The organism is Allofournierella sp., assembly GCF_048388525.1.
GTDB lineage: Bacteria > Bacillota > Clostridia > Oscillospirales > Ruminococcaceae > BQOK01.
This window is the reverse complement of record NZ_DBGCTQ010000038.1, coordinates 56,087-113,757: the sequence shown is the minus strand read 5'-3', so window position 1 is coordinate 113,757 and position 57,671 is coordinate 56,087. Positions and strand designations below refer to the sequence as shown.

Here is a 57,671-nt window from a genome sequence, read left to right as displayed (position 1 = left end):
TCGCCCGCTTGCGGCAGCATGCGGTCGATCCTGCCTCCGACCAGAAGCACCGGGGTCCTAGGATCGAGAGGAAGCCCCAGCTTTAGGAGCTGCTGCCCCATCTGCATGGGGTCGCTGAGCTCGCCGCGCAGGATTTTCCACAAAAAATCTTTGCACAGCAAAGGCTGGGCGTTCTTCAATTCCTCTTCCAGCTGTTTGTTCCAAATGGTATCGGTGTGCTCTTGGTCCAAAAGAAGCATCGCTTTTTGGACTGCGTCCAAAACGGCTTCGTCGCCTTGGCTTTTAAGGATGTATGAATCTGCCCCCAGCTCCATTGCGGTCTGGACATATTCAAAGTCACTGTAGCCGGAAAGGAAGATCACATGGCAAAAGGGCCAGCGGGTATGGATCTGAGACAACATCTCAATGCCATTCATACCCGGCATTTTGATATCGCTCAACACAACATCTATTCGCAGAACATCCAATATGCGCAAGGCCTGAGGAGCGGAATAGGCTTTGTGCACCTCGAGATGAGAGCCCTCTTTACCGGAAAACAAGCTGTAGAGGCCGTCGGCGATAATGGGTTCATCATCAACAATCAGAAGTCGATACATCTTGCTCTCCTTTTACAATGCGAAGCTGAACCCGCAGCCCGCCCGCCGGGGTTCTGATAAGCCTGAGACCGCTTTCCGGACCAAAATGATAGCGCAGGCGCCTGTGGATATTGATCAGCGCTGTGGTTTCCAACTTTGCATCGGTGCTGCTGAGCTTCTTTTGCAGAGCGTCAAGTTCAAACTCATCAAGTTCCGCTCCGTTATCTTCCACCTGGATCAGCCAAATATTGTTTTGCTTTTCAAAAGTTATAAAGAGTTCGGGTTCCAGGACGTTTTTGAGGCCATGCTCAAAAGCGTTTTCAAGTAAAGGCTGCAGAATGAGGCGCGGCACCATCAACAAATCGAAAGCCGCGGGAACTTGCCCAATGTGGATCGTAAGACGGTTGGAAAAACGGATCTGTTGTATTTTGAGATATGTTGTTGCGTGACGGATCTCCTGCTGCATGGTAACAACATCGGCAGCATTGCGGGTGAGGTACTGGTAGTATTCGCTCAATAATTGAGAAAACTCCGCGATTTTGTCGCTGCCCTCTGCCTGGGCCATGCGATAGATGTTGTAAAAACCGTTGTACAGGAAATGAGGGTTGATCTGGGCCTGCAGCTGCTTTAACTCCGCGCGCTGTGTGAGCAGCTGCTGCTCGTACACTTGACCGATCAGCTTTTGCAGGTGATCCATCATCCCGTTAAACGACTCGTACAGGTAGGCAAATTCATCGTTCTGCTTTTTGTGGATGCGCACCTCAAAATCATTGCTTTTCATGCGCTTGAAAGAGTCGACCAAGGTCTGGATGGGCTTGTGGATCAAATGGCGGACGGAAAAAGCGAAAGCGCCCATGGCCAAAATGGCAATGATACTGAAGCAGAGCAGCATCATTAAATAGGTGCGGCCAAAACCAAACAGGTATTCCGTGGAGGAAAAGGAGATCAGGACCAGGTCGCTTTCGGGAAGAAGAACGCCCGTGCGCTGGAAGTGGCGGCCATCCACAGTGATCTCTTCCGTGAAGGGGAGCTGGCTGGGCAAAGCCAGTAAGGCTGGCCTGAGGAAAAGCTCGTGGTCTGTTTTTTCAAGCACAAAGCAATTGTCTCTGCTGGTGAGGACGAGCCCTGTATCCTGCGTGCTGTCAAAACCCTGCAGCAATTGCCGGATCTCTGCGTTGGAGAGAGTGAGCGTCATGACCAGCGAGGGAGCCCGCCCCTCCCGCTGGGTGATGGGATATTGTATGCTCATTTCAAGCTCGTGTGCGGCGTTCATTGTGAGGCCGGACAGCGGCGAGCAGACCAGCAGGTCGGACTGCTTGCGCCAATCAGGCGCAAGAGGTTCCACATTGCGGGTATCGATGCTGCGGCCGACATGAGGAAGGTGAAGCACGACGCGGTCGATGCAGACGCTGCTGTTTTTCATCACCTGCATGCGGTGCTGCGCGCGGAGCATATATTGAGACCGCTCAAAGGTATCCATAATGTCGTAGGCATTTGCCAGATAGACCAAATCGTCGTCGTTGATGCAGTGGTATTCCAGCAAGCGGATACGGGAGAGCTCGTCATCGATGGTGTCGGCGTACAAATTGAGCTGGGCCATTTGAGAGCGGACGATCTGCTGATGCATCTGCTGATAGGCCCAATGAAAGATCACCGCGCCCAAAAAATAGACAGGCAATAAAATAAGGATGAACGTTACCACCACTTTGAGCCAAATGGAGCGGAAGATCCGGCCCCTGCCCTGCGGATGTTCCATACTGCCGCCCCCTTGCCATAGGTATATTTATTTTAAGTATATCACGCCCCGTTTTTGCCTGCAAACTACTTCTCTTGACGATTTTCTACTTGGTTTTTTAAATCGGAAAACAGGTTGAAAATCGTCAAGTAAGACCTATCCTTTTGTCATTTACGAAAAATAAAATGTGTGAGAAAATACACACAAAGGGAAGGATAAGATGCGCATCCGTTGACCGCCCATATAAACGCAAGGAGGAATTCGACTATGAAAAAGCAAGCTGCCGCATGGGGGCTGGCTGTTGTGATGCTGGCCAGCTTGGCCGGCTGCGGCAATACCCCGGCTTCCAGCCCTGCTTCTGCGGGCTCTGCTGCCCAGAGCACAGTGGAAACGCAGGCGAATAAAGACCCCTTTGGCAAATATGAAGAGCCCATCACCCTGACGGCGGTCCGTTACCTGCAGGACGGCATTGAATTTCAGGAGGGTGAGAGCCTGGAGAACAATGTGTGGTCCAGAGAATATGCCGACACTTTGGGCATCAAGCTGGAATATGCCTGGACCACGCCCCAATCCGAATACACGCAAAAGCTGAACGTCTCTTCTGCTTCCGACGATCTGCCCGATTTGATGTGGGTCGATGCCGCGCAGCTTAAGCGCATGGTGGAAGATGATCAGCTGGCCGACCTGACGCAGGCCTATGCCGATTTTGCCGCCCCGTACACCGATCAGGTCCTGCATGAGGACGGCGGCAGCGCCATGGAGTCCGCCACCATTGGAGGCAAGCTTTATGGCCTGCCCCACATCCAGTCCGGCTATGGTTCCTGCGAAGTTCTGTGGGTGCGCGCCGACTGGCTGAAGGCTTTGGGATTGGAGACACCCAAGACCATGCAGGACGTTTTGGAAATTGCCCGCGCGTTCGCCTCCCAGGACCCGGACGGCAATGGAAAAGACGATACATACGGTTTGGGTGTGAATAAGGGCCTGATCGCCGAGAACAACCTGGCTTACGCGGTGTTGGACGGCTTCTTCAACGCTTACCACGCATATCCCAGCATCTGGGTGACCGATGAGGCCGGAAAGATGGTTTACGGCGGTGTGCAGCCTGAGATGAAAGAGGCACTGGCCGAGCTGCAGAAGCTGTACGCCGAGGGCGTGATCGACCCGGAATTTGGCGTAAAAGATGCCGTTAAGGTGAGCGAGAATGTGAACGCCGGCAAGGTCGGTATGTTTTACGGCTATTTTTGGACCTGCGCCAGCGGCTGGCTGCAGGACGGCAAAATGAACGATCCCAGCATCGATTGGGTCGCGGTGCCCATCCAGTCCATCGACGGGGCTCCCGCAAAAGCGATGGCGCCTTTCGCCACCACCTACTACACGGTTGTGAACAAAGATTGCGAGAACCCGGAAGCAGCGATCAAAATGTACAATCTGGTGTTGGAAAAGATGTTCGGCGAAACCGCGCAGCCCGAAGTGTACAACTCGACCCCCGACAGCCTGGCGGTGTTCAACTATGCATACTCCTACGGCGAGCCTCCCATGAAGAACCTGGACGCGCAGCAGGCGGTGGTGGCAGCGCTGGAGAGCGGCGACGCCAGCGGGTTGAATGCGGAGCAGACCAACTATTACGAAGGCTGCAAAAGCTATGAGGAGAGCGGCGACCTTGCACTGTGGGGCAACTACATGATGTATGGACCCACCGGCGGCCTGGCCGTGATCAATGAGTACGTTGCGGGCGGCAATGTGATCACCGACAATTATTACGGCGCCCCCACGGATGGCATGGCTGAGAAAAACGCTACCCTTCAAAAGCTGCAGCTGGAGACATTCACAAAGATCATTACCGGGAGTGCCGACATCGATGAGTTCGACGCCTATGTGGAAAACTGGATGAACCTTGGCGGCCGGCAGATCACGGACGAAGTAAACGAGTGGTTGGCCCAGCGGTAATAGGACGGAGCGCGGGGAAACTGGCCGTTTCCCCGCGCAGTTTTTGTTGCTTTATGCGAAAAACCTTATTCAGAATGGCTCTATGAAACTTCAGGTGATGAGATGAACAAGAAATTGAAACTCAGGCGATCGGCGCTGCGCCGTGAGCTGCCGTTCCATTTAATGCTGCTGCCCGCCGTGATCCTGGTAGGCGTTTTCTCCTATGGGCCTATGATGGGGATCGTTATGGCCTTTCAGAAGTTTTCCCCCAAGAAGGGCATTTTCGGTTCAAAATTTATTGGACTGGAGAATTTCAGGTATCTGTTAAACATCCCGGATATTGACAAGGTGGTATTCAACACCTTTTTTATTGCCGGAATGAAACTGGCGCTTGGTGTGATCGTCCCCATGCTGGTCGCGATCCTTTTAAATGAGATCCGCATTTCGCCGGTGAAAAAAGTGATCCAGACCATGGTGTACTTTCCGCATTTTTTGTCGTGGGTCATTTTGAGCGGTATTTTCATCGATATTTTATCGCCTTCAACTGGTATAGTGAACGAGTTTATCACCAGGTTGGGATTTGAACCCGTGTTTTTTTTGGGTGACCCCGATGTGTTTCCCTACACGATGGCACTGACTGAAACATGGAAGGAATTTGGGTTTGGCACCATTGTGTATTTGGCCACGATCTCCGGCATCGATCCTGCTTTGTATGAAGCTGCCGAGGTGGACGGGGCCGGGCGCTGGCAGCAGACGCTTCATATCACGCTGAGCGCGCTGCTGCCCATGGCGGCCTTGATGCTGATCCTGAACCTGGGCGGCGTGCTGAACCTGAGCTTTGAGCAGATCTATAACCTGTACAGCCCGCAGGTATATTCCACCGGCGATATTCTGGATACCTTGGTATACCGCCTTGGCATGATCGATGCACAGTATGGCGTGGCAACTGCCGTGGGGCTGTTTAAATCTGCGGTGTCGCTGGTGCTGGTGTCGTTCTCGTATTGGTTCGCAGGCAAGGTCAGCGGGTATAGGGTGTTCTAAGGAGAGGTTATTATGAGAGGAAATCTTCGCGCATTCCGGCGGTACCCCTGGCAGCGCAAGTTGTTTACAATATTCAATTATCTCATTCTTGCGTTTGCGGCCCTGATCTGCATTTTGCCCATCTTCAATATCCTTGCCATCTCGCTGAGTTCCAGCGCGGCGGCGGGGTCGGGCGCAGTGCGCTTTTGGCCTGTGGATTTTACGTTCGAGTCGTATAATTTTGTGACGGCAAAACCCGAATTTATGCAGTCGTTTTGGGTGTCGGTAAAACGGGTATTGGTGGGGGTGCCGGTCAATATGCTGCTGACGATCCTTGCGGCGTATCCTTTGTCCAAAACGAGAGCGCAGTTTCGCGCCCGGCAGTTTTATGTGTGGTTCTTTTTTATCACCATGCTGTTCAGCGGCGGCTTGATCCCCTATTACATGACGATTTCCAAGGTGGGGCTGATCGACAACTTTTGGGCCCTGATCCTTCCGGGGGCCGTGCCGGTATACAATGTTATCATTCTGCTGAACTTTTTTCGGCAGCTGCCGACCGAGATCGAAGAAGCGGCGCGGGTGGACGGCGCCTCGTACCTTCGCATTCTGGCGCAGATCGTTGTGCCGCTCTCGCTGCCGGCCATTGCCACACTGACCTTGTTCTGCACCGTGAACCACTGGAACTCCTGGTTCGAGGGTCTGCTTTTGATGAACAGGCCGGAGCATTATCCGCTGCAAAGTTATCTCCAGACGGTGATCGTGAACCGCGATATGTCGCTGATGAGCACGACCGATATTTTGACCTTGAGCACGGTCTCGGACAGGACCTCCAAGGCGGCGCAGACCTTTGTGGCCGCATTGCCAATGCTGGTGGTTTATCCGTTTTTGCAAAAATATTTCGCCGCCGGCCTTACCATGGGCGGCGTAAAGGGGTAATGAAAGCATGAAAAAAATTGTATTTATCGGCGCAGGCAGCATCATTTTTGTTAAAAACCTGATCGGGGACTGCATGATGACGCCCTCTGTGCGGGACAGCGAGTTTGCCCTGCTGGACATCGACAGGGAAAAGCTGTATCTGGCGGAAGGGATGCTGAAAAACCTGAATCACAACGTGAACCAGGACAGGGCCACCGTGAAAGCCTACGAAAACCAGCGGGAGGCCTTGGCCGGGGCCGACTTTGTGATCAATGCCATCCAGGTGGGCGGGTACGACCCCTGTGTGATCAACGACTTTGAGATCCCTTTGAAATACGGTTTGAAGCAGACGTATGCCGACACTTTGGGGATCGGCGGGATCATGCGCGGCCTGCGCACGATCCCCGTAATGCAGGGCATCGCTGCGGATATGGAGGAGCTTTGCCCCAACGCATGGCTGCTGAACTATACCAACCCCATGGCCATTGTTACCGGCGCCATGCTGCGCTGCAGCTCCATCAAGACCATTGGCCTGTGCCACAGCGTGCAATCCTGCACGAAAGACCTGATGAGGGTGATTGGAATGGACGAGACCGGCGTGGAGTATAAAATCGCCGGCATCAACCACCAGGCGTGGCTGCTGGAGGTCACCAAGGACGGCGAGGACCTGTACCCGGAGATCAAACAGCGCGCCGCCCGGCTGACCGGGCGGCACGAAGATATGGTGCGCTATGAGATCATGAAGCGCTTTGGCTATTATGTGACGGAGTCCTCGCAGCACACGGCCGAGTACACGCCGTTTTTCATTAAGGATAAATACCCGGAAAAACTGGAGCAGTATGGGATCAAGACCCTGATGTATAAAGATTGGGGCCGCTCGCAGGCCGCATATTGGCAGCAGGCAAAAAAGGAATTGGTGGATAACCTGGAGGTGACGCACACCCGCACCAAGGAGTTTGCCTCGTACATTCTGGACTCACTCATTACCGGCACGCCGTACCGCATCCACGCCAATGTGCTCAATCACGGATACATCACCAACCTGCCCGAGAATGCCTGTGTAGAGGTGCCCTGCCTTGTGGACGGCACCGGAATCTACCCTTGCCATATAGGAGCCCTTCCCCCGCAGTGCGCGGCTTTGAACCGCACCAACATCAATGTGCAGGAGCTGGCGATCGAAGCTGCCCTGACCGGCAAGCGTGAGCATATGTACCAGGCAGCTTTTCTGGACCCGCACACCGCGTCTGAATTGGATATGGACACCATTGCCGCGATGTGTGACGAGCTGATCGCCGCCAACGAAAAATGGCTGCCGATGTTCTTTGAGAAAAATGCATGAAGTCAGAAAGAAGGATGTTGCATGAAAAAATTTGTAAGCCTTTTTCTCGCATTGACCATTTTCGGGTCCGTTTTGTCAATGAGTGCCGGCGCGGAAGAATTCATGCCCACGGAAAACGCGGGTCCCGGTTCGACCGTTTTGCGGGAAGAAGCTGACAGTCCGAGTGGAACTGTTTCCAAAGATCCGTCCAAGGAGGGAGAAACCGTTTTGGATGCTGCAAGTGAAACTCCCGAAGAAGTGCCTGCCGAAGGCGAGCCGGATGCAGCGACTGAAAAGGCTCCCCCCGAATCGCCCACGGAAGAGTTCATGGAAGAGGAAAACGACCAGGCGGTCGTTCCCGATGAAAATATTTCGGTTGAAACAGCCGTATCGGCTGCTGATTTAGCGGTCACATCTCCTGACGGAAGCCTCTCGGTGGGGTTTGAGCTGTCTGAAGCAGGCCAACTGGTCTATACCATCGACAAAAACGGGGAAAACGTTTTGGAAAGCTCTCGCTTAGGGATCTTGACGGATCAAGAGGACTTTTCCAATGGGGTGGAAATCAAATCGACCCAAGTAACTTCTCTGGATGAAAGCTATTCTTTGCCGCAGGGCAAAAAGAGCGTGTATCGCAACCACTACAATGAGCGGGAAATCGTTCTGGAAAAGAACGGCTGTGTTTGCAAGATCTATTTCCGCATCTTTGATGACGGCGTTGCGTACCGATATTATCTGCCGGGAGAAGGAACTGCGACAATTTATGAAGAGAGATCCGAGTTTAATTTGCCCAATAATACCGGCGGATGGGCATTTGACTGGCGCAATGATTATGAGGGGTTGTATACCTACCGTTCTCCCTCTGCTTTCGCAAATGCGAATTTTGCCATGCCCGTGCTCGCCTCGATCAAAAACAATAAATACTGGATGCTGTTGACCGAAGGCAATGTTTACAATGCCAGCGGCAGCTACTGCACCTCCCATTTGGATGGCTCGGCCGGGGAAGTGATGAAAGTGGCGTTTGCACCGGAGCAGACCTCGCCGATCACTGCCACTTATCCGGTGGAGACCCCGTATCGCGTGGCCATTATTACGGATAATCTGAACGACCTTGCCAATTCTGTGCTTGTTACAAATTTGAATCCGCCTGCCGCGATGACGGATACCAGTTGGATCAAAACCGGCAAAGCGGCCTGGTCCTGGTGGTCGGAAGAGCGCTCTCCGCAATGGTTTGAGCGCCAGCGGGATTATGTGGATTTTGCAGCTGAGAACGGATGGGAGTTTGTTACTGTAGATGCAGGTTGGGATGATTCTTGGGTCGCCCAGCTTTGTAAGGAAGCCGCTGCAAAAAATGTGGATATCGTTATTTGGACCGATGTGGGCGCCATTGATACGCAGCAGGAAGTGGACGAAAAATTGGCCAGGTGGGCCTCCTGGGGCGTGGCCGGCGTCAAGGTCGATTTCATGATGAACGATTCCCAAATGCGGATGGAAACCTATCAGCTGATTGCCGAAAAATGTGCCGAGCTTCATATGCTGGTCAATTTTCACGGATCGACCAAGCCCGGCGGCGAGATCCGCACATGGCCGCATGTGACTACCACTGAGGCAGTAAGGGGTTCTGAGCATTACAAGTGGAGCGGATATTCCACTGCGTATCAGAATTCGACCTTGCCGTTTACCCGCAACGTGATTGGGCCGATGGATTTTACGCCAACGGTGATCAGCAACTCCAACCTCAACACCACTCATGCACACCAATTGGCATTATCCGTTGTTTTTGAGTCCGGCATGCAGCATTTTGCCGACTCGATCGATAGCTATGAGGCATGGCGGGGGAAGAACTTCCTGAATAAGGTGCCTGTAACGTGGGATGAGATGCGCGTTTTAGATGCTTTCCCCGGCGACTATGCGGTGATCGCCCGCAGAAAAGGCTCCGAGTGGTATTTGGGCGCAATTTCCAATGCGGCCCGCACCATCACCATCGATTGCAGTTTCCTGAACGGCGGCCATACTGCATATATTTACAAGGATTCCCCGGATCCCAGCATTATGGAGGTCGGCAGCCAGCCGGTAAATTCTTCTTCCACGCTGACGCTTGATCTTGCTTCTGCCGGCGGCTGCGCTATTCTGTTTACCAATGAGCCCTATTCGATAACGCTTGAAGATGATCCTCGGTATGCCTATTACGAGGCAGAATCCACTCAAAACACATTGACCGGCCAAGCAAGCCGTGTGGTGGACGCCAACTGTTTTGGCGGCCAAAAAATCGGCAATTTAGGCGGCGCAAGGAAAAGCTCCGTTACATTCAGGGGACTTTCGGCAGCCGGCGCAGGAACCTACGAGGTAAAGTTGTATTATGCTTCCGGCGAGGCGCGAAACATTTCCTATTGGGTAAATGACGGCGAGGAGCAGGTGCTGGAGCTGCCTGGTACCGGCAGTTACCATACCTTGCGGTGCGCGCGCTTTTATGTTGATTTTAATGACGGTGCGAACTCTCTGAAATTTGGAGGCACGGCCTACGCGCCGGACGTGGACCGCATCGCGATCCGTGCATTCGAGCCTGTAAGCTATACAGCTGTTGAGGCGGAGAGTGGGACACTTTCCGGCCAGGCGCGTGTTGCAAATTCGGCAAACTTCTCCGGCGGCAAAAAGGTCAGCTACGTTGGCCTGGACGGAGAGCTTACGCTGAGCAATATCAAAACAGCTGCGGACGGAACCTACCTGCTGCGGATCTACTACGGCACAGGTGATAACCGCACGGTAATGGTATCCGCCAACGGCGGCGCCCCGGTCAGCGCCATTTGTTTTGACAGCGGCGGTTTTGACACCGTGGAGTACAAGGAGATTCTTTTATCTCTTCCGGCAGGCAGCAATACGCTGCGTTTTTATAACCCGGATGGGTATGCCCCTGATATCGATCGTGTGGAGATCGCTGCAACGCCCATTGAATAATTGACGCTTTGGGGCAGGAGCCTGCTCCTGCCCCATTTTTGCGGAAAGAGGATAGTATGAGCATCCAGTACAACGAAAGAGATAAAACTTTTACGCTGCACACAAAAACGTCCACCTATCAAATGGTCGTGGAAAGCCACCGCTATTTATTGCATTGCTACTACGGCGACCGGATAGAAGGGCAGAACCTATCTTTTCTCATACAGCCGCAGGACCGCGGTTTTGCCGCCAACCCGCCGGACGCAGAGGGGGACCGGACCCTTTCAGTGGATACTCTGCCGCAGGAGTATTCCACGTTTGGCGTGGGAGACTTCCGGGAAAGCTGCCTGGATGTGCGCAATGCGGACGGCAGCGTTGCCGCGGACCTGAGATACAGTGAACATCGCATTTATAAGGGCAAAAAGGCGCTTGCCGGGCTGCCCGCTTCTTATGGTGATCCGGAACAGGTGGATACACTGGAGATCGATTTGGAGGACGCTGTAAGCGGCGTTTGCGTCACGCTGCAATATTCCGTCTTCGAAGAATATGATATCCTTGCCCGCGCTGCGAGAGTCAGCAACCAGGGCGCCCACACGCTCATGTTGGATCGGGCGCTTTCCATGTGCCTGGACGACCCGCTGCCGGTTCAAAAGGATGTGATCACTTTTTATGGCCGCCATATGGGAGAGCGCAATTTGGAGCGAACGGCTCTGCGCCACGGCAAGATCCGGGTCGAAAGCGCCCGCGGTGCTTCGAGCCCTCACCACAACCCTTTTGTGATCTTGTGTGACGCCGGCGCCACGGAAACCAGCGGTGCGTGCTGCGCGTTCTCGCTGGTATACAGCGGCAGTTTTATGGCCCAGGTGGAGGTGGATCAAACCGATTCCTCACGCTTTGTAATGGGGATCGACCCGCAGACCTTTAGCTGGGAGTTAAAAGCAGGGGAAGCATTTCAAGCCCCGGAAGTTCTGATTTGTTACAGCACAAACGGTTTGGCGGAAATGTCGAATAAACTCCACCGCTTCCAGCTTCGGCACTTGGTGCGCGGGCCGTATAAAACGAAACGCTGCCCGGTCCTTGTGAACAACTGGGAAGCCACCTATTTTGATTTTGATACTGAGAAACTGTTGGCCCTGGCTGAAGCTGCCAAGGAAGTGGGCATTGAAATGCTTGTTTTGGACGATGGCTGGTTTGGCAGGCGAAACAGCGACACCACCAGCCTGGGGGACTGGTTTGCAAACACCGAAAAGCTGAAAGGCGGCCTGGGCTGCCTTGGCCGACGACTGCGCGGCATGGGCCTTGAGTTCGGGCTGTGGTTTGAACCGGAAATGGTAAGCCCCGCAAGCCTTTTAATGGATGAGCACCCCGCGTGGTGCCTGAAGATGCCGGGCCGGGCGAATGCGACCAGCCGCAGCCAGTGCGTGCTGAACATGGGCCTTGCCGCCGTGCAGGACTATTTGTTTGACTGCATGGCAAAGATCATCCGCGAAGCAGATCTTGCATATATCAAATGGGATATGAACCGGAGCATCACAAATGCGTACAGTGATGAGCTGCCTGCGCACCGCCAGGGCGAGGTTTGGCACCGGTATATTCTGGGGGTGTACGCGCTGCTGGAGCGGCTGGTACAGGCCTTTCCGGAGCTGCTGATCGAGAGCTGCGCCAGCGGCGGGGGACGATACGATGCGGGGATGCTATATTATTCGCCCCAGGTGTGGGCCAGCGACAATACCGACGCGATCGACCGGCTTGCAATCCAATACGGAAACTCGTTTGGGTTTGCAATGAAAACAATGGGCAGCCATGTTTCGGTCTGCCCCAATCACCAGACTGGGCGGACAACACCGCTGACAACGAGAGGGCTTGTTGCCATGGCCGGCAGCTTTGGCTATGAGATGGACCTGACGCGGCTGGATGCGCAGGAAAAGCGGCAGATAAAACGGCAGATCGCACAATTCAAGGAACAATGGGCCATTCACCAATTGGGGGAATATCATCGCTTGACAGACCCCCGGAAAAATCACTGGTTTGCGGCATGGCAGGTGGTTTCGGAGGATCGATGCATTTCGCTCGTTACAATTGTGGTACGGGAGCCCATCGCAAACCCGCCGGTCCTCTATGTGAAATTGAGGGGACTGGAGCCGACCGGCGTGTACACGGATGAACAGGGTGGGCGGTATACAGGCGCGGCGCTTATGAGCGCCGGTTTGGTTTTGCCCCCCATGCGGGGAGATTACCCCTCCGTTCAAGTGCAATTACGGCACATCTAAAGCGTTGACAGAGCGCATTCAACAAGAAAACCTGCCGCGATCCTTTCGGTTTGCGGCAGGTTTTTGTTTTGGGCAGGCTCAGCCGAACAGCTCCTGCTGAAGGGCTGTGTCGGTGGGGATGGTGGCAAAGCGCGCCGGGTCCTGGCTGAACAGGCGGTTCAGCGCGTCGCTGTAGCCGGTGACCAGGTGGGGCATGCTGGCGGCGAGCATTTGCAGGAGCTCGCGGGCCTGCTCCTCGTTTTTGGCGCCGAGCGTGTACACCTTGCGGTCGCCGGTGCGCAGCTGCACCGACCAGGTGGTGCCGGTCTTGATGCCGTTGGTGCGGTGGGTAAGCCGGTGCACATAGGCCCACAGCACGTTTGGCGCGTCCAGAAGAATGGTTTTGGGGCCCTGGTTGAACAGCACCCAGCGCCCGTCGCTGCGCACGCCGTGCAGCGGCTCGGCGGCAATGTAGAACTCTTCCAAGAGGGGCAGGTCCCCCTGGGCCAGCGCACGGCGCTTGATGGATTTCTGGTAGCCGCCGGTGAGCGCCTTGATCAGCAGCACCGCCAGCCACACCAGCAGGGCCAGACCGATGACGCACATGGACACCGAGAAAGCCTTATCCATGCCGTGCACCTTGCCCTGCCGGATGATGTAGGGCAGGAACGCGTCGTCCAGGGTGCCGCCGTCGGCCAGAAACTCGGTGTAAAGGCCCAGGGTCTCGGCGTCCATGCGCTCCACGGTGCCCTCGATGTGGTAGTAGGTGGTGAGGTCATCGGTGACATCGTCCAGGTAATCCCAACTGTCGTACATCTGCTGCTCCACCCGTTTGAGATCCGCTGCCGGGACCTCCAGCGCGATGTATTCCATGTCGTTGGCGTCGATGATGAAATCCCGGCTTTTGGTGGTCTCGACACTGCTGCCCTCGCGGCGGCTGGTGGTCTCGGCGTACCAGTCGTACACCACGTAGACGTCGGCCTCCACATAGCGGCCTTCCAGATCCTCGCCGTAATAGTCGTACAGCCAGTCCGGGCCCCTGACCAGGTCCACCATGCCGGCGCCGCCCAGGGCCAGACAGACGGCGGCGAACACCGCCAGCAGGATCACGGCGGGAAGCACCCGCTTGAGGCTTTGCTTCTTCAGTTCCTGTAACATGATTTCCTCCCAACACAGCACTTGCGTGCGTTATAACTTTAGTGTACTATATTATGCCGGTGCTTTGCAAGAGGCTGTTTACGCCGGACGAAAAATTTATTATAATGGTAGAATAAAAAGAAACGAAACGAACGGGGGCGGCAGGGTGCATCTTTCCTGGAAAAGGCTGCAATGGCTGCGCGCAAAGCGGTATCTGCGCGAAAACAAGGGCCCTGTGGGCGCGCTGCTGGCTGGCGGAGCCGCGCTGTGCCTGTTCTGGGCCACCCGGGGCAGCACCGCCTGCATGGACTGGTTTATCCGCTATGCGGCCGCCCCCTGGAAGCGGTTTTGGGGCGCGGCGGCGGACCCGCTGCCCTTTTCGCTGTGCGAGGCGCTGTGCACGGCGCTGGGCCTGTGGCTGATCTTTATGGCCGTGCGCACGGTGCAAAAACAGCTGGAGGGGCGGCGCGTGCTGGGGCGGAGGCTGATCAGCCTGGCGGCCCTGGTGGTGTGGGGCTACGCGGGCGTTTGCGCCCTTTGGGGGGTGCACTATTACGGCACAGGTTTTTCGCAAAAGAGCGGCCTCGAGCCCGCGCCGGTGAGCGGGGAAGCGCTGGCGGCAACCACCCGGTGGTTTGCCCAGGGCGCTTCCCGCACGGCGGCCGGGGTGCAGCGCGGCGCAGACGGCTGCTTTGAGGGGGATACGGCGGCCATTCTTGCCGGTGCACAGGGCATTTATGACCCGCTGGTGCGGGAATGGCCCTTTTTGCAGGGGCCGGACCGGACCCCCAAGCCCGCGGTTTATTCCTGGTTCATGAGCGCGGCGGGCTTTACGGGGTATTTGTTCCCCTACCTTGGCGAGAGCACCCTGAATGTGCACTGCCCCGGGGTGTATCTGCCGGTCACGGTGGCCCACGAGATGGCGCATCAGCGGGGGGTGGCGCCCGAGCAGGAGGCGAACTTTTTGGGCATTGCCGCCTGCCTGACCTCTGAGGACCCGGTCTACCGATATTCCGGGTGGCTGTTCGGCTACTCGCACCTGTCCAGCGCGCTTTATTCCGCCGACCCGGAGGCCTGGCAGGAGATATGGGACGAGCTGGACGAAGGCTGCCGGGCGGATATCCGGCAGAACAATGCCTATTGGGACGCCTTCCGCTCGCCGGTCACCACCCTGGTGCAGGGCGGCTATGAGGAATTTTTGCAGGGATACGGCCAGGCGCTGGGGCTGGCCAGCTATGGCGCCTGCGTGGATCTTTTAGTGGCGCGGTACGGAGCGGCGGCGCAGGCCGGGCAGCCGCCCTTGTAACCGAGTTGTTTCAGGCTTGTAATAAAAGCGGGGCAAAACCGTAAATTTTGCCCCGCTTTTTTATCTTTTTGTGAAAAATACTGGAAAACCCTGTCCTTTTTATACTCGCTGTGATATACTAAAACCGCTTATACAGCGCTGTTTTGCGCTTTTTTGACTTCTGCTTTGGTGCATTGACCCGGAGGATCAGTACATATGAACAAAAAAGACCTTTCCCGATATTTTTCGCCCAGCCGGCTGGCCCGGGTGCCCCTGTACAAGGCCATTCTGGCAGTGTGCTGCGCGGTGGTCCTGGTGGTCGGCACCGGGGCGGGCATTGCAGTGACCGCGGCAAACGCGGGGGCGAACAGCGCTTCCCAGCCCGGCAGCGCGAGCCTGGCCGCCACGGCTGCGCCCACCCTGAGCCCCACGGCCAGCCCCACGCCGGAGCCGACGGCCACCCCGGCCCCCGTGCAGCTTGCACTGGAGGCCACCGCCGTGCAGCAGAGCCTGGGCATCACAATAATGGATGCCGAGACCGGCGCGCCGGTGCTGGGCGAGGATTTTGAGGTAACGCTCAAGTACACGGCCCCGAAGAAGAGCAACAGCAAAGCGGGTTCTTCTTCCGGAGCGTCCTCGTCCAAACCGCAAAAAGAGATCACCACCTACAACATCGACCCCAAGACCGGCACTTTGCTGATCAAGGAGGCGGCGGTGGGGGATTACACCATCACCGTGACCGAGCGCGAGGGGTACGTGGTGCCCGGCCCCGCCACGGCCTCGGTGACCGAAAAGGTCACCTACAAGGCCGACACCGAGGCCGTGAAGGACAAGATCAAGACCGAGAGCGAGGTGGGCGCGGGCGATATCGTGAACGACAACAAGGTCATCGACGACCAGACCAGCAGCGATTTCGACCCAACCAAGGACCAGCCCACCAAAAACGATTACGATTACAACGACAGCAAAGTGGAACCGGTGAACGCCAATGTTTACCTGCTGAACGCCACGAATTTTATCCAGCAGAACGGCAAGTGGTACCTGAAAAACGCCGACGGCAGCCGCAGTAACTACTATGTGGCTGAGGCGGATCAAAAGACCGACGTAAACGGCAACAAGTTTGCGGTAAAGGCCACCCTGGACAAAACGGCGCCCGCCAGCGTGGGCGGCGTGATGGGCTTCAGCCTGGCCAGCCTGTTCTTCCCCACAGCCTATGCGGATGAGGCCGAGAGCGGCTCGTCCTCTGCCAGCAATGTGGAGAGCCCTGTGCCCCCCACCGAGATTCCCACCCCGGAGCCCACGGCCGAGCCCACGCCGGTGCCAACCGCCGAGCCTACGGCTGAGCCCACGCCGGAGCCCACGGCCGAGCCTACCCCGGCCCCCACCGCTACCCCGACGCCGAGTCCCACGGCGAGCCCGGCGCCTACGCCGGGAACCACCCCCCAGCCGGACACCCTGCAGCTGTACGACGAGGCGCAGAGGACGGTTGTGGCGCAAAGCGGGTTTATGCTGACCGCCAGCACGGTGGTGGTGGAGAACCTGTACAGCGGCTGGTACCCCAGCAAGAGCGACAAGCAGGCGTATTATGACCCCAGCACCCACAAAAAGGTCACCGGTGAGAAGGTGATCGCCGGCGTGCGCTACAAGTTCGACGGCAACGGCAAGTTTGAGGGCGAGGTGGTCGTTTCCGGCAAGTACAAGGGTGTGGATGTGTCCAAATACCAGGGCAACATCAACTGGAGCCAGGTCAAGGCCTCGGGCATTGACTTTGCCATCATCCGGGTGGGCTACCGGGGCTACGGCACGGGCGCGCTGGTGGAGGACCCCACCTTCCGCCAGAACATCCGGGGCGCCACCGCGGCGGGCCTGAAGGTGGGCCTGTATTTCTACAGCCAGGCGGTGAACGAGGTCGAGGCCGTGGAGGAGGCCAGCATGGTGCTGCGCCTGTGCAGCGGCTACAACATCAGCTACCCCATCTACTTCGACACCGAAAAGGTGGCGGGCGATACCGGCCGGGCCGACAACATCAGCCGCAACCAGCGCACCGCCAACGCGGTGGCGTTCTGCGAGACCATCCAAAATGCGGGCTACCGGGCGGGCGTATACAGTTATGCCTCCTGGTTCTACAACCAGTTGAACATCGCCAACATCAGCCAGTACAGCATCTGGATCGCCCAGTACCGGGACAACCTGACCTTTGATTACAATTACGACATCTGGCAGTACACCAGCTCCGGGCGGGTGCCCGGCATTCCGAACAATGTGGACATGAACGTGAGCAAGCGCAACTTTTAACAGCAGCCCCCCGGAAGCGCACAGCTTCCGGGGGGCTTTGTGCTGAAGGCCGATCGGTGGGAGGGCCGGGGGCCCCGTGGAGGAAAGGGCGAAGGTAAAAGCGGCCTTCCTGCTGCTTTTTGCAAAAATGCGGCGGTTTGATGCTTGCGCGGTGCAGCGTGTTTCGTTATAATAGAGGAGCACTGCGTTAAAGTGCAGAAAAAGACGCACGGGAAGGCGGCGCCGGCCCGGCGGATCGTGAGGAAATTGCGGATCATGAAAAGAGAGACCTTCGGCTCGCGCCTGGGCTTTTTGCTGCTCAGCGCCGGGTGCGCCATCGGCATCGGCAATGTGTGGCGCTTCCCCTATGTGGTGGGGCAGAACGGCGGCGGCGCGTTTGTGCTGCTGTATCTGCTGTTTTTGGCGGCGGTGGGTGTGCCGGTGCTGACCATGGAGTTTGCCATTGGCCGCGCCAGCAAAAAAAGCTGCGTTATGGCCTACCAGGAGCTGGAGCCCAAGGGCACCAAATGGCACTGGCACGGCAAGGTGGCCATGCTGGGCAACTATGTGCTGATGGCCTTTTACACCACGGTGGCGGGCTGGATGCTGTATTATTTCTACCGCTTTGTGCGGGGCGAGCTGTCGGGGCTGGACACCGCGGGGGTGGGCGGCGCCTTCAACAGGATGCTGGGCCAGCCGGGCACCATGGGCCTGTGGATGCTGATCGTGGTGGCGGCCGGCTTTGCGGTGTGTTCCCTGGGCCTGCAAAGGGGCGTGGAACGCATCACCAAGTGGATGATGGTGGCGCTGCTGGTGATCATGGTGGTGCTGGCGGTAAACAGCCTGTTTTTGCCGGGCGGCACCGAGGGGGCGCGCTTTTACCTGGTGCCGGACTTTTCGGTGATGGTGAAGGACACCCCGATGGAGACCCTGAAAGCCACACTGAACGTGGTGGTGGCGGCCCTGAACCAGAGCTTTTTTACCCTGAGCCTGGGGATCGGCGCCATGCTGATCTTTGGCAGCTACCTGGGCCGGCAGCGCAGCCTGCTGGGCGAGAGCGTGAACATCGCCCTGCTGGACACCTTTGTGGCGTTTGTGAGCGGGTTGATCATCTTCCCGGCGTGTTTTGCCTACAATGTTCCGGCGGACAGCGGCCCCCCACTGATCTTTATCACCCTGCCCAACGTGTTCAACGCCATGAAGGGCGGCAGGGTGTGGGGCAGCCTGTTCTTTTTGTTCATGAGCTTTGCGGCGTTTTCCACCATTGTGGCGGTGTTTGAAAACATTCTGGCCTGCACCATGGACGCCACCGGCTGGAGCCGAAAAAAAGCGGCGCTGGTGAACGGGCTGGTGGTGGCGGCCATCTCGCTGCCCTGTGTGTTGGGGTATAACCTGTGGTCCGGCTTTGCGCCCCTGGGCACGGGCAGCACGGTGCTGGACCTGGAGGACTATCTGGTGAGCAACATCCTGCTGCCCGGCGGCAGCCTGGTTTACCTGTTTTTCTGCATCAGCCGGGTGGGCTGGGGCTTCAAAAATTACCAGGCCGAGGCAAACCAGGGCAAGGGCCTGAAGGTGCCCGGCTGGATCCGGGGGTATGTGACCTATGTGCTGCCGGTGATCGTGGGGCTGCTGTTCATCAAGAGCATTTTCCGCTGGTGAAGCTGGATTTTGTAAAAAAGCGCGCCGCCCGCAAAAAGGCGGCTATGATTTAAAAAAAGCGGCATGGCCCCGGGGCCATGCCGCTTTTTGCCGAAACGCGCCTTTGCTTTCATTTTCGGGGTCCATTCCGATCTGTTCGCAGGTATTTATAAAATCCAGCCGCAGGGCTTTATTGGAAATTGTATATAGAAAACAAAGCCTTGGCCGGCAGGGCGGACTGTGCCGGGAAACTGGAGGAAGCGCTGGCCACGCTGCTGGGGGGCGAGGCGGCCGAAGCGCCGGCGCCGGCTGCGCCGGAGGCGGGCGAACCCTGCTTTGGCGTGCAAAGGAGGAAGGTGGCCCCGGTGATGAGGGCGATGAGGAAAAGCTTGACCGGCGTTTTGAGCTTGGGGCTTTTTGCAACGGCAACAATGGCAGCGAGGGGCAGAAGAAGCACCCAAAAAAGGATGGTGAGCAAAAGGCCGCGCAACTTGTGTGCCGGCTTCGGCACGCCAAGGTCCGGGCCCAGTGCCTCGCTGGAAATGGGCGAAGCCCTGCCGGCCGCGTCAAGGTCCGGGCCCAGCGCCTCGCCGGAAATGGGCGAAGCCCTGCCGGCCGCGCCAAGGTCCGGGCCCAGCGCCTCGCTGGAAACGGGCGAAGCCCCGCTGGCCGCGTCAAGGTCCGGGCCCCCTTGTGTTTGCCGGGCGGGAAGCGGCGGTGGGGCCAGCCTGCGGTGTGTATGCCTTTAGACCGCATCGGGGGCAAAAGCGCATGGTGTCTTGCAGGGGACAGCCGCATTTTGTGCAATAATGCATCCCGCATCCTCCTGAAAATTTATTTTGGCGTTCGGGCGCGTGGCCGCAGCCGGGAGATATAAGCGTATGACACCATTGTAAAGTGAAAAATGATATCTGTCAATTTAAAACACAATGCGGGCGGGCCCTTTTAAGAAACGCGCCCTTTTGCACAAAAACCGGCTTGACTTTGCCCTTGCGGCAACGTTTATACTACAGGATAGAAGGGAGGCGGCGGCATGTTGTCGATCGGGGAGTTTTCGAATCTGTGCAGGGTGTCGGCCAAGACGCTGCGCTATTACGCTGAGATCGGGCTGCTGGCGCCCAGCCTGGTGAACCCAGAGAGCGGATACCGCTATTATGCCATGGAGCAGCTGGAAACAATGCTGTTTATAAACCGCATGAAAGCGTACTCTTTCTCGCTGGAGGAGATCCGGGAGCTGCTGAAGGCAAGGGACGCGGGGGACGGCGCCCTTTATCCCGCCCTGCTGCAAAAGAAAGAGCAGTTGGAAAAAAGGGTGCGCGCCTGCCAGAGCGTTCTGGAACAACTGGACGGCGATATGCAGGCCCTGGCGCAGGGGAAAGCCATTATGGCCTATATGGAAAAGATCCGGGTCCAGCTTGCCGACGTGCCCGCGATGCGGCTGCTGTCGGTGAGGAAAAGGGTGCGGACCGAGGAATATCCCACGGAATATGCAGGGTGCTTCGGCAGGCTGTTCCGAAAGATCGCGGCCGAAAAACTGACCATGGCGGCGCCCCCGATGGTGCTCTTTCACAGCGCGGAGCACACCCCTGCCGGGCTGGATACGGAATTTGCGGTGCCGGTGCGGGAGTACGTGACGGGAACGAGAGATTTTTGCCCGGGGCTGTGCTTGAAAACGGTGGTGCGGGGGGCCTATACGCAGCTTCCCTCGGTGTACACAAAGCAGCTTGAGTGGGCGGAAAAAGAGGGGTATAAGTGCGTGGGCGCTTTGTACGAGGTGTATGTGACCGACCCCACCCAGGCGGCCGACGAAAAAGACAATGTGACGGAGGTGTACTGCCCGGTCAAAAAGGCCGCGCGGAAGGGCTGACCCGTGCAATGAACCGGAAAGGGAGAACGAAAGATGGAAAAAGAAAAAATCACACAGCTGGAGGACACGATCCGAAGGGACTATTCGAACATTGCCGGGATCGTGGTGAGAAAAGACGGCGAGACCGTGTGGGAGAGGTATTTTGGCGGTTGCAGCGAGGCCAGCAGGCTGCATGTGTTCTCGGTGACCAAGAGCGTTGTCTCGGTGCTGGTGGGCATCGCCATCGACCGGGGGCATATCCGGAGCGTGGATCAGAAGGTGGCCGACTTCTTCCCCGAAGCCGCGGCAAGAAACGGCAGCTTGCGCGAGGTGACACTGGAAAACCTGCTCACGATGACCGTGCCCTACAAATACAGGCTTGCACCGTACAAACAATATTTTACCAGCGACGACTGGGTGGAGTTTTCGCTGGGGCTGGTGGGCGAGGGCAGAAAGGTGGGGAGATTCCGCTATGCGCCGCTGATCGGGCCGGACATCCTGTCGGGGATCCTGGTGAGGGCGACGGGGCGGCGGGTGCTGGAATTTGCAAAAGAAAATCTGTTTGCGCCGCTGGGCATCGAGGTGGAAAAGAGCATCGTTTTCGGCAGCAAGGAAGAGCAGATGGCTTTTAACCGGGCCACAAACATCAGCGGCTGGGCGGCGGACCCTCAAGGAATGAATGCGGCTGCCTGGGGGCTCACCCTCTCGGCGGCGGACATGGCAAAGCTGGGGCAGCTGCTTTTAAACGGCGGCATGTGGAACGGGGCGCGCATCGTATCGGAAGGGTGGGTCGCCCGGAGCACCTCGGAGCACGCCCGGTGGAAGCAGAGGGACCTTGCCTATGGGTACCTGTGGTGGGCGGGCGTTGGCGGAGGGCGAGCCTATGCGGCCATGGGAGACGGCGGAAATGCCATTTATGTGGATCCCGCGCGCGGGATGGTGGTGGCCATCGCATCCATTTTCGCCCCCAGGGCAAAGGACAGGATCGAATTTATAAAAGAGCAGGTGGAGCCCCTGTGGGGAAACGACCCTGCTTAAAACAGGGCCCCGGCGGTTTTGATGTCAGCATCAAGACCGCCGGGGCTTTGTTGGCTAAAGCGGGGCGGAGCGGGGAAAACGCTCCGCCCCGCTGTGGCGAAAGATGGAGTTTAGGAGGGCGCCGGGCAGGGAGCAAAAATAACAAAGATAAGCCAAGCCCTGCCCTGTGCAAACCGGGCGGCACAGGGTACAATGAAAGCTAGAAAACTATGTGGAGCCGCCGGAAAAGCCCCGCGCCCGGCGCCGGCCAAACATAAAAGGAGCGTGCACATACAACATGCAATACGGTCATTTTGACAATGAAAAGCGCGAATATGTGATCGACCGGGTAGACCTGCCCACCAGTTGGACCAACTACCTGGGCACCGAGGATATGTGCGCCGTGCTGAACCACACCGCCGGCGGCTATCTGTTTTACAAAAGCGCTGAATACCACCGCATCACCCGGTTCCGGGCAAACGCCGTGCCTATGGACCGGCCCGGGCATTATGTTTACCTGCGGGACGACGAGACCGGCGAATACTGGTCGGTGAGCTGGCAGCCTGTGGCAAAGCCCCTGGACGAGGCGAAATACACCTGCCGCCACGGCATGAGCTACACGGTGTACGAGTGCGAGTATAACGGCATCAAGGCCAGCCAGACCATGTACATCCCCATTGGCACGCCGGTGGAGGTGTGGGATATAAAGCTGGAGAACCTGTCCGGCAGGCCCCGCACCATCAGCGTGTTCAGCTACGCGGAGCTTGCCTACCACCACATTGATATGGACAACCGCAATTTCCAGATGAGCCTTTACGCCGCGGGCTCCAGCTATGCGGGCGGGGTGATCGAGCAGGACCTGTTCTACGAGGAGGACGGTTTTCAGTATTTCGCCTCCACCTTTGAGCCGGACAGCTTTGAGACCCTGCGGGACGAATTCATCGGCCCCTACCGCACCGAGTCGGATCCCATTGGGGTGGAGCGCGGGCGGCTGGGCGGCCACACCGAGCTGGGCGGCAACCAGTGCTGCGGGCTGCACAAGCAGTGGGAGCTGGAAGCGGGCGCAAACCGCAGGTTTGCCTTTTTCCTGGGCGAGGGGCGGCGCGAGGCAGGCCTTGCGGTGCGGCAGAAGTTTTTGGCAGACGCCGCACGGGATGAGGCCATGGCTGCCCTGCGCGCCCTGTGGGACAAAAAGTGCGCGGCGCTGCAGATCGACACCCCCAGCGAAGCCATGAACACCATGATCAACATCTGGACCCTGTACCAGAGCGAGGTGAACGTGATGTTCAGCCGCTTTGCCAGCTTTATCGAGGTGGGCGGCCGCACCGGCCTTGGTTACCGCGACACCAGCCAGGACGCCATGACCGTGCTGCACTCCAACCCCGAAAAATGCCGCCAGCGGATCATGCAGCTGCTCAAGGGCCTGGTGAGCGAGGGCTACGGCCTGCACCTGTTTGAACCGGAATGGTTCGAGCCCCAAAAACAGCAGAGCTTCAAAAGCCCCACCGTGGTGCCCACGCCGGATAAGGCCAGCATGATCCACGGCCTGAAGGACGCCTGCTCGGACGACGCGCTGTGGCTGGTATCCACCATCGTGGACTCGGTAAAGGAGCTGGGCGATCTGGACTTTGTGGATCAAAAGGTGAGCTATGCCGACGGCGGGGAGGACACGGTTTACGACCACATGAAGACCATCCTGGATTTTTCAGCCCGCATGGTGGGCGCGCACGGGGTATGCCAGGGCCTGCGGGCCGACTGGAACGACTGCCTGAACCTGGGTGGCGGCGAGAGCGCCATGGTGAGCTTTCTGCACGTGTGGGCCCTGGGCAATTTTATTGAGCTGGCGCAGCGCCTGGGCCGCAGCGAGGATGTGGAGAAATACACCGAACTGCGCAAAAAGGTGATCGCCGTGTGCGAGGATCAATTGTGGGACGGCAAATGGTACCTGCGGGGCTACACCAAAAGCGGGCGGCCCATTGGCACCGATGCGGACGCTGAGGGCAAGGTGCACATGGAGTCCAACACCTGGGCGGTGCTCTCGGGCGCGGCGGGCTATGAGCGCGGGATCTCGGCCATGGATGCGGTGGATGAGTATCTTTACACCCCCTACGGCCTGATGCTGAACGCGCCGGCCTACTCGAAGCCGGACGACGACATCGGCTTTGTGACCCGGGTCTACAAGGGCCTGAAGGAAAACGGCTCGGTGTTCAGCCACCCCAACCCTTGGGCGTGGGCGGCCGAGTGCCGCCTTGGCCGCGGCGACCGGGCCATGAAGTTCTACAACGCGCTGTGCCCCTACAACCAGAACGATATGATCGAGATCCGCAAGGCCGAGCCATACAGCTACTGCCAGTTCATCAGCGGCAGGGATCACACCAAATACGGGGAGGCGCATCACCCCTTTATGACCGGTTCCGGCGGCTGGAGCTATGTGGCCGCCACACGCTACATGCTGGGCATCATGCCGGATTTCGACGGCCTGCGCATCGACCCCTGCATCCCCGCAGGATGGGACGGCTTTTCGGTACAGCGGCGTTTCCGGGGCGCTGAGTATCACATCCGGGTGGAGAACCCCGGCCATGTGTGCAAGGGCGTGAAGGAAGTATACCTGAACGATGAAAAGCTGACCGACCAGCTGGTGCCCGCACAGCCCGCGGGCGCGGAGTGCCAGGTGCGGGTGGTGCTGGGCTGAAACGCCCGGCGCCGGCACACGCCCCCGGTGGGGGCCCTACATCATAACGAGAAGAGGCAAGCAGAAATGATCAAGTTCGGTACCGGCGGCTGGCGCGCCGTCATAGGGGATGAGTTCACCCGGGAGAACGTGCAGCTTTTGGCCGCGGCCCTGGCCTACAAAATGAAGGAGGACGGCGTGGCCGGCAAGGGCTTTGTGATCGGCTATGACCGGCGCTTTTTGAGCCAGGAGGCCGCCGGCTGGGCGGCCGAGGCCTTTGCGGGGGCGGGGGTACACACCTCGATCATCCACCGCGACAGCCCCACCCCCCTGGTCATGTTCACCGTGGCGGGCAAGGGCTTCCCCTACGGCATGGCGGTGACCGCCAGCCACAACCCGGCCATTTACAACGGCATCAAGGTGTTTATGGAGGGCGGCCGCGACGCGGACGAGGTGTTCACCAGCGAGCTGGAGGGCTACATCCGCATGGCCGAGACCCGTGAGCGCCCCATCGTGGAACTGCCCGAGGCGCTGGCCCAGGGGCTGGTGGAGTACATCGACCCCATGAACGAATACATCGACAATATTATGGAAGCGGTGGACATGAAGGCCATCCGCGAGGCGGGGCTGCACATTGCCCTGGATCCCATGTACGGCGTGTCGCAGACGGCATTGCAGACCATCCTGCTGACCGCCCGGTGCGGGGTGGAGGTCATTCACGAGCGGCGGGACGCGCTGTTTGGAGGGCGGCTGCCCGCCCCCAGCGAAAAGACCCTGGCGGGCCTGATCAACTTTGTGATCGAGCATCACTGTGACCTGGGCATCGCCACCGACGGCGACGCGGATCGGCTGGGCGTGATCGACGACACGGGTGAGTTTTTACACCCCAACAAGATCCTGGTGCTGCTGTATTACTACCTGCTGAAATATAAGGGCTGGAAGGGCAGCGCGGTGCGCAACATCGCCACCACCCATCTGCTGGACCGCATCGCCGCCTCCTTTGGCGAGCAGTGCTACGAGGTGCCGGTGGGCTTTAAATATGTATCCGGCAAAATGCTGGAGACCGGGGCCATCATTGGCGGCGAGAGCAGCGGCGGCCTGACCGTGCGGGGGCACATCCAGGGCAAGGACGGCATTTATGCCGGCAGCCTGCTGGTGGAAATGGTGGCCAAAACCGGCCGCAGCCTGAGCCAGCTGTGGCAGGAGATTGAGCAGCAGTACGGCCGCTGTGAGATGGCCGAGCGGGACTACCGTTTCAGCCAGGCCAAAAAGGCCGAGATCTACACCCAGCTGCTGGAGGATAAACTGCTGCCCACCTTTGCCCATGAGGTGGACCGGGTGAGCTATCAGGACGGCTGCAAGGTCTATTTTGCGAACGGCGGGTGGATCATCGCCCGCTTCTCGGGCACCGAGCCTTTGCTGCGCATCTTCTGCGAGATGCCCACCATGCGGGAGGCCGACGCCGAGGCCGACTGCATGCAGCAGTTCCTGGGCCTGTGACAGCAAACAGCCAAAAGCGGGGGCGCACAAAACGTGCGCCCCCGCTTTTTAGTGCCCGGGGCGCGGCGGACTGTGTTATAATAAAGCAAAATACGCCTGCCCGGGGAGGGGTTTTATGAAAGAAAAACGGAAGCGCATCTCGCTGCGGTGGAGCCTGGTGGCCCTGGTGCTGGGGTGTTGGGTGCTGCCGCTGGTGCTGCTGCTTTGCCTTTCGGGGTACTATCTGAACCGGAACATGTATGAAAAGGTGTCGCAGGTGATTGCCTCAACGGTGGAAAACCAGGCCGGCATCAGCGGGGTGCAGCTGGAACAGGTGGTCAACCAGAGCATCTCGGCCACCTACACCGGCGAGATCAAGCAGGCCTGGCTGCGCTATATGTCCAGCCAGGACGGCGGCCTGGGCGCCAGCGACAGCGAATTATACCAGGCGATCAACACCTACCTGCGCAACCAGTACCGCAACCATGCCCTGGTGCGCTACTCCAATGTGCAGTTTCTTTCAGGGGTGGACAAGACCGTCTATTACTACGACCAGGGGCTGATCAACCGGGGCCAATATAAGGATCACGAATTTTATCTGGAAAAGGTGCAGGGCCAGGTGCTGGCGCTGACCGATTCGTTGGAAGGGCATATCGCGTTTTTGAACGTGGAAGGCCGCGTTTACCTGACCCGGTGCATTTTCAACGGCGCGCAGCCCATTGCCGCGCTCACGCTGGAGCTGGAACCGGACATCCTGCAGCTGGGCAACCTGATCGAGCAGGGGTGGAACCGGGGCGCAGTGATCACGGTGGAAACGCGGGGTATGGCCGGCGTGCAGGGAGCCCTGGAAGACGGCGCGCGCCAGGGCGGCGCCGGGCAGGAGCGCGGCTGCCGCTTTGTAACGGGCGAGGCGATCTCGCCCCCGGCGTTTGACTACGACGCGGCGGGGGAGATCGAGGTGGCCCGGGTGGAGGGCAAGCCCGACTTTGCCTGGATTTACGGCCGCCAGACCGCCGACCGGTTTACCCTCACCTATGTGGTGGAGGCCGATATGACCGGCCTGCTCTCGCAGAGCGCGCCCTACTTCCGCACGCTGGGGGCCATTGCGCTGCTGCTGATCCCGCTGATGACCAGCGTGTTCGTGTTTTTCCACCGCAAGATCAACCGGCCGGTGAACCTGCTCACCGCGGCCTCGAACCGCATTGAGCAGGGCGAGTTCGGCGTGCAGGTGGAGGAGCGGAAAATGGGCAGCGCCGAGCTGGAATACCTGGGCGGGCAGTTCAACCGCATGAGCGGCCAGCTGCAAAATCAGTTCGAGCGCATCTACCGGGAGGAGCTGGCCCTGCGGGACGCCCGGATCATGGCGCTGCAAAGCCAGATCAACCCGCACTTTTTGGGCAATACCTTGGAGGTCATCAACTGGGAGGCCCGGCTTGCGGGGGATGTGAAGGTCAGCATGATGCTGGAGGCGCTGTCCACCATTCTGGAGGCCACCATGGACCGCAGCCACCGCTCCACCATCCGCCTGTCGGAGGAACTGCACTATGTGAACGCCTACCTCACCATCATCGGGCACCGGCTGGGCCGCCGCCTTACGGTGGAGCGCGAGATCGACGAGAGCCTTTTGGAGATGGAGGTGCCGCGCCTGGTGATGCAGCCCATCCTGGAAAACGCGGTGGAGCATGGGGTGGGCAACAAGCAGCATGGGGTGATCGTGATCCGCGCGCGCCGCGAGAGCGGGGAGTGGATGAGCCTGGAGGTGGAGAACGACTCGCCCCTCACCCCGGATGCCGAGGCCCGCATCCGGGTGCTGCTCACCAGCGAGGAACAGCCCGCCGGCGTGGGTTCCACCAGCCTGGGCATCCGCAACGTGCACCAGCGGCTCCGCATCCTGTACGGCGAGGAGAGCGGGCTTTCCGTCAAAACCACCAAAAACGGGCACACACTTTCGTCAATGCGTGTAAGGCTTCCACAGGCTTGACAAGTTTAGGCAATAAAAAGCAAGTGCGTTCATTAAAAAAAGAGGAAAAATGCGATATTATATAGACACAGCAGATGGCCGCGATGCGGCCCAAAAAATGGAGGTATACATAATGAAAAAGGCACTTGCACTTGTTCTGGCCGTGGCCATGAGCTTGTCTCTGGTGGCCTGCGGCGGCGCTCCTAGCAGCGCACCGGCTTCCCAGCCGGCCTCGCAGCCGGCTGATAGCACTCCGGCTGCCCCCGCGCCCACCAGCATCCGGGTGGTCACCACCTATGCGGGCACCGACTCCAACGCCCAGAACTACAAAGACGCTGTGGCGGCCTGGGAGAAGGAGACCGGCAACACCGTGGAGGACGCCACCGCCACTTCCAACGAGGAGTTCAAGGCCCAGGTCCTGGCCGACTTTGAGACCGGCAGCGAGCCCGACGTGCTGTTCTTCTTCAACGGCGCCGACTCCAACTCCTTCATCGAGGGCACTCCCAAGGTCGTGTCCATCGACGAGATCCGCTCGGTCTACCCCGACTACGCTTCCAACATGAAAGACGACATGCTGGGCGCCTCCCCCGTGGACGGCAAGAACTACAGCGTGCCCGTGAACGGCTTCTGGGAAGGCCTGTTTGTGAACAAGGACGTGCTGGAGGCCTGCGGCGTGCAGGTGCCCGACGCGAACACCACCTGGGATCAGTTCATGGAGATGTGCGAGACCATCAAGGGCAAGGGCTACACCCCCATCGCCACCAGCCTGGGTGAGATCCCCCACTACTGGTTCGAGTACTGCATCTACAACTTCCTGGCCCCCGCCACCCATAACGTGCTGCCCACCAAGGACGCCGGCAATGCCCAGCATCAGGCTTGGATCGACGGCATCGGCGATATCAAGGCCCTGTATGAGGCCGGCTACCTGCCCAAGAACACCACCAGCGCCAAGGACGACGAGATGTTCGCCCTGTTCACCGGCGGCAAGGCTGCGTTCTGGCTGGACGGCTCCTGGAAGGTCAACGGCGTGGCCGCTGCCTGCGGCGCCGACGCCGACAACAACATCCCCGCCGACGAGGAGCAGCTGTCCCACTTCACTGTGACCTATGTGCCCGGCAAGAACAACCGCAAGACCACCGACATCATTGCCGGCCTGTCCTCCGGTTACTTCATCACCCAGAAAGCCTGGGCGGACCCCGACAAGCAGGCCGCTGCCGTGAGCTTTGTGCAGTTCATGACCAGCGACGAGCAGGTCGCCAAGTTCTGCGAGGCTTCCGGCAACCTGACCACCGCCCTGAAGGCCGGTGTGAAGGTGGACGACAGCAAGCTGAACAGCCTGCAGAAGGCCGGCCTGGATATGGCCAATGGCGCCACCGGCACTGCCGGCGCCGTGCAGGACCAGTTCCAGGGCGAGACCCGCAACCCCGTGTTCGTTCCCGGCATGGCCAACATCGTGACCGGCAAGGCTGATATCGCCGCCAGTGTGGATGAGGTCATCGACCTGATCGCCGCCGCCCAGGGCTAAGCCCCCGGCAGCTACAAAAATCTAAGGCATGAAAAGCCGGAGAGTGCCTCAAAAAGCCTCTCCGGCTTTTTAAAAGAAAGCGTGGGCAACAATGAATTCTTCCATGGTTTATAAAAACAAAAAACCATTGCTCCTGTTTCTCACCCCGGCTTTTATCTTTATGATCCTGTATCTGTATTACCCTTTTCTGCGCAACATCTATAACAGCTTCATGAAGATCCGGGGCCTCGGCACCGGGGCCAAGGGTGTGAACGAGCCCTTCTATGAGAATTATGTAAAGCTCTTCACCGACAGCAGCATGCGCACCGCGGTGGGCAATACCTTTATTATGATGGGCGTGACCATCGTGTTCCAGGTGGGCATCGCCCTGCTGCTGGCGCTTCTGGTGGACAATATCTCCAAGGGACAGCAGTTCTTCCGCACCGTGTACTTTTTCCCCATCGTGATCTCGGCCACCGCGCTGGGCCTGATGTTCAACCTGGTGTTTTTGTACGACACCGGCATGCTGAACCAGCTGCGCCTCTCGCTGGGGGCCAGCGAGCTGCTGGACTTTAAAGATGAGGCGCACGCCCTGTTCACCCTGATGGTGCCGGTGGTGTGGCAGTACATAGGCTTCTACTTTGTGATCATTGTGACCGGGCTGAACAACATCTCGGGAGACCTGTACGAGGCTGCGGCCATCGACGGCGCCTCGGGCCTGCAGAGGGTGTGGTACATCACCGTTCCGCTTTTGCACAACGTGCTGTGCACCTGCCTTACCCTGGCCATCACCGGCGCGCTGAAGGTCTTCGACCTGCCCTGGGTCATGTTCCCCAACGGCATGCCCGTGGAGACCACCTGGCTCACCGGCACCTACATGTATTTCCAGACCTTCAACGCCAAGGATGTGGACTATGCCAGCGCCATCGCCATTGCCATTGTGGTGCTGGGTGTGGTTATCAGCCAGCTGGCCAACGCCATCTTCAAAGAGAAAGACTATTAAGGGGGTGCAGGAGAGTTGATCGAGAAAAAGGGCTTTTCCATCAGCAAGACCGTGATCTACCTTGTGCTTACCCTGTGGGCTGTGACCACCGTTTATCCCTTCCTGTGGGTGATCCTGAACTCGTTTAAGGACCGCACGCAGATCGTGGCAAACTCGTTTGTGCTGCCGCTGGGCGAACTGTTCACCACCAAGAACTACAACAGGGCATTCACCCGGTTCAACATATGGGGCGCTTACGCCAACAGCATCATCATCTCGGGCCTTGTGACCGTGTTCGTGGTGATCTTTGCGGGCCTGGCGGCCTACGGCCTGGCCCGGTACAGCTTCAAGGGCCGCAAGGCCCTGCAGAGCCTGGTGATCGCCAGCATGATGTTTCCGGCTTTTGCCACCATTATTCCCGTGTTCCAGATGGAGAACAGCTGGGGCATCACCAACACTTCCAGCGTGTGGCTGAGCCGCCTGTCCGTCATTCTGCCGCAGATCGCGGGCAACCTGTCGTTTGCGATCGTGGTGCTGATGGGCTACATCCGCGGCCTGCCCATCGACCTGGAGGAGGCGGCTTTTATCGAGGGCTGCACCCCGGTGCGCATCTTCACCAAGGTGATCGTGCCCATCACCAAGCCCAGCTTTGTGACCGTGGCCATCTTCAGCTTTTTGTGGAGCTATAATGATCTGTTCACCCAGATGTTCTTTTTGCGCCTGGAGGATCAATGGCCCGTCACCCGCCTGCTGCGCGAGATATCCTCCCGCGAGAGCACGGACTACGGCCTCATGGCGGCGTCCGTAACGCTGATTGTGGTGCCCATCATCGTGATCTACGTGGTACTGCAAAAGCAGATCATCAAGGGGCTCACCGCGGGCGCCATCAAGGGCTGAGTTTTCGGTTGCCCACCCAAACTTTGCTATCTCCATATTTGGTGTTTTTCTCCTTTGAAAGAAGGCGCCCTGCCGCAAGGCAGGGCGCCTTCTTTCGCGTGGCGAAGAAGAGGGGGGGGAGGGTATATACTTGACAATGTCAAATACTTTGGATATACTTGACTTTATCAAAGAAAGAAGGTGCGCCTGTGGTTTCATCCATCGCGTATTACATCACCCTGCTGCGGCGCGATTTTGCGGGGTATTGCAGCCGGGAGCTGGGGAAGCTGGGCCTGTCGCAGGGGCTGCTGTTTTTTATCCTTTATGTGGGCAGGCACCCGGGCTGTACGCCGGGCCAGCTTGCGGCGGCTCTGCACATGGACGCCGGCCATACCGCCCGCAGCCTTGCAAAGCTGGAACAGGGCGGTTTTTTGCTGCGCCGCCCCCACCCGCAGGACCGGCGCGCCCAAACGCTGGAGTTGACCGGCCGGGGCCGGGAGGCCTTTGAGCTGAGCCATGCGCTGTTTGCCCGGTGGGACGCACAGGCGGCCGCCGCCCTGACCGGGGAGGAACAGGCCCGGCTGCTGGACCTGCTGGAAAAGCTGGCCGGCGGGAAGGGAGGCGGCTGTGTACGAGGCGATTTTCCGGCCGATTGAGCTGGGCGGGATGCAGCGGCACGAGGGTGTGCATTGTATCTATGACAGAAAGGAAGCTTTGAAATGAAATACGCGGTGGTTTACAGCAGCCAGACCGGGAATACTGCCCGGCTGGCAGGGGAGATCGGGGCGGCGCTGCCGGCGGCCCGGTGCGTGTACAGCGGCCCGCCGGACGAAAAGGCGCTGGACGCGCCGCTGATCTTTGCCGGCTTTTGGACCGACAGGGGCGGCTGCGCACCCGAGATGCAAGTATTTTTGGAGCGCCTGCGCGGCAAGCGGGTGTTTTTGTTCGGCACGGCGGGCTTTGGGGGCAGCGAGGACTATTTTGCCCGGATCCTGGGCCGGGTAGAGCAATGCCTGGACGGCTCGAACACGGTGGCGGGCCGCTATATGTGCCAGGGCAGGATGCCCCCCGCTGTGCGCCGGCGCTACGAGGCAATGCTGCCGGCAGCACCCGAAAAGGCCCGGGCGCTGCTGGAAAATTTTGACCGGGCCCTGCCGCATCCGGATGAAGAGGATCTTGCGGGGCTGCGGCGGGCTGCGGCAGCCTGCGCCGGGGCCTGAGCGGGGCGTTGCAGGCGGATAAGGCGCGGCACCCCCGGGACGGGGCGGAGAATGCGGAGAAACCGATCACTCGTTTTTCCATTTTTTTCAAAAAGAACCGCGGGGCGCTTTTCAATTCCCCCCAAATGTGGTATACTTTGAGCTGCGAAACAAGGCGCGCCGCAGAGGTGCGCGGCAGTTTGTGCAAAGGGGAGGAAGCCGATGTACCGTGCGGTGATCGTGGACGACGAGGACGTGATTGTACAGGGCCTGTCCAAAATACTGCCTTGGGAAAAATACAACTGCCGGGTGGTGGCAACCGCCGGCGACGGCAAGCGGGCGCTGGAGCTTATCCGCACCCTGGAACCGGATATGCTGATCACCGACATCCGCATGCCCGGCATGGACGGGCTGGCCCTGATTGCCGCGCTGCGCAGCGAATTCCCGGCCATGCAGGTCACGATCCTTTCCGGTTACCCGGATTTCGAGTACGCTCAGCGGGCGATGCAGCTGGGGGTGGCGCGTTATTGCGTAAAGCCCAGCAAGCTGAACGATTTGGAAGAAGCCCTGGCAGAGATGGTGCGCCGGCTGGAAAAAACGGCGGCCGAAGCGGCGCAGCCTGCGACCGGGGCCCAGGCCGGGGAGAGCGCGGAAACCCCCGCCCCGGAGAGCGAGGGCGCCCAGAACTTTATCATCAAAAATGCCCTGCAGTACATCGAGGAGCACTACGCCGAAAAGCTTACCCTCACCGATGTGGCCGAGAGCGTGTATGTGAGCCAGTGGCATCTTTCCAAGCTGATCGGCAAGTATACCAGCCAGAGCTTTTCCGAGCTGCTCAACGGCGTGCGGATCGCCAAGGCCAAGGAGCTGCTGCAGGATCCCTCGCTGCGCATTTGGGAGATCAGCGAGAGGGTGGGGTTTACCGACGTGACACATTTTTCCCGCATTTTTAAAAAGATGGAGAACCGCAGCGCCAACGAATACCGCAACCAGGTGCTGGGCGGCGGGAGCAGATAGAGCGCATAAAGGAACCCCGGGGGCGGGCCGCAGCTGCGGCCCGCCCCCCTTTTGGCCTGCCCGGCGCCGGGCAGGCCAAAAAATTGCTTTGCGCAGCAGGATTTTCTGTGCAAATGCAAAGGCTAAAACCCCGGCCCGCGCCATATATATGCAAGGAGGACAAGGCGCGAGTGAAGGAGGTATCACATCCCATGGAATATTATCAGCAAAGCGCCCGCCAGGTGCAGCAGGCCCTGGGCAGCGGACCGCAGGGCCTCACCCCCCGCGAAGCCGCCCTGCGGCTGGCACGGCAGGGGAAGAACAAACTGAAAGAGGGCAAAAAGGAGAGCTGGTTCCAGCGCTTTTTGCAGCAGATGGCCGACCCCATGATCATTGTGCTGCTGGCGGCGGCCGCGGTGTCCGGCCTGACGGCCGCCTGTGCGGGTGAAAGCTTTGCGGACGTGTTCATCATTCTGGCGGTGGTGCTGATCAATGCCCTGCTGGGAGTATACCAGGAGAGCAAGGCTGAAAAGGCGATCGAGGCGCTGCAAAAAATGACCGCGGCCCAGAGCCGGGTGGTGCGGGGCGGCCATGTTCAGACCGTTCACAGCGAGGATTTGGTGCCCGGCGATGTGGTGCTGCTGGAGGCGGGGGACGCGGTGCCCGCCGACGGCCGCCTGTTGGAGGCGGTGGCGCTGAAGATCGAGGAGGCCGCCCTGACCGGCGAGAGCCTGCCGGTGGAAAAAAGCGAGGCCGCCCTGCCGGGCGGGCGCGCGGCACCGCTGGGCGACCGGCACTGCATGGCGTATATGGGCAGCGCCGTGAGTTACGGCCGGGGAAAGCTGCTGATCACCGCCACCGGCATGAACACCGAGATGGGCCGGATCGCCGGGGTGCTGGCAGCCACGGCGCAGGGAAAAACGCCCCTGCAGCAAAAGCTGATGGCCCTGAGCAAGGCGCTGAGCGCGCTGGTGCTGGCCATCTGCGTGTTTATTTTTGGCTTTGGGCTGTGGGAGGCGGGCACGGTGGATCTGCCCACCGTGCTGTCCACCTTTATGGTAGCGGTGAGCCTTGCGGTGGCCGCGATCCCGGAAGGCCTGGCCGCGGTGGTCACCATCGTGCTGTCGGTGGGGGTGACCAAAATGAGCCGGCAGGGGGCGGTGATCCGCCGCCTGACCGCGGTGGAAACCCTGGGGTGCGCCCAGGTGGTGTGCAGCGACAAGACCGGCACCCTGACCCAGAACAAGATGCAGGTGCGCCAGCATTACGGCCCGGAAAAAGCCCTGGCCCGCGCGCTGGCCCTGTGCACCGACGCAGAGCTGGGCACAAACGGAAAAGCCCAGGGCGAGGCCACCGAGTGCGCCCTGGTGGAGTATGCAGCCAGCCTGGGGCTGCCGAAAAACACCCTGGCGATCGGCGCGCCCCGGGTGGGGGAACTGCCCTTCGATTCCGAGCGAAAGCTTATGAGCACCTTTCATAAGGAAAGGGGCCGCACGGATGTGACCCAGTTCACCAAGGGCGCGCCGGATGTGCTGCTGGGACGCTGCACCCACTGGTTGCGGGACGGCCTGCCCGTGCCCCTGACCCAGGGGGATCGGGCGGCGATCCTGGCCGAGAACCAGCGCATGGCCGGGGCTGCGCTGCGGGTGCTGGCTGCGGCGCAGCGGGCCTGGCCCGCCATGCCGGCCCGGCCCGAGCCGGCGGTGTGCGAGCAGCAGCTCACCTTTTTGGGCCTGGTGGGGATGATGGACCCGGTGCGGCCCGAGGTGGCCCCCGCGATCCGCCAATGCCGCGCGGCGGGCATCCGGCCGGTCATGATCACCGGGGACCATAAGGATACCGCGGCGGCCATCGGCCGGGAGCTGGGCATCCTGACCGGCCCGGGCGGCGCCATCACCGGCATGGAGCTGGAGCGTATGAGCGACGCCGAGCTGGCCCGCCGCGTGCCGGAATTCAGCGTGTATGCCCGGGTGCAGCCCCAGCACAAGGTGCGCATCGTAAAGGCGTGGCGCGCCCGGGGCTGTGTGACCGCCATGACAGGGGACGGCGTGAACGACGCGCCCGCGCTGAAATCGGCCGATATTGGGGTGGGCATGGGCCTGACCGGGACCGACGTAACCAAGAATGTGGCCGACATGGTGCTGGCGGACGATAACTTTGCCACCATTGTGGCGGCGGTGGGCGAGGGGCGCCGCATTTACGACAACATCCGCAAGGCCATCCAGTTTTTGCTGGCCTCCAACATGAGCGAGGTGCTGAGCATTTTTACGGCCACGCTGCTGGGCATCTCGCTGCTGGGGCCCGCGCATCTGTTGTGGATCAACCTCATCACCGACTGTTTCCCCGCGCTGGCCCTGGGCATGGAGCGGGCCGAAGAAAACGTGATGCGCCGCCCGCCCCGCCCCCGCTCGGAGGGCATTTTTGCGGGAGGGCTGGGGTTCGACGTGGCCTGGCAGGGGCTTTTGGTGACGGCACTCACCCTGGCGGCCTATTTTGCGGGCGTGTTCAGCGAGACGGGGCTGTGGCAGGTGACCCAGAGCGGCGCGGGCGTATCCATGGCGTTTTTGACCATGAGCATGGCTGAGATCTTTCACAGCTTCAACATGCGCAGCCAGCGGGGCAGCGTGTTTGCCCTGAAAGGGCAGAACATATATCTGTGGGGCGCCATGCTGGGCAGCCTTTTGCTGAGTACCGGGGTGCTGTTCTGGCCGCCGGCCGCAGCCGCCTTCGGCTTCGAGGCCATCACCCTGGCCCAGTACGGCACGGCCATGGGGCTTGCGCTGGCCATTATCCCGCTGGTGGAGCTGTGCAAGGCCATCCTGCGGCTGGGCGGGGGAAAAGACTAAAGCTGCGGGGGCGCCCCGCCCCTTGCGCGGCTCCGGCGGGCGTGGTATCATACAAATCAGGACGAAACTGAAAAACAGAGCGCCCGCAGGGCGCTCTGTTTTTGCGTGGCGCGGCAGAGCAAAGGGGGGCGGCGGAGATGAGGAAAAACGAAAAGCAGTGTTCGCTCACCCAGGGAGGCGTGGCAAGGGCCATGCTGCTGTTCGCGCTGCCGATCTTTTGCAGCAACCTGTTTCAGCAGCTTTACAACGCGGTGGATTCGCTGATTGTGGGCAACTTCCTGGGGGGCGAGGCGCTGGCGGCGGTGGGCTCGTCCGGCAGCCTGATTATGCTGCTGGTGGGCTTTGTAAACGGGATGAGCCTGGGGGCCGGGGTGCTGGTGGCGCGCTTTTTCGGCGCGGGCGACCGGGAGAATCTGGAACGCGCGGTGCATACCACCGTGGCCTTGGGCCTGGCGGCGGGGCTGGTGCTGACCGTGGCGGGGGTGCTGTTTACCCCGCAGCTTCTGCGCTGGATGGGAACGCCGGAGGATGTGATCGGCAGCTCGGTGGCGTATTTCCGGGTTTACTTTTTGGGATCCAGCGCGGTGGTGCTGTACAACGTGGGGGCGGGGATCCTGCAGTCGGTGGGCGACAGCCGCAGCCCCATGGTGTACCTTCTGGTATCATCGGCGGCGAATGTGGCGCTGGATCTTTTGTTCGTGGCGGTGCTGCGCTGGGGCGTTGCCAGTGCTGCGCTGGCAACGGTGATCAGCCAGGCGCTGAGCGCCGTTCTCTCGTTCCGCAAGCTGGCGGGACCGGGCACGGCGTACCGTGTGCGGTGGCGGCGGGTGCGCTTTGATCCGGGCACGCTGCGCCAGGTGCTGGGCCTGGGGTTGCCCTCGGGGGTGCAGAACTCGGTGATCTCGCTGGCAAACGTGATCGTGCAGGCCAACATCAACGCCTTCGGGTCCGCAGCCATGGCGGGCTGCGGGGCCTACAGCAAGGTGGAGGGCTTCGCCTTTCTGCCAATTACCTGTTTTGCCCTGGCCCTCTCCACCTTTGTGAGCCAGAACGTGGGCGCGGGCCGGTACGACCGGGTAAAGCAGGGGATGCGGTTCGGCCTGCTGTGCAGCCCCCTGCTGGCCGAGGGGGTGGGGCTTGGCATGTATCTGCTGGCGCCCCGGCTCATTGCGGCCTTTAACGGCGAAGCGCAGGTGGTGGCGTATGGGGTGAACTATGCCCGCACCGTGGCGCTGTTTTACTGCCTGCTGGCCTTTTCTCACTGCTGCGCGGGGCTGCTGCGGGGCCTGGGCCGGCCGGTCATCCCCATGGGGATCATGCTGGCGGTGTGGTGCGTGCTGCGCATCACCTACATTACCCTGACGGTGCGGGTTCTGCCCACCATCCGGGTGGTCTACTGGGCCTACCCGCTCACCTGGGGCATCAGCTCGGTATTGTTTGCACTGTGTTTGGCGCGGTTGCGCTTTCCGCCCATGCCAGGGCCGGCGGCAGCGCCTGCGGATGAGGATAATAAAGCATGAAACAGGAATATTTGGAGTTTGCAGGCCTGCCCGCCCTGCTGTGGGGTGAGCGGGCTGAACGGGTGTATCTGTATGTTCACGGGCAGGGCGGCAGCAAGGAAGAGGCTGCTGCATTTGCGGCCGCTGCCTGCCGGCGCGGCTGGCAGGTGCTGAGCGTCGATCTGCCGGGGCACGGCGTGCGGACAAAGGAGGGTGAGGCGTTCGACCCCTGGCACGTGGTACCCGAACTGGAATGGGTGCTGGAATGCGCCCGGGCCCGCTGGACGGTTATTTCCCTTTATGCGGTGAGCATCGGCGCCTGGTTCAGCATGCTGGCCTTTGCCGGGCAGCCGCTGGAGCGCTGCCTTTTGGTGTCGCCTGTTTTGGATATGCCTGCCCTGATCGGCACGATGATGGGCTGGGCCGGCGTGAGCGAGGAACAGCTTGAGACGCGGCGGATCATCCCCACCGCGTTTGGGCAGACTCTGTCGTGGGAGTACCTGCGCTGGGCACGGCGGCACCCCATCCGGGAGTGGCGGGCACCCACCAGGATATTGTATGCGGGGAGGGACGAGCTGACCGACCGCTCCACCGCAGATGCTTTTGCAGCCCGGTTTGGGTGCGCCCTTACCGTGATCGAAGAGGGGGAACACTGGTTTCACACCCCCAAGGAGCTGGCGGTGCTGCGCCGCTGGGAACAGGAGCAGCTCCAGGAGAATGGGACGGGTGTGCTGATCAAGAGCGGCGCAGAGGCGCTGGCCGCGAATCTGGAGCGCCTGCACACCACCCCGCTTGGGATCGAACGGATCAGAAAGAACCTCTCCCTAAAAAAGGAGACCGACGTGGTGGAATGGTGCAGGAAAAAGATCCGGCAAAAGGGCACCACTGTGGTACGGGAAGGAAAAAACTGGTATGCGGTGGCGGATGACTGTGAGATAACAGTGAACGCCCGCAGCTTTACGATCATTACGGCGCACAGCGCGAAGGGCCGCTGCGCCGGAGAGGAAGGATAAGAGCGCTTTAAAGCCCAGGTGGGTTTGCTCAGCAGCAAAAGCCAAATTGCCTGGTTTGCCGCCGCGCCTTGTGCGCGGCGTTTTTTTTGTGTATAATGTATTTTGTATCTTTGTGGCTTTTTGCCGCAGAAAGGGGGCAGCGCCCATGACGCGTACCGTTTTGGTGGGCAGTACCGGCTTTGTGGGGGGCAACCTGCTGGCATCCCATGGGTTCGACGCCGCGTATCACTCCACCGACGTGGAAAAGGGCTTTGGCCAGCCCAACGGCCTTGTGGTGTATGCCGGGGTGCCCGCCGCCATGTTTTTGGCAAACCAGGACCCGGACGCCGACCTGGCCGTGATGGAGCGCGCCCGCTGGAACCTGCAGCGGCTGGCGCCGGAAAAGGTGGTGCTGGTTTCCTCCATCTGCGTTTATGCCGACAGCCGGGGCAAAACCGAAGCGGAGGAGCCTGTTATGGAGGGGCTGGCCCCCTATGGGGCGAACCGGCTGCAGCTGGAGCGCTGGGTGCGGGCGGACTGGCCGGACGCGCTGATTCTGCGGCTGCCCGCGCTTTACGGCCGGGGGCTGAAAAAAAACTTTTTGTACGACCTGCACGCCCTCACCCCCGCGCTGCTGCGCCCGGCAAAATACGCCGAGCTGGCCCAAAAAAGCGAGTTGGTGGCGGGCGCCTATACGGACGCGGGAAACGGCTTTTACAAGCTCAGCGGCGCGGCCGACCCGGCTGCGCTGCGGGCCTTTTTTGAGGCTGGCTGGAATGCCGCCCATTTTACCGACAGCCGTTCGGTCTACCAATTTTATGATCTTTCCCGGCTGTGGGGGCACCTCCAGCGGGCGCTGGAGCTGGACCTGCGGGTACTGAACCTGGCCACCCCGCCGCTCAGCGCCGCCCGGGTGCATGAGGCCGTGACCGGCCGCCCCTTTGAAAACCAGCTGGAAGCCCCGCCCTTTGATTACGATATGCGCACCCTTTACGCCGCAGGCTTTGGCGGCGCGGGCGGATATTTGTGCACGGCGGAGCAGGAGCTGGCAGGGATTTGTGCGTTTATGAAAGGCTGGGAGAGCTGAGATGAAATGTTCTGCCTCCAACATCGGCTGGGCGGCCGAAGAAGACCAGCGTGTATGGCAGCTGCTGAAGGAGTATGGATACCAGGGGCTTGAGATTGCGCCGACCCGTGTTTTTCCCGAAAAGCCCTATGACAATCTGCCCGGCGCGGCCCTGTTTGCCGGGGTGATGTACCAGCAGTACGGCCTTGTGATTCCCAGCATGCAGAGCATTTGGTTCGGCCGGACCGGCAGCATTTTTGTGCCGGAGGAGGCAAAGGCGCTGGAAGAGTATACCGGAGAGGCGATTGAGTTTGCCGCCGCCTGCCGGTGCCGCAGCCTGGTGTTCGGCTGCCCCCGCAACCGGAATGTGCCGGCCGGCCGGCAGGCGGCCGAAGCGGAAGTGTTTTTTGCGCGCCTGGGCTGGCTGGCGGGCCGCCGGGGTGCGGTGATCGCCCTGGAGGCAAATCCGCCCGTTTACAACACGAATTTTCTCAACACCACCGCCGAGGCCTTTGCACTGGCAAAAAGGCTGGCGAGCCCCGGCATCGGGGTGAACCTGGATGTGGGAACCATGCTGGCAAACGGTGAACGGCCCAGCGATTTTGCCGCCGAAATGCAGTATGTGAGCCATGTGCACATCAGCGAGCCTGGCCTTGCGCCCATCCGGCCGCGGGCACTGCACAAAGAACTGGCGCTGCTGCTGGGCGCGGTGGGCTACCAGGGCTTTGTGTCGCTGGAAATGAAGGCCGCCCCCCTGGCCGAGGTGGAGCGGTGCATCGATTATGTGGCGGAGGTGTTCGGCACAGCGTGAACGAGTATAAAAATATCCCCGGCGTGCCGGATTTTACGGCCGTTGAATTTTTGCCAAGGCGCAGCGCATGCTGCCTTTTGATCCCCGTAATCAACGAGGGTGCGCGCATTTTAGCCGAGCTGGACCGGGCAAGGGCCGCGGGTGTGCCGGAGCTTGCGGATATTCTGATCTGCGACGGCGGCAGCACCGACGGCAGCATGGAGGCTGCAGGCCTTGCCGCCCGGGGAGTGAACGGCCTGCTCACCAAGACCGGCGCCGGCCGGCAGGGCGCGCAGCTGCGCATGGGGATCTATTATGCATTGGAGCGTGGTTACGAGGGCGTGCTCACCATCGACGGCAACAACAAGGATTCGATCGAGAGCGTGCCCCTGTTTTTGGAAAAGCTCGGCGAGGGCTTTGACCTGGTGCAGGGCAGCCGGTTTATAAAAGGCGGCCGGGCGGTGAATACCCCCACAAGCCGCTGGCTGGCGGTGCGGCTTGTGCACGCGCCGCTCATCAGCCTGGCGGCCCGCCACTGGTTCACCGACACCACCAACGCGTACAGGGCCTACAGCCGCGCCTACCTGACCCACCCGGAGGTGCAGCCTTTGCGGGAGATTTTTGCCGGGTACGAGCTGCTGGCCTATCTCTCGGTGCGGGCCACCCAGCTGGGGCTGAAAGCCTGCGAGGTGCCGGTGGAGCGCGCCTACCCCAAGGCCGAGCCGACCCCCACCAAGATCAAGGGCTTGCGGGGCAATTCAAACCTGCTGAGGATCCTGTTCGCCGCGCTGGCGGGCAAGTATGCTCCAAAACAGTAAGAAAGGGGGCGGCAGCCCGCCATGACCTATGACAAGATCATCCTCGGCGCGGGGCTGTACGGCCTGTATGCGGCGCAAAAGTGCGGCGCGGCGGGGCAGCGGGTGCTGGTGCTGGAAAAGGACCCGGGACCTTTTATGCGGGCCACCTATATCAACCAGGCCCGGGTGCACATGGGCTACCATTACCCCCGCAGCTACTCCACCGCCATCAAGAGCGCGGGCTACTTTGAGCGCTTTTGCCGGGATTACGAATTCTGCCTTTTGCAGGAGTTTGACCAGGTCTATGCCACCAGTGCACACTTTTCCTGGACAAGCGCCGGCGAGTTCCGGCGCTTCTGTGCGGCGGCGGGCATCCGGTGCGACGACGTGGCCCCGGCAAAATACTTTCAGCCCGGCCAATGCGACGGCGCGTTTTTGACCACTGAGTACACCTATGACGCAAAGGTGCTCAAGGAGCATTTTCTGCGGGAGCTGGCGGCGCTGCCCAGGGTGGAGGTGCGCTACAGCCGCTGCCCGGAGAAAATAGAGCGGGTGGGCGGCGCGTGGCGGGTCACGGCGGGGGAGATCTGCGCCGAGGCGCCCTTTTTGCTGAACGCCACCTATGCGGGAGTAAACGAGGTGCACGCCATGCTGGGCTTTGAGCCCTTCAAGATCAAGTACGAGCTGTGCGAGATCATTCTGTGCACCGTGAGTGAGGCGCTGCAGGGCACCGGCATCACCGTGATGGACGGACCGTTTTTCTCGATCATGCCCTTTGGAAAAACGGGGTATCACAGCCTGACCAGCGTTACCTTTACCCCGCATGTGACCAGCTATGAATCGCTGCCCACCTTTGCGTGCCAGCAGCGCAGCGGGGGGCGCTGCAACCCGAAAAGCTTGTATAACTGCAACGAGTGCCCGGCAAAGCCGGCCTCGGCCTGGCCCATGATGAGCCAGCTGGCCCGCAAATACCTGAAACCGGAATACGGCTTTGCATATGCGGGCAGCCTGTTCAGCATGAAGCCCATCCTGAAAGCCAGCGAGATCGACGACTCACGCCCCACGGTCATCCGCCAATACGCAGAGGAGCCGGCGTTCGTGAGCGTGCTCTCGGGCAAGATCAACACGGTCTACGACCTGGACGAGGTGCTGCAATATGGCGGATAACAGAGAAACAAATTTTATCTCGGCGGTGGTGTACCTGCAGGACGACGCGGGCAAGGTTGTTCCGTTTTTTGCCCAGCTGTGCGCCCAGCTGGAGACCCATTTTGAGAATTACGAGCTGATCGCTGTGAACGACGGCTGCGCCGACGACACCGTAAAGCTGCTGCGGGAGTGGGCGGGCGAGAGCCTGCAAAAACCGCTCACCATTTTGAACATGAGCCTGCGCCAGGGGCTGGAAACCGCCATGAACGCCGGGCTGGACGCGGCCATCGGCGATTTTGTGTACGAGTTCGACAGCCTGGAGATGCAGTACGACGCGGATCTTATTTGGCAGGCCTACCAAAAGGCCCTTTCCGGGTTTGACGTGGTCACCGCATGCCCGGACCGGCAAAAGCTTCTGAGCCGGGCGTTCTACCGGCTGTTTAACGCCTTTTCCGGCAGCCCTTACCGGCTGGAAACCGATGTGTTCCGCCTGGTGAGCCGGCGGGCGGTGAACCGGGTGTACGCCATCAGCAACCAGCTGCCCTACCGCAAGGCGGCCTATGCCGCCAGCGGCCTGGCCTGCGCCACCCTGCGCTTTCACGGCAGCGCCCCCAGCCGGGGAGACGCCCGCTTTGATAAGGCCATGGACAGCCTGGCCCTCTATACCGACGCGGGGTACAAGATCAGCCTGGGGCTGAGCCTCGGTATGCTGGCGCTCACGCTGCTGGCACTGGTGTACACGGTGGTGATCTGGGCGGTGGGCACGCCCGTGACCGGCTGGACCACCACCATGCTGGTGCTCTCGGCCGGGCTGGCCGGCATGTTTTTCATTCTCACCATTGCAGTGAAGTACCTGAACCTGCTGGTGCGCCTGACCTTTAAAAAGCAGAATTACCTGATCGAAGGCATTGAAAAATTGCAGAAGTGACCGGGAAGCTTGCCCGGCCCAAAGGAGCGGCCCGTTGCAGAGACTGAAAAGAATCGTTGAAACAGATATGAGCCGCCGGGCCTTTTGGGCTGCAGTGGCGCTGGTGGTGCTGGCCAAGGTGGTGCTGAGCCGGTTCCAGATGATCTATGTTTGGGTGGGCGGCGCCCCGGTGGACGATGAGATGATGTTCCGGGCGGCCCAGAGCATCACAGCCGGGCAGTGGCTGGGCCCTTATGACTGGCTCACCCTGTCAAAACATATGTTCTTCGCGGTGTGGCTCAGCCTGTGCAATGCGCTGCATCTGCCGTATCTCGCGGCGGGGCAGCTGCTGGCCTGCGGCGCGGCCTTGGCTTCGGCCCTGGCCTTTGCCCCGGCGCTGCGGCGCAATAAAAGCCGTTTTTTGGTGTTCCTTTTGCTGGCGATGAGCCCGGCAGTAAGCGCTGTGTTTACCCTGCGGGTCTACCGCGACAATATTTTTCCGGCCCTGTGCATGCTGTTTTTTGCGGGCCTGTGCGGCTACGCGCTGCGCTGCCGCGAACCTTTTAAAAAAGGGCTTCCCTGGCTGTGTCTTTCGGGTGTGGGGCTGGCCCTTGCCTGGCTCACCCGCGAGGACGGCGCCTGGCTTTTGCCCTTTGCGGCGGCGGGCAGCCTGATTTTGGCCATCACCGCCCTGCGGGACAAGGGCAGCGGGGTTCAAAAGCTGCGCCGCTGTGCGGCGCTGGCCGTGCCCTTTGGCTTTTTGGCGGCGGGCGTGCTGGCATTCAGCGCCGCCAATTACGCATGGTACGGGGTGTTTGCGGTGAGCGATTTTTCTTCCGGCAGCTTTGCCGCGGCGATCGGCGCCATGACCCGGGTCGCACCCGGGCAATGGCAGCCGTTGGTGAGCGTGCCGGCCGACGTGCGGGCAAAGCTTTACGCGGAGGTGCCGGAGCTGGCGCCGCTGGAATACTGGCTGGAGGAGGACGAGGACCTGCAGAACAGCTTTCGGAATGAAGCGCTGGGGGACTACCAGTCCGGCAGCTTTTATTGGGCCCTGCGCAAGGCCGCCTGGTACGAGGGGGTCTACGACTCGGCCCCCGGCGCCAGGGCGTATTGGCAGGCGGTGGCCGACAGGATCAACGCTTTATGCGATTCCGGCTTCCTTGCAAGCCAGGGCGGCCGCCGCACCGGCACCGCGCCCCCCATCCGGGCCGAATATGTGGGCCCGGTGCTGGCCGAGGGCTTCAAAAGCCTGGGTTACAGCCTCACCTTCCGGGGGTGCGAGCCGTATGACGCGCAGAATATGTCGCTTCTTCTGCCTGAGGATCAGGCCCTGTGGGAGGGGTATCTCGGAGAACGGGCCAACGCGGCGGCCCAGGCGGGCACCGCCCTGCCCTACTACAGCCCGCTGCAAAAAGCGGTTTACCTGTTCCTGGAGCTGGTGCGCGCCGTTTATGCCGCCCTTGTGCCGCTGCTGTTCACCGCCGCGCTTTTTGTGTGGGGACGGCAGGGTATGGCGCTGCTGCGCCAAAAAAAGCAAAGGGCCCTGCCCCAGGGCAAAGCGCTGCTCTGGGCGCTTTTGGGCGGGCTTTTGGGTATGGCGCTGCTGCGCTGTTTTATGATCGCGTTCATGGAGGTCGCCAGCTTTAACATTGGCACCTATGCCATGTATCTTTCCACCGTGCACCCGCTGCTGCTTTTGTTCAGCGCGGGGGCGGTGCTGACCGCCTGGAGGAAAAACCAGTGAACCTGCTGATCGTTGGGGCGGGCGCCGCGGGGCTGATGGCCGCCGGCGCCGCGCTGGAAAGCGGCCATGCCGTGACCCTTTTGGAGCACAGCGGGCTGCCGGGGAAAAAGATCCTGGTCACCGGAAAAGGCCGCTGCAACCTGACCAACAACTGCGGCGAGGAGACCTTTTTGCAGAATGTGCGCACCAACCCCCGCTTTCTCTACTCGGCGCTGTACGCCTTTCCGCCGGCCAGGGCCATGGACTTGTTCGAGCGGCTGGGCGTGCCGCTCAAGACCGAACGGGGCCGCCGGGTGTTCCCTGTGAGCGACCGGGCCGAGGATGTGCGCGCCGCCCTTTTGCGCTACGCGGCCGGCGCGCGGTTTGAGGCGGGCAGCGCGCGGGAGCTCCTGCTGGAAAGCGGCCGCTGCGCGGGCGTTCGCACCAAAGAGGGCCGAACCTTTTTGGCGGATGCGGTGCTGGTGGCCACGGGGGGCGTTTCCTACCCGGGCACCGGTTCCACCGGGGACGGCTACAAGCTGGCAAAACAGGCGGGACACACCATTGTGCCGCCTGTGCCGAGCCTTTGCAGCCTAGTGAGCCCGGACCCCGCCTGTAAAAAGATGATGGGCCTTTCGCTGCGCAACGTGACCCTGACCCTTTACCGGGACGCAAAACCAGTGTACAGCGAGCTGGGGGAAATGCTGTTTACCCACTTCGGCATCTCGGGACCGCTCACCCTCTCGGCCTCCAGCTACATCAAAGACATGGAAAAGCACACCTGGAGCGCCGGAATCGACCTGAAGCCTGCGCTGAGCGGCGAGCAGCTCTACCAGCGCATCACAAATGATTTTGCGCTTTTGGCGAACAAGAGCGCCCAGGGCGCCCTTGCAAAGCTGCTGCCTGCCAGCATGCAGCCGGTCATGGTGGAGCGCTGGGGCGTGGACCCAGCCACCCATGCAAACCAGATCACAAAAGAGAAAAAGCAGGCTTTGGTGCGGCTCATCAAGCGCTGGGAGGTGCCCATCGCCCGAAGGGGGGATCTGGCGCACGCGGTAATTACCGCAGGCGGGGTGAGCGTGAAGCAAGTGGATCCCCGCACCATGCAGTCCAAGCTCTGCCCCGGGCTTTTCTTTGCGGGCGAGGTGCTGGACCTGGACGCCTACACCGGCGGGTACAACCTGCAGATCGCCTGGTGCACCGCCCAGGCGGCCGCGCGGGCGCTGTGAGGGCAGGGCCCGCCGGGGCGGCGCGCTGCAGGCGGCGTTTCAAAACGATTTTGGGAGTTGTGCTGTTATGATTTCTGTTGCCATTGACGGGCCCTCCGGGGCCGGAAAGTCCAGCCTGGCCAAGCGGCTGGCAAAGGAGCTTGGGTATTTGTATGTGGACACCGGGGCCATGTACCGGGCCATCGGCCTGTACGCGCTGCGCGCCGGGGCGGACCCGCAGGACGCCGCCGCGGTGCTGGCCCTTCTGCCGGGCATCCGGATCGAGCTTGCCTATGTGGGCGGCGCCCAGCGGGTGTTTTTGAACGGCGAGGACGTGAGCGAGGCGATTCGCACCGAGGCGGTGGGCATGGCGGCCAGCGGAGTGTCGGCCCACCAGGGGGTGCGCGACTTTTTGCTGGAGCTGCAGCGCCGGCTGGCCCGCACCCATGACCTGCTTATGGACGGGCGGGACATCGGCACCGTGATCCTGCCAAACGCCACGGTGAAGATCTTTTTAACGGCGAGCGCCGAGGCCCGCGCGGCGCGGCGGCTGGCCCAGCTTCGGCAGAAAGGCCAGACGGCCGATTACGATACGGTTTTGGCCGACATCTGCCGGCGCGACCGGCAGGATACCGAGCGTGCGGCGGCACCGCTGCGGCAGGCGCCGGACGCGGTTTTAGTGGATACCAGCGAGCTGGATTTCGAGCAGAGCTTCCAGGCGCTCAAGGCAATTATTCTGGCCCGCATTTGAATTTGTAAAAAGGGGTACTTACGCCATGTTTTATGCGATCGTCGTCACCCTGGCCTGGGTAATCTGGCACCTGGTCTTTGCCATCAAGGTGGTGGGCCGGGAAAACCTGCCGAAAGACGGGCGGGGGTTTGTGCTGGCCCCCAATCACATCTCGGCCATCGACCCGGTGTTTGTGGTCATCGCCCGGTTTTGGGGCAGGCGGATGCTGGTGATGGCCAAGGAGGAACTCATGCACGTGAACCCGTTCATCACCTGGTTCTTCAACCATGTGGGCGTGTTTGGTGTGGAGCGCGGCAAGGGCGATACCGCCACCATTGATGGGGTGATCCAAAAGGTCCGGCAGGGTCAGGGCCTGCTCATCTTCCCGGAGGGAACCCGCTCCAAGACGGGCCAGCCCGGCCGGCTGAAGAGCGGGGCCTTTGTGGTGGCCAGCGCCGCCGGGGCGGATATGGTGCCCTGCCGCATCATTTACAGCCGGGGCCAGATGAAACTGTTCAGCCGGGTGCGGGTGTGCTTCGGCAAGCCCATCCCCGCGGGAGAGCTGGAGCTGGGCGAGGTGCGTTCTGCCGCAAAGCTGCGGCAGAACAAGCAGCTGCTGCTGGACGCCTGGGAGCAGCTTTACCAGGAAAACAAGTTCCAATAAGGAGGCTTGCCTTTTGCAGATCGTCAAAGCCAAGACCGCCGGATTCTGCTTTGGGGTGGACCGGGCGGTAAAGCTTACTTATGAGCTGGTGGAGGGGGGCCACAGGGTGGCCACGCTGGGGCCGCTCATCCATAACCCCCAGTGTGTGGCGGACCTGGAAGCGCGGGGTGTGGTGACCGCCCCTTCGGTGGCGGGGGTGCCCGCCGGATACGAGGTGGTGGTGCGCAGCCATGGGGTGCCCGCTTCGGTGTACGATGAGATCCGGGCGGCGGGGCTTGTTTGCCACGACGCGACCTGCCCTTTCGTGGCCAAGATTCACCGCATTGCGAAACAGGCCAGCGAGGAGGGCAGAACCCTGCTTGTGGCGGGCGACAAGGCCCACCCGGAGGTGCAGGGCATTGCAGGCCACACAGCCGGCGAGGTATTCATTTTTGCTGATTTGGCTGAATTGGAAGCATGGCCCGGGCCTAAAAATGGCGAAAATGGGATATTTGTGGTGGCACAAACCACGTTTCAGGTAACAAAATGGTTAGAATGCACAAGCTTTATAAAAAAAGGCTATACAAACGCCAAAATTTTTGATACAATATGTAGTGCGACGTGGGCGAGGCAACAGGAAGCGGAGGACCTCAGCCAGCGGTGCGACCTGATGGTCGTCATTGGTGGTCATCATTCCTCCAACACCCAAAAGCTGGTCAGGGTCGCCGAAAAGCACACCCGGGCTGTCACGGTCGAGACAGCAAGCGAGCTGAAGGCCGAATGGTTCCAGGGCGTGAATACGGTGGGCGTTACAGCGGGGGCTTCCACGCCGTCGTCTATAATTGAGGAGGTACTTAACAGTATGAGTGAAGAAATCCGTGACGAGATGAGCTTTGCGGAGATGTTCGCCGAAAGCGAAGCGAATCTCAAGCCTGTGTTTGCAGGCAAGGTAGTGGAGGGCACTGTTACCAGCGTTACACCCAACGAGGTGCAGGTGGATATCGGCACCAAGCACACCGGTTTTGTAAAACTGAGTGAACTCACCGACGACCCCGCGATCCGCGTGGAAGACATGGTCAAGGTTGGGGACAAGCTGGACCTCGTCGTGGAAAAAGTAAACGATCAGGAAGGCGTTGCCTACCTGTCCCGTAAAAAGCTGGAGGCCCGCAAGGGCATGGAAGAGGTGGCCAAGGCCGCCGAGGACGGCACCGTGATGGAAGGCGTGGTCACCGAGACCAACAAGGGCGGCGTGATCGCGCTGGTCAAGGGGGTAAAGGTGTTTGTGCCCCGCAGCCAGGCCACCATGCGCCGGGACGAGGACATCAACGCCCTGGTGAAACAGAACGTCAGGCTGGTTATCACCGAGTGTGCGGGCCGCAAGATCGTGGGCTCCATCAACAAGGTTACCGCTGAGGCCAATGCCGCCAAGCGCGAGGCATTCTGGGCCGACGTGGAGGTGGGCAAGACCTACACCGGCGTGGTGAAGAGCCTGACCGCCTACGGCGCCTTTGTGGACATTGGCGGCGTGGATGGCCTGTGCCATATCAGCGAGCTTTCCTGGAACCGCATCAAGCACCCCAGCGAAGTGGTGAGTGTGGGCGATACCATTGAGGTGTACGTGAAGGCGCTGGATCCCGAGAATCACAAGGTGAGCCTGGGCTTCAAAAAGGCCGAGGATAACCCCTGGGAGCAGCTCAAGACCGATTACCCCATCGGCAGCACCTTTACCGCCCCGGTGGTGAGCATCACCAAGTTCGGCGCGTTTGTGCGCATCCTGCCCGGCATCGACGGTTTGGTGCACATCAGTGAGATCAGCAACGAGCGGGTGGAAAAGGTCAGCGATGTGCTGAAGGTCGGCGACGAGGTGAATGTGAAGCTGCTGGACGTCGATTTTGACAAAAAGCGCATCAGCCTGTCCATGAAGGCTCTGCTGAACGACGACGAGCAGGCCGAAGAGGGCGAAGATTAATTTTCGTAAAACATGTAAAGGCCGCGCGGAGTTTTCCGGGCGGCCTTTTTTGGCAAGAAAGGAATGGGGGCAATGAAACTGCTCCGGGGGATGCGGGTGGTGCCGGGCGGGCTTTTGCTGCTGCCCATGCTGCTGGCTGCGGTGATCAACACCCTGTGGCCCGGCGCGCTTTTGGCGGGCGGGCCGGTCACGGCGGTGTGTTCCTCCGGCGGGGTGATGGCCTGCATCGGTATGGTGCTTTTCATCACGGGCGCGCAGATCCGGGTAAGGCAGCTCCCCGGGGCGCTGCGTGGCAGCCTGCTGCCGGCCCTTGTGAAGATAGGGCTGGCCTGCCTGGCGGGCTGGGCGCTGGGGCGCTGGCAGAGCGGAGGGCTTTGGGGCCTGACCGAGCTGGCTCTGGTGCCCGCGCTTGCCAGCTGCAACCCGGGCCTGTATCTGGCGCTGATGCAGCAGTACGGCGGTGAGAGCCAGCGGGCGGCCTATGGACCCCTGAATTTGCTGGGGGTGCCGCAGCTGCCCTTGTTCGTGCTGTGTGTCAGCGCAGGCGCCACGCCGGATCTCAAAAGCCTGTTGGTCGCGCTTGTGCCCTTTGTGCTGGGCATCCTGCTGGGGAACCTGGACCGGGAGCTGGCGGCTTTTGTGGCGCCGGGCAGCGCGATCCTGCTGCCGTTTCTCGGCCTTGGGCTGGGCAGTTCGATCAATTTGATCGCGGCGCTGCGGGCCGGGCCGGGGGGCCTTTTGCTGACGGCGCTGTTCCTGGCGGCAAGCCTGCCCGCAATGTTGCTGCTGGACCGGCTGGCGCTGGGAGGCGACGGGACCGCGGGCATTGCGCTGTGCAATGTGGCGGGGGTGACCACCGCCGTGCCGGCCATGGCGGCCCAGCTGATACCGCAGTACACCGCGGGCGCCGCTGCGGCCACAGCCCAGCTTGCCATGGCCGCCGTGCTCACGGCGGTCCTGTCGCCGCTGCTGGTGCGCCGGTATGCCCGCCGACGGGAAAAAAGTGGCGTTTGAAAACCTAGGTCTGCCCCATAAAAAGGGGGTGGCGGGCCAGGCCGGTCTGTGGTATACTAAAGCCAGAAAATATGGCCGATCCGCGGCCAAACGCGGGCCGCTGCGGCCACAAAACGACAGGAGGCTTTTTATGAAAGGGTTCGCATTTCGCCTCACCGGGCTGATCCTGGGCATCATCGGCGCAGCCGTGTCGGTGACCGCCATCGTGTTCAGCGCCATTGGCATGAGCAAGGCCCGCCAGTGCAAAAACTGCAAGCTGGGGGGACACATCAAATAATGGAGAAACAAGCCATCCTGGCCAGGGTGGATCACACCCTGCTCACCGCGGCCGCCACCTGGCCGGAAATTCAAACGATCTGCGACGAGGCCAGGGAGCACCACACCGCCTCGATCTGCATCAACCCCGGATATGTAAAGCAGGCTGCGGAGTACCTGCATGGCGCGGTGCCGGTATGCACGGTGGTGGGTTTCCCCCTGGGGGCCACCGACACCGCCACCAAGGTGTTCGAGGCGCGCACCGCCATTGAAAACGGCGCCGCCGAGGTGGATATGGTGATCAATATCGGCCGGCTGAAAAACGGCGAGTATGACTTTGTGCGGGACGAGATCGCCGCCGTGAAGCGGGCGGTGGGCACAAAGGTGCTCAAGGTTATCATCGAAACCTGCCTGCTCACCGACGCGGAAAAAGAAAAAACGTGTGACCTGGTGTGCGAGGCAGGCGCCGATTTCATCAAGACCAGCACCGGCTTTTCCATCGCGGGCGCCACCTTTGCGGATATTGAACTGTTCGCCCGGTGCTGCCGCGGCCGCTGCAAGATCAAGGCGGCGGGCGGCATTTCCACGGTGGAAGACATGGAGAAATTCATTGCGCTGGGAGCCGACCGGCTGGGCACCAGCCGCGCGGTAAAACTGCTCGCAGGCGAAGAGGCGGCCGGCTACTGAGCGGCGTTTCGCACGCGCGGCCCCACATAACCGAAGCGGACACCCCATATCCTTGTACAAAAACAAGGATATGGGGTGTTGTTTATGTTGCACGCGCTCATTGTTACAGCGCTGGCGGGATTGGCCACCACGCTGGGAGGCATGGCGGCGGTGGTGCGGCGGCCGGGCAAGCGGATCATGGCGCTGGCCATGGGGTTTGCGGCGGGCGTGATGCTTACCGTGAGCCTGGCCGATATGCTGCCCGCTGCCCTGGGGGAATATCTGGCGGCCTTTTCACCCTGGGGGGCGGGCCTTGCCGCGGCGAGCCTTCTGTGTATGGGCATGGTGGTGGCGGGGCTGCTGGAAGGGGTTCTGCCGGAGGAAAAGGCGTTCCGGGGCGTGGGCGACAGCCAAAAGGCCCGGGTGCTGCGCAGCGCCCTGGTCACCGCCCTGGCCCTGCTGCTGCACAACCTGCCGGAGGGCATTCTGACCCTGTTCACGGGGGTGGCGGACCCCCAGGTGGGGCTGCGGCTGGCACTGGCCATCGGCCTGCACAACCTGCCGGAGGGGCTGGCGGTGGCAGCACCTCTTTATTATGCCACAGGCAGCCGTGCAAAGGCGGTGGGGGCCGCCTTTTTGTCCGGCCTGGCCGAGCCGGTGGGGGCGGCGCTGGCGTTTTTTGTGCTGGGCCGCTTTTTGACCCCCGGCTTTTTGAACGGCCTGGTGGTGCTTGTGGCGGGCATCATGAGCTGGGTAAGCGTGTTTGAACTGCTGCCCACGGGCTTTGGCTTTGACAAAAAAGGGTGGACGGCCGCGGGCTTTGGCGCGGGCCTGGTGGTGATGACACTTGGAATCAGCGTGCTTTCGTGATATAATAACCACGTTGTGGTTATTGTATTTCATTTTAAGGCGCGCGGCCTCGCCCCCCAAGGGGCAACCGGCCGCAGTGCGCATTATATCACGATGCTGCGCTTTCGTGATATAATAACTTCTATATAGCTCCACAGAGCATCCCGGAAAGGAGGCGGCCCTATGAGATGTATCCGGCGCTTGTGCCTGGCGCTGGCAGCCGCCTGCCTTCTTTCCGGTTGTTCCATGGCGCCTGCGGGGGTGGACGAGCTGCTGCGCGCGCCCCAGCTTACCGGTGAACAGAGCCAGGTGCAAAAAGCACTTACGGCGTATCTGGGCGAGGCGCCGCAGCTGAAGTATCCGACCCAGTCCACCGGTGGGCCGCTTTCGCCGTTCGTGTTCGGGGATTGGAACGGCGATGGCCGCACCGACGCTGCGGTGTTTTATGTGAGCGCGGCCAAAGGCCAGAACGTTCATGTGGCGGTGCTGGAACAGCAGGAGGGCACCTGGGCCGTGACCCAGGAAAAGGAGGGCCTGGCAACCACGGTGGAGAGCATAGCCACCGCTTCGATTCAGGCCACCGGCGGCACCCAGCTGCTGGTGGGCTATGCCAGCGCCTCGGGCGAAAAATATCTGGCGGTTTACGATTACCAGCAGCAGACCCTGAGCGAGGTGCTGCATGAAAGCTATTCCCAATATGAGCTGCGGGATATCACCGGCAGCGGTGCAAACGACCTGGTGATCATCAGCTCCTCCCAGGGGGAAGGGATGCAGCTCAAGCTGTTCACCGCCGAGAGCGGGCGGTTCATTTCCACCCAGCAGCTGGCGCTGAACCCCCAGTTTACCAGCTGTGAGGGCCTGTATTCCAGCCTTGGCGAGGATGGCAGTTACTACCTGATCCTGGACGGGCAGACCGGCAGCGGCGTGAGCCTGGCCAGTGCGATCCTGTATTACGACGCCCGCCTGCAGCAGCTGGGAGAGTATGCGGCCATCACCGAGACCGACCTGTACAACGCTACCCAGCGGTATTCCCCCCTGCTGCGCAGCCAGGACATCGACGGCGACGGCACGGTGGAGATCCCCCGCCAGATCGACACGGGGGGGCTGGGGGCGCTTACGGTGAATCGCCTTTCCTTTATTGCCTGGATGGACTACACCAGCGAGTATGAGCAGGAAAAAAGCTTCGGTGTGGCCGACCTGGAGTACGGCTATTATCTGGAACTGCCCGAGGCCCTGAAAGGGGATGTGATGGTGACCGACGGCGATTTGCCGGATTCCTGGCAGGTGCGAAGCGCCGACGGTGAAACATTGTATCTGACTGTGCGGGTGACCGCCCCCGGGGTGGAGGGCGCCGGCTATTTCCGTTTGGGGAACATCGGGGCGCAGAAGGTGCAGGCGCGCATCGGTTCGGCCCACGCGAGCCTGCGGCCGGCGCAGCTTGCCGGCGGCTTTGTGGTGCTGTGAGCGCCGGGCCTGCCCTTGCTGCAAACAGCACAAGGCCTGGGACCGGTTGTGAAAAGAAAAAATTCTTCCCAAGGGAGGTATGACCAATGAGAAGAGTTCTGGTAGTGGAAGACGAGGAGAGCATCCGCGAGCTCATTGCCCTGAACCTGCGCATGGCGGGGTATGAGGTCCTGGAGGCGGGCAGCGCGGAGAAGGGGCTGGAATTGCTGGGCAGCGAGGGCAAATGCGACGCGGCAGTGCTGGATGTGATGCTGCCGGGCATGAACGGCTTTTCGCTGTGCGAGGCCATCCGGCGGGACGATGCGGCCATCGGCATTATCATCCTGAGCGCCAAAAGCATGGAGCAGGACAAGATCCGGGGTCTGTCCATCGGCGCGGACGACTACATGACCAAGCCCTTCAGCGTGTCCGAGCTGCTGGCAAGGGTGGAGGCGCTGTGCCGCAGGGTCAGCCGCGGCGCCGTGCCGGAAAGCCCTGTGCCGGAGAGCCGCATGGTAAGCGGCCGGTTCGTGCTGGACCAAAAAAGCCGTGTTCTCTACAAAGCGGGGCAGCCCATCGACCTGACCCAGGTGGAATTCCAGATCATGGAGCTGTTTTTTCAAAATCCGGGCACGGCCCTGGTGCGGGAAAAGATTCTGGAGGGCGTTTGGGGCGACAACTATTTCGGCGATGTGAAGATCGTGGATGTGAACATCCGGCGCCTGCGCATGAAAATAGAGGACGAGCCCTCCAAGCCGGAGCATATCCTCACGGTTTGGGGCTATGGCTACCGCTGGAACGGCTGAGAGGCTTTCAACGCTCAAGGGAGGAGGGCTGCCCTGTGAACAGCATCACCAAGCGCTGGCTGCGGGGCAGCCTGCTCATCACCCTTCTTATGGTAGCGGCTGCGGTGGGCATTTATATTTATGCGGGCTACACCAGCTATTACAGTGGGGCACGGCAGGCGATGATGAGCCGTATTTCCAGCATCACCGGCCAGCTCAAGCTCACCGGCGGTTCCAGCACGGGCCAGGCGGCGCAGAACCGCAGCCAGATGCTCTACCGCATGGTGGAGCAGTTCGACGCAAAGGATAAATTTGAATTTATGCTGCTGGATTCGGCCGGCCGGCCGCTGGCCACCTCTTCGGGCGCGACCCTGGCCTGCACCCAGGCCCCGGCGGATTTTGTGCGCGCTTTGGAGAGCAGCGACGGCACCGGAGAGCAGATTTATACCACCAGCGAGGGAGAGCGGGTTATGGCCGTAACCTCGCTGGTGCCTTATGCCAGCGAGGACGCCGCCGCCATGCGCATGATCACCAGCCTCACCCTGATCGACCAGGCTCTTGCGCGCCGCAACCTGCTGGCGTTGGGCCTCGGAACGGTGGTGGTGCTGTTCAGCGTGTGGAGCGGCCTGTTTTTTGTGCGCTCGATCGTAAAGCCTGTGGGCCAGATTGAGGCCGCAGCCACAGCCATTGCCCGGGGCGATTTGGCGGCCCGCCTGCCGGAAGCCCCCTACGACGATGAGATCGGCCGGTTGTGCGGCACGATCAACCAGATGGCAGAAGAGCTCTCCAAGACCGAGCGGATGCAGAGCGAATTCATCAGTTCGGTGAGCCACGAGCTGCGCACCCCGCTCACCAGCATCCGGGGCTGGGTGGAAACCATTGCCCAGATCCGCGACCCTGAGGACGAGAATTACCGTAAGGGCCTGTCCATCATCGGGCGGGAGACCGAGCGGCTGTACGGTATGGTGGAAGAGCTGCTGAGCTTTTCCCGGTTGGAGAGTGGCGTCAAGCTGGACTGCAAGCCTTTGGATTTGGTGGCCGAGCTCACCGACGCCGCGCTGTTTGTGCAGGCCCGTATGCAGCAGGAGGGCCTTACCCTGGAATACGAGGAGCCGGAGCTGCCCCTGCCCATCTGGGCAGACCCGGGCCGCCTGCGGCAGGTGTTCGTAAACGTGCTGGACAATGCCATCAAATATTCGCTCCCCGGCGGCGCCATTGCCATTGACCTTCTGCAGGATGGCGAGAACGCGTATGTTCTGGTGCGGGATCAGGGCAGGGGGATTTCTCCGGAGGACCTGGAAAACGTTAAGTTGAAATTTTTTAAGGGCAAGGGCGCGGTGCGGGGCAGCGGCATCGGCCTGGCGGTGGTGGACGAGATCATGACCGCGCTGGACGGCTCGGTGGACCTGGCCAGCGAGCTGGGCAAGGGGACCACGGTTACCCTGCGCCTGCCCCTTTACCGCAGGGATTTGCCCGGCCGCCCACAGGGCGCGCCGATTCAGGGAGAAAGCGAGGATACCGCTCTTTGATCACATTTATCCTTCTTTTGGCAGCGGCGCTGGCCCTGGCGGCGCTGGCGCACCGGAATTCTGCCGAAACCCTGCCGCCGGCGGCGCTGGCGGCGGCCCTGCTGACCTATGCCTGTACGGTGCTGCGCCACAAAAGCCTTGCACTGCCACTGGCCGCGCTGGTGTGCGCCGGGCTTTTGTGCCTGCTGCTTTGGCGCGCCCGGGCCGGCAGCCTTGCGGTGCACTGGGGCGAGGTGTTCAGCCCGGCCCTTGCGGCGCTGGCGGCAGCGCTGGCCGTTGCCTGGGTATGCGTGGCGCCGCAGCGCATGGCGGTCCTGGACGATCTGGTGCACTGGGCGCTGAACGCAAAGCAGCTCTGCTTTATGGAGCATTTTCCCACCGCGGCCGAGATCGCCAGCACCTACGGCGATTACCCGCCCGGCGGCCAGCTGCTGGGGGTTTTTCTGCATTTGGGCCGGCCCTTTTCCAAGACCCTGCTGTATTGGTCGAACCTGCTTTTGCTGTTTGCGCTGGAACTGCCCCTCTTGGGGCGGCTGCGGTGGCGCAAAAAGTTCTTGCCGGATTGTTTGCAGGTGCTGGGCGGAGCGGCCGCGCTGCTGGCGTTTCCCGCGCTGTACAACCGCTATTATACCATCAGCCTGGTGGCCGAGCCGCTGATGGCGCTGCTGCTGGGCTATGCCCTGTACATGGCCTGGGAGTGCATGGAACGGCCGGAGGCGCTGCGGATGCTGGGGGCCTGCATGGCGCTTTGCCTGCTGGCGCTGGCCAAGAACACCGGCCTTGCCTATCTGTGCTTTGGCCTGGTGGGCGCGGCAATTCTGTGGGGGCCGGCCCTGCACAAGGCAGGCCGGCGCGGCTGGGCGGCGGGTGCCGCCTTTGGAGCCTTGCCTTTGATGTTCTGGTACAGCTGGAAATGGCTGTGCGTCCAAAACGGCACGGTTTCCTATTTTACGGAGGACGCGCCCGCGGCCTACACCTGGCAGCACGCGAAAGCGTTTTTGCGGGGCGAGGGCCTGGCGGGCGAGGTGATCCCCCATTTTGTCAAAAGCCTGTTTCTTCAGCCGCTGAACAAACACATTGGCCTGTCCGCCCTGGGGGTGGTTGTGCTGGTATGGCTGGCGGTGCTTTGGGCGCGCCGCCGCCGGCCCGCGGCCGTGCCCCGGCGCTTTTGTGTGGCTCTGGGAGCTCTTACCGGCTGCTTTGCGGTGTATGCGGTGTCGGTATGCTATTCCTATGTGTATCTTTTCGACGAGTGGGAGGCCGAGAGCCTGAACTCTT

The 57,671-nt window shown here is 60.7% G+C and carries 46 protein-coding genes (2 of these 46 running past the window's edge); 41 read left to right on the top strand and 5 right to left on the bottom strand.

The window, feature by feature from the left end:
- Positions 1-596 carry the 5' portion of a response regulator gene (locus tag ACMLHZ_RS04120; protein WP_418666532.1) on the bottom strand. The gene continues 1,030 nt to the left of window position 1, outside the view, so the window shows 596 of its 1,626 coding nt (coding positions 1-596); its start codon is at positions 594-596; the stop codon falls past the left edge of the window.
- Positions 574-2,331 carry a sensor histidine kinase gene (locus ACMLHZ_RS04115; RefSeq protein WP_418666531.1) on the bottom strand — a complete coding sequence of 586 codons (1,758 nt, stop codon included), beginning with the start codon at positions 2,329-2,331 and terminating at the stop codon, positions 574-576. The genes ACMLHZ_RS04120 and ACMLHZ_RS04115 overlap by 23 nt, the downstream gene beginning before the upstream one ends.
- Positions 2,332-2,577: 246 nt before the next feature.
- Here ACMLHZ_RS04115 and ACMLHZ_RS04110 point away from each other — a divergent pair, with 246 nt between their 5' ends.
- The 6 genes from ACMLHZ_RS04110 (at position 2,578) to ACMLHZ_RS04085 (ending at position 12,690) form a co-directional block, all read left to right on the top strand.
- The gene (locus ACMLHZ_RS04110) at positions 2,578-4,257 is read left to right on the top strand and encodes an extracellular solute-binding protein (RefSeq protein ID WP_418666530.1); all 1,680 of its coding nucleotides are present in this window, start codon (positions 2,578-2,580) and stop codon (positions 4,255-4,257) included.
- A 102-nt stretch (positions 4,258-4,359) separates the two neighbouring features.
- Entirely contained in the window at positions 4,360-5,277 is a 918-nt protein-coding gene (locus ACMLHZ_RS04105) for an ABC transporter permease (RefSeq protein WP_418666529.1), read from the top strand.
- 12 nt (positions 5,278-5,289) lie between these two features.
- Entirely contained in the window at positions 5,290-6,192 is a 903-nt protein-coding gene (locus ACMLHZ_RS04100) for a carbohydrate ABC transporter permease (RefSeq protein ID WP_418666528.1), read from the top strand.
- A 7-nt stretch (positions 6,193-6,199) separates the two neighbouring features.
- A complete protein-coding gene (locus ACMLHZ_RS04095; protein WP_418666527.1) occupies positions 6,200-7,510 on the top strand; it encodes an alpha-glucosidase/alpha-galactosidase in 1,311 nt (436 codons plus the stop codon).
- A 21-nt stretch (positions 7,511-7,531) separates the two neighbouring features.
- Positions 7,532-10,441 carry a glycoside hydrolase family 97 catalytic domain-containing protein gene (locus ACMLHZ_RS04090; RefSeq protein ID WP_418666526.1) on the top strand — a complete coding sequence of 970 codons (2,910 nt, stop codon included), beginning with the start codon at positions 7,532-7,534 and terminating at the stop codon, positions 10,439-10,441.
- A gap of 56 nt (positions 10,442-10,497) precedes the next feature.
- A complete protein-coding gene (locus ACMLHZ_RS04085; protein ID WP_418666525.1) occupies positions 10,498-12,690 on the top strand; it encodes an alpha-galactosidase in 2,193 nt (730 codons plus the stop codon).
- A gap of 78 nt (positions 12,691-12,768) precedes the next feature.
- On the opposite strand, the gene ACMLHZ_RS04080 is transcribed toward ACMLHZ_RS04085, so the two are convergent.
- Positions 12,769-13,827, bottom strand: a complete 1,059-nt coding sequence (locus ACMLHZ_RS04080; RefSeq protein WP_418666524.1) for a DUF6709 family protein — start codon at positions 13,825-13,827, stop codon at positions 12,769-12,771.
- A gap of 145 nt (positions 13,828-13,972) precedes the next feature.
- On the opposite strand from ACMLHZ_RS04080, the gene ACMLHZ_RS04075 reads away from it, so the two are divergent.
- The 3 genes from ACMLHZ_RS04075 to ACMLHZ_RS04065 all read left to right on the top strand — a co-directional run bounded on the left by ACMLHZ_RS04075 (position 13,973) and on the right by ACMLHZ_RS04065 (position 19,024).
- Positions 13,973-15,112 carry a DUF3810 domain-containing protein gene (locus ACMLHZ_RS04075; protein ID WP_418666523.1) on the top strand — a complete coding sequence of 380 codons (1,140 nt, stop codon included), beginning with the start codon at positions 13,973-13,975 and terminating at the stop codon, positions 15,110-15,112.
- Positions 15,113-15,307: 195 nt separating this feature from the next.
- The gene (locus ACMLHZ_RS04070; protein ID WP_418666522.1) at positions 15,308-17,386 is read left to right on the top strand and encodes a glycoside hydrolase family 25 protein; all 2,079 of its coding nucleotides are present in this window, start codon (positions 15,308-15,310) and stop codon (positions 17,384-17,386) included.
- Positions 17,387-17,641: 255 nt separating this feature from the next.
- Complete coding sequence (locus tag ACMLHZ_RS04065; RefSeq protein WP_418666521.1) at positions 17,642-19,024, top strand: sodium-dependent transporter; 1,383 nt, start codon at positions 17,642-17,644, stop codon at positions 19,022-19,024.
- 169 nt (positions 19,025-19,193) lie between these two features.
- Here the strand turns inward: ACMLHZ_RS04065 and ACMLHZ_RS04060 are convergent, their stop codons facing one another.
- Both ACMLHZ_RS04060 and ACMLHZ_RS04055 read right to left on the bottom strand, forming a co-directional pair.
- On the bottom strand, positions 19,194-19,493 hold the full coding sequence (locus ACMLHZ_RS04060) for a hypothetical protein (protein WP_418666520.1): 300 nt from the start codon (positions 19,491-19,493) through the stop codon (positions 19,194-19,196).
- 184 nt (positions 19,494-19,677) lie between these two features.
- A complete protein-coding gene (locus tag ACMLHZ_RS04055) occupies positions 19,678-19,818 on the bottom strand; it encodes a zinc-ribbon domain-containing protein (protein WP_418666519.1) in 141 nt (46 codons plus the stop codon).
- A gap of 218 nt (positions 19,819-20,036) precedes the next feature.
- On the opposite strand from ACMLHZ_RS04055, the gene ACMLHZ_RS04050 reads away from it, so the two are divergent.
- The 32 genes from ACMLHZ_RS04050 to ACMLHZ_RS03895 form a co-directional block, all read left to right on the top strand.
- On the top strand, positions 20,037-20,870 hold the full coding sequence (locus tag ACMLHZ_RS04050; protein WP_418666518.1) for a MerR family transcriptional regulator: 834 nt from the start codon (positions 20,037-20,039) through the stop codon (positions 20,868-20,870).
- A 33-nt stretch (positions 20,871-20,903) separates the two neighbouring features.
- Complete coding sequence (locus ACMLHZ_RS04045) at positions 20,904-21,887, top strand: serine hydrolase domain-containing protein (protein ID WP_418666517.1); 984 nt, start codon at positions 20,904-20,906, stop codon at positions 21,885-21,887.
- Between the two features lie 277 nt (positions 21,888-22,164).
- Positions 22,165-24,558 (top strand): GH36-type glycosyl hydrolase domain-containing protein, encoded by a 2,394-nt coding sequence (locus ACMLHZ_RS04040; RefSeq protein ID WP_418666516.1) that lies wholly within the window; start codon positions 22,165-22,167, stop codon positions 24,556-24,558.
- A 66-nt stretch (positions 24,559-24,624) separates the two neighbouring features.
- Positions 24,625-26,037, top strand: coding sequence for a phosphoglucomutase/phosphomannomutase family protein (locus ACMLHZ_RS04035; RefSeq protein ID WP_418666515.1), 1,413 nt, complete (start codon positions 24,625-24,627; stop codon positions 26,035-26,037).
- Between the two features lie 115 nt (positions 26,038-26,152).
- Positions 26,153-27,997, top strand: a complete 1,845-nt coding sequence (locus ACMLHZ_RS04030; protein ID WP_418666514.1) for a sensor histidine kinase — start codon at positions 26,153-26,155, stop codon at positions 27,995-27,997.
- Between the two features lie 112 nt (positions 27,998-28,109).
- The gene (locus tag ACMLHZ_RS04025) at positions 28,110-29,501 is read left to right on the top strand and encodes an ABC transporter substrate-binding protein (RefSeq protein WP_418666513.1); all 1,392 of its coding nucleotides are present in this window, start codon (positions 28,110-28,112) and stop codon (positions 29,499-29,501) included.
- 91 nt (positions 29,502-29,592) lie between these two features.
- Positions 29,593-30,483, top strand: a complete 891-nt coding sequence (locus tag ACMLHZ_RS04020; protein WP_418666512.1) for a carbohydrate ABC transporter permease — start codon at positions 29,593-29,595, stop codon at positions 30,481-30,483.
- Positions 30,484-30,498: 15 nt separating this feature from the next.
- Complete coding sequence (locus ACMLHZ_RS04015) at positions 30,499-31,359, top strand: carbohydrate ABC transporter permease (protein ID WP_418666511.1); 861 nt, start codon at positions 30,499-30,501, stop codon at positions 31,357-31,359.
- Between the two features lie 188 nt (positions 31,360-31,547).
- A complete protein-coding gene (gene bilQ, locus ACMLHZ_RS04010; RefSeq protein ID WP_418666510.1) occupies positions 31,548-31,994 on the top strand; it encodes a bilirubin utilization transcriptional regulator BilQ in 447 nt (148 codons plus the stop codon).
- Positions 31,995-32,057: 63 nt separating this feature from the next.
- Positions 32,058-32,558: a flavodoxin family protein BilS gene (gene bilS / locus ACMLHZ_RS04005; protein WP_418666509.1), complete on the top strand. Its 501-nt coding sequence runs from the start codon at positions 32,058-32,060 to the stop codon at positions 32,556-32,558.
- 201 nt (positions 32,559-32,759) lie between these two features.
- Complete coding sequence (locus tag ACMLHZ_RS04000; protein WP_418666508.1) at positions 32,760-33,554, top strand: response regulator transcription factor; 795 nt, start codon at positions 32,760-32,762, stop codon at positions 33,552-33,554.
- 191 nt (positions 33,555-33,745) lie between these two features.
- Complete coding sequence (locus tag ACMLHZ_RS03995) at positions 33,746-36,379, top strand: cation-translocating P-type ATPase (RefSeq protein WP_418666507.1); 2,634 nt, start codon at positions 33,746-33,748, stop codon at positions 36,377-36,379.
- A 137-nt stretch (positions 36,380-36,516) separates the two neighbouring features.
- The gene (locus ACMLHZ_RS03990) at positions 36,517-37,899 is read left to right on the top strand and encodes an MATE family efflux transporter (protein ID WP_418666506.1); all 1,383 of its coding nucleotides are present in this window, start codon (positions 36,517-36,519) and stop codon (positions 37,897-37,899) included.
- The gene (locus ACMLHZ_RS03985; RefSeq protein ID WP_418666505.1) at positions 37,896-38,891 is read left to right on the top strand and encodes an alpha/beta fold hydrolase; all 996 of its coding nucleotides are present in this window, start codon (positions 37,896-37,898) and stop codon (positions 38,889-38,891) included. Before ACMLHZ_RS03990 ends, ACMLHZ_RS03985 begins: the two co-directional genes overlap by 4 nt.
- 145 nt (positions 38,892-39,036) lie before the next feature.
- Entirely contained in the window at positions 39,037-39,957 is a 921-nt protein-coding gene (locus ACMLHZ_RS03980; protein ID WP_418666504.1) for a sugar nucleotide-binding protein, read from the top strand.
- A gap of 1 nt (position 39,958) precedes the next feature.
- Positions 39,959-40,747, top strand: coding sequence for a sugar phosphate isomerase/epimerase family protein (locus ACMLHZ_RS03975; protein ID WP_418666503.1), 789 nt, complete (start codon positions 39,959-39,961; stop codon positions 40,745-40,747).
- A complete protein-coding gene (locus ACMLHZ_RS03970; protein ID WP_418666502.1) occupies positions 40,744-41,544 on the top strand; it encodes a glycosyltransferase family 2 protein in 801 nt (266 codons plus the stop codon). The genes ACMLHZ_RS03975 and ACMLHZ_RS03970 overlap by 4 nt, the downstream gene beginning before the upstream one ends.
- Positions 41,545-41,565: 21 nt before the next feature.
- Positions 41,566-42,690 (top strand): FAD-dependent oxidoreductase, encoded by a 1,125-nt coding sequence (locus ACMLHZ_RS03965; protein ID WP_418666501.1) that lies wholly within the window; start codon positions 41,566-41,568, stop codon positions 42,688-42,690.
- Positions 42,680-43,597, top strand: a complete 918-nt coding sequence (locus ACMLHZ_RS03960; RefSeq protein WP_418666500.1) for a glycosyltransferase — start codon at positions 42,680-42,682, stop codon at positions 43,595-43,597. Before ACMLHZ_RS03965 ends, ACMLHZ_RS03960 begins: the two co-directional genes overlap by 11 nt.
- A gap of 34 nt (positions 43,598-43,631) precedes the next feature.
- Entirely contained in the window at positions 43,632-45,323 is a 1,692-nt protein-coding gene (locus ACMLHZ_RS03955; protein WP_418666499.1) for a hypothetical protein, read from the top strand.
- Positions 45,320-46,531, top strand: a complete 1,212-nt coding sequence (locus ACMLHZ_RS03950; protein WP_418666498.1) for an NAD(P)/FAD-dependent oxidoreductase — start codon at positions 45,320-45,322, stop codon at positions 46,529-46,531. The genes ACMLHZ_RS03955 and ACMLHZ_RS03950 overlap by 4 nt, the downstream gene beginning before the upstream one ends.
- A gap of 67 nt (positions 46,532-46,598) precedes the next feature.
- Complete coding sequence (cmk, locus tag ACMLHZ_RS03945) at positions 46,599-47,261, top strand: (d)CMP kinase (RefSeq protein WP_418666497.1); 663 nt, start codon at positions 46,599-46,601, stop codon at positions 47,259-47,261.
- Positions 47,262-47,286: 25 nt separating this feature from the next.
- On the top strand, positions 47,287-47,904 hold the full coding sequence (locus ACMLHZ_RS03940; RefSeq protein ID WP_418666496.1) for a lysophospholipid acyltransferase family protein: 618 nt from the start codon (positions 47,287-47,289) through the stop codon (positions 47,902-47,904).
- Between the two features lie 13 nt (positions 47,905-47,917).
- Positions 47,918-49,852, top strand: a complete 1,935-nt coding sequence (locus ACMLHZ_RS03935; protein ID WP_418666495.1) for a bifunctional 4-hydroxy-3-methylbut-2-enyl diphosphate reductase/30S ribosomal protein S1 — start codon at positions 47,918-47,920, stop codon at positions 49,850-49,852.
- A 72-nt stretch (positions 49,853-49,924) separates the two neighbouring features.
- Positions 49,925-50,866: a 2-keto-3-deoxygluconate permease gene (locus ACMLHZ_RS03930; RefSeq protein ID WP_418666494.1), complete on the top strand. Its 942-nt coding sequence runs from the start codon at positions 49,925-49,927 to the stop codon at positions 50,864-50,866.
- A gap of 130 nt (positions 50,867-50,996) precedes the next feature.
- Positions 50,997-51,143: a hypothetical protein gene (locus ACMLHZ_RS03925; RefSeq protein WP_418454884.1), complete on the top strand. Its 147-nt coding sequence runs from the start codon at positions 50,997-50,999 to the stop codon at positions 51,141-51,143.
- Positions 51,143-51,808: a deoxyribose-phosphate aldolase gene (gene deoC, locus ACMLHZ_RS03920; RefSeq protein ID WP_418666493.1), complete on the top strand. Its 666-nt coding sequence runs from the start codon at positions 51,143-51,145 to the stop codon at positions 51,806-51,808. The genes ACMLHZ_RS03925 and deoC overlap by 1 nt, the downstream gene beginning before the upstream one ends.
- Positions 51,809-51,892: 84 nt before the next feature.
- Entirely contained in the window at positions 51,893-52,657 is a 765-nt protein-coding gene (locus tag ACMLHZ_RS03915) for a ZIP family metal transporter (RefSeq protein WP_418666492.1), read from the top strand.
- 162 nt (positions 52,658-52,819) lie between these two features.
- On the top strand, positions 52,820-54,100 hold the full coding sequence (locus tag ACMLHZ_RS03910) for a hypothetical protein (protein WP_418666491.1): 1,281 nt from the start codon (positions 52,820-52,822) through the stop codon (positions 54,098-54,100).
- 86 nt (positions 54,101-54,186) lie between these two features.
- A complete protein-coding gene (locus tag ACMLHZ_RS03905; RefSeq protein ID WP_418666490.1) occupies positions 54,187-54,885 on the top strand; it encodes a response regulator transcription factor in 699 nt (232 codons plus the stop codon).
- 35 nt (positions 54,886-54,920) lie between these two features.
- On the top strand, positions 54,921-56,393 hold the full coding sequence (locus ACMLHZ_RS03900) for a sensor histidine kinase (RefSeq protein ID WP_418666489.1): 1,473 nt from the start codon (positions 54,921-54,923) through the stop codon (positions 56,391-56,393).
- Positions 56,390-57,671: the 5' portion of a hypothetical protein gene (locus ACMLHZ_RS03895; protein WP_418666488.1), read on the top strand. The gene runs 572 nt beyond the window's last position; 1,282 of the gene's 1,854 nt are visible here — the first part of the coding sequence; it begins with the start codon at positions 56,390-56,392; the stop codon falls past the right edge of the window. Before ACMLHZ_RS03900 ends, ACMLHZ_RS03895 begins: the two co-directional genes overlap by 4 nt.

Excerpts from the sequence above, each read along its gene's own strand:
- ACMLHZ_RS03975 (WP_418666503.1), top strand. The coding sequence starts at position 39,959 with ATGAAATGTTCTGCCTCCAACATCGGCTGGGCGGCCGAAGAAGACCAG.
- ACMLHZ_RS03980 (WP_418666504.1), top strand. The coding sequence starts at position 39,037 with ATGACGCGTACCGTTTTGGTGGGCAGTACCGGCTTTGTGGGGGGCAAC.
- ACMLHZ_RS04025 (WP_418666513.1), top strand. The coding sequence starts at position 28,110 with ATGAAAAAGGCACTTGCACTTGTTCTGGCCGTGGCCATGAGCTTGTCT.
- ACMLHZ_RS04105 (WP_418666529.1), top strand. The coding sequence starts at position 4,360 with ATGAACAAGAAATTGAAACTCAGGCGATCGGCGCTGCGCCGTGAGCTG.
- ACMLHZ_RS03990 (WP_418666506.1), top strand. The coding sequence starts at position 36,517 with ATGAGGAAAAACGAAAAGCAGTGTTCGCTCACCCAGGGAGGCGTGGCA.
- ACMLHZ_RS03940 (WP_418666496.1), top strand. The coding sequence starts at position 47,287 with ATGTTTTATGCGATCGTCGTCACCCTGGCCTGGGTAATCTGGCACCTG.
- ACMLHZ_RS04070 (WP_418666522.1), top strand. The coding sequence starts at position 15,308 with ATGAACAAAAAAGACCTTTCCCGATATTTTTCGCCCAGCCGGCTGGCC.
- ACMLHZ_RS03910 (WP_418666491.1), top strand. The coding sequence starts at position 52,820 with ATGAGATGTATCCGGCGCTTGTGCCTGGCGCTGGCAGCCGCCTGCCTT.
- ACMLHZ_RS04115 (WP_418666531.1), bottom strand. The coding sequence starts at position 2,331 with ATGGAACATCCGCAGGGCAGGGGCCGGATCTTCCGCTCCATTTGGCTC.
- ACMLHZ_RS03905 (WP_418666490.1), top strand. The coding sequence starts at position 54,187 with ATGAGAAGAGTTCTGGTAGTGGAAGACGAGGAGAGCATCCGCGAGCTC.
- cmk (WP_418666497.1), top strand. The coding sequence starts at position 46,599 with ATGATTTCTGTTGCCATTGACGGGCCCTCCGGGGCCGGAAAGTCCAGC.
- ACMLHZ_RS03915 (WP_418666492.1), top strand. The coding sequence starts at position 51,893 with ATGTTGCACGCGCTCATTGTTACAGCGCTGGCGGGATTGGCCACCACG.
- ACMLHZ_RS03960 (WP_418666500.1), top strand. The coding sequence starts at position 42,680 with ATGGCGGATAACAGAGAAACAAATTTTATCTCGGCGGTGGTGTACCTG.
- ACMLHZ_RS03965 (WP_418666501.1), top strand. The coding sequence starts at position 41,566 with ATGACCTATGACAAGATCATCCTCGGCGCGGGGCTGTACGGCCTGTAT.
- ACMLHZ_RS04040 (WP_418666516.1), top strand. The coding sequence starts at position 22,165 with ATGCAATACGGTCATTTTGACAATGAAAAGCGCGAATATGTGATCGAC.
- ACMLHZ_RS04085 (WP_418666525.1), top strand. The coding sequence starts at position 10,498 with ATGAGCATCCAGTACAACGAAAGAGATAAAACTTTTACGCTGCACACA.
- ACMLHZ_RS03985 (WP_418666505.1), top strand. The coding sequence starts at position 37,896 with ATGAAACAGGAATATTTGGAGTTTGCAGGCCTGCCCGCCCTGCTGTGG.
- ACMLHZ_RS04090 (WP_418666526.1), top strand. The coding sequence starts at position 7,532 with ATGAAAAAATTTGTAAGCCTTTTTCTCGCATTGACCATTTTCGGGTCC.
- ACMLHZ_RS04110 (WP_418666530.1), top strand. The coding sequence starts at position 2,578 with ATGAAAAAGCAAGCTGCCGCATGGGGGCTGGCTGTTGTGATGCTGGCC.
- ACMLHZ_RS04080 (WP_418666524.1), bottom strand. The coding sequence starts at position 13,827 with ATGTTACAGGAACTGAAGAAGCAAAGCCTCAAGCGGGTGCTTCCCGCC.
- ACMLHZ_RS04050 (WP_418666518.1), top strand. The coding sequence starts at position 20,037 with ATGTTGTCGATCGGGGAGTTTTCGAATCTGTGCAGGGTGTCGGCCAAG.
- ACMLHZ_RS03930 (WP_418666494.1), top strand. The coding sequence starts at position 49,925 with ATGAAACTGCTCCGGGGGATGCGGGTGGTGCCGGGCGGGCTTTTGCTG.
- ACMLHZ_RS04095 (WP_418666527.1), top strand. The coding sequence starts at position 6,200 with ATGAAAAAAATTGTATTTATCGGCGCAGGCAGCATCATTTTTGTTAAA.
- ACMLHZ_RS04000 (WP_418666508.1), top strand. The coding sequence starts at position 32,760 with ATGTACCGTGCGGTGATCGTGGACGACGAGGACGTGATTGTACAGGGC.
- ACMLHZ_RS03995 (WP_418666507.1), top strand. The coding sequence starts at position 33,746 with ATGGAATATTATCAGCAAAGCGCCCGCCAGGTGCAGCAGGCCCTGGGC.
- ACMLHZ_RS04045 (WP_418666517.1), top strand. The coding sequence starts at position 20,904 with ATGGAAAAAGAAAAAATCACACAGCTGGAGGACACGATCCGAAGGGAC.
- ACMLHZ_RS04100 (WP_418666528.1), top strand. The coding sequence starts at position 5,290 with ATGAGAGGAAATCTTCGCGCATTCCGGCGGTACCCCTGGCAGCGCAAG.
- deoC (WP_418666493.1), top strand. The coding sequence starts at position 51,143 with ATGGAGAAACAAGCCATCCTGGCCAGGGTGGATCACACCCTGCTCACC.
- ACMLHZ_RS04065 (WP_418666521.1), top strand. The coding sequence starts at position 17,642 with ATGAAAAGAGAGACCTTCGGCTCGCGCCTGGGCTTTTTGCTGCTCAGC.
- ACMLHZ_RS04055 (WP_418666519.1), bottom strand. The coding sequence starts at position 19,818 with ATGCATTATTGCACAAAATGCGGCTGTCCCCTGCAAGACACCATGCGC.
- ACMLHZ_RS04035 (WP_418666515.1), top strand. The coding sequence starts at position 24,625 with ATGATCAAGTTCGGTACCGGCGGCTGGCGCGCCGTCATAGGGGATGAG.
- ACMLHZ_RS03925 (WP_418454884.1), top strand. The coding sequence starts at position 50,997 with ATGAAAGGGTTCGCATTTCGCCTCACCGGGCTGATCCTGGGCATCATC.
- ACMLHZ_RS04030 (WP_418666514.1), top strand. The coding sequence starts at position 26,153 with ATGAAAGAAAAACGGAAGCGCATCTCGCTGCGGTGGAGCCTGGTGGCC.
- ACMLHZ_RS04020 (WP_418666512.1), top strand. The coding sequence starts at position 29,593 with ATGAATTCTTCCATGGTTTATAAAAACAAAAAACCATTGCTCCTGTTT.
- bilS (WP_418666509.1), top strand. The coding sequence starts at position 32,058 with ATGAAATACGCGGTGGTTTACAGCAGCCAGACCGGGAATACTGCCCGG.